Source organism: Kitasatospora sp. NPDC051984 (assembly GCF_044593455.1).
Classification (GTDB): Bacteria; Actinomycetota; Actinomycetes; order Streptomycetales; family Streptomycetaceae; genus Kitasatospora.
Map to the genome: position 1 here is coordinate 9692 of NZ_JBIUCB010000030.1, position 53657 is coordinate 63348.

At 71.7% G+C, this 53657-nt stretch carries 52 protein-coding genes; 30 read left to right on the forward strand and 22 right to left on the reverse strand.

Features of this window, described 5'->3' with window-relative positions; all coding sequences use genetic code 11:
- Positions 1-500: 500 nt before the first annotated feature.
- The gene (locus tag ACIHEI_RS33440; protein ID WP_396609351.1) at positions 501-1283 is read left to right on the forward strand and encodes a TIGR03084 family metal-binding protein; all 783 of its coding nucleotides are present in this window, start codon (positions 501-503) and stop codon (positions 1281-1283) included.
- Positions 1284-1295: 12 nt separating this feature from the next.
- Here ACIHEI_RS33440 and ACIHEI_RS33445 read toward each other — a convergent pair whose 3' ends face one another.
- The 5 genes from ACIHEI_RS33445 to ACIHEI_RS33465 all read right to left on the reverse strand — a co-directional run bounded on the left by ACIHEI_RS33445 (position 1296) and on the right by ACIHEI_RS33465 (position 9112).
- Positions 1296-1781: a hypothetical protein gene (locus ACIHEI_RS33445; protein WP_396609352.1), complete on the reverse strand. Its 486-nt coding sequence runs from the start codon at positions 1779-1781 to the stop codon at positions 1296-1298.
- Between the two features lie 84 nt (positions 1782-1865).
- Complete coding sequence (locus tag ACIHEI_RS33450; protein ID WP_396609353.1) at positions 1866-5069, reverse strand: error-prone DNA polymerase; 3204 nt, start codon at positions 5067-5069, stop codon at positions 1866-1868.
- 81 nt (positions 5070-5150) lie between these two features.
- Positions 5151-6995 (reverse strand): hypothetical protein, encoded by a 1845-nt coding sequence (locus tag ACIHEI_RS33455; protein WP_396609354.1) that lies wholly within the window; start codon positions 6993-6995, stop codon positions 5151-5153.
- A 531-nt stretch (positions 6996-7526) separates the two neighbouring features.
- On the reverse strand, positions 7527-8312 hold the full coding sequence (locus ACIHEI_RS33460; RefSeq protein ID WP_396609355.1) for a hypothetical protein: 786 nt from the start codon (positions 8310-8312) through the stop codon (positions 7527-7529).
- 161 nt (positions 8313-8473) lie between these two features.
- Complete coding sequence (locus ACIHEI_RS33465; protein ID WP_387863598.1) at positions 8474-9112, reverse strand: alpha-ketoglutarate-dependent dioxygenase AlkB; 639 nt, start codon at positions 9110-9112, stop codon at positions 8474-8476.
- A gap of 114 nt (positions 9113-9226) precedes the next feature.
- Between ACIHEI_RS33465 and ACIHEI_RS33470 the strand changes: the two genes are divergently transcribed.
- Positions 9227-10825, forward strand: coding sequence for a multicopper oxidase family protein (locus ACIHEI_RS33470; RefSeq protein WP_396609356.1), 1599 nt, complete (start codon positions 9227-9229; stop codon positions 10823-10825).
- Positions 10826-10927: 102 nt separating this feature from the next.
- Positions 10928-11374, forward strand: coding sequence for an NUDIX domain-containing protein (locus tag ACIHEI_RS33475; protein ID WP_396609357.1), 447 nt, complete (start codon positions 10928-10930; stop codon positions 11372-11374).
- A gap of 9 nt (positions 11375-11383) precedes the next feature.
- Here ACIHEI_RS33475 and ACIHEI_RS33480 read toward each other — a convergent pair whose 3' ends face one another.
- Complete coding sequence (locus ACIHEI_RS33480) at positions 11384-12112, reverse strand: SDR family oxidoreductase (protein ID WP_396609358.1); 729 nt, start codon at positions 12110-12112, stop codon at positions 11384-11386.
- Positions 12113-12179: 67 nt separating this feature from the next.
- Between ACIHEI_RS33480 and ACIHEI_RS33485 the strand changes: the two genes are divergently transcribed.
- From ACIHEI_RS33485 to ACIHEI_RS33500, 4 genes are all read left to right on the forward strand, one after another.
- The gene (locus tag ACIHEI_RS33485; RefSeq protein WP_396609359.1) at positions 12180-12629 is read left to right on the forward strand and encodes a hypothetical protein; all 450 of its coding nucleotides are present in this window, start codon (positions 12180-12182) and stop codon (positions 12627-12629) included.
- Positions 12630-12833: 204 nt separating this feature from the next.
- Complete coding sequence (locus ACIHEI_RS33490) at positions 12834-15248, forward strand: ATP-binding cassette domain-containing protein (protein WP_396609360.1); 2415 nt, start codon at positions 12834-12836, stop codon at positions 15246-15248.
- A gap of 100 nt (positions 15249-15348) precedes the next feature.
- Positions 15349-17268, forward strand: a complete 1920-nt coding sequence (locus ACIHEI_RS33495; RefSeq protein ID WP_396609361.1) for a hypothetical protein — start codon at positions 15349-15351, stop codon at positions 17266-17268.
- A 12-nt stretch (positions 17269-17280) separates the two neighbouring features.
- Positions 17281-17745: a GNAT family N-acetyltransferase gene (locus ACIHEI_RS33500; RefSeq protein ID WP_396609362.1), complete on the forward strand. Its 465-nt coding sequence runs from the start codon at positions 17281-17283 to the stop codon at positions 17743-17745.
- On the opposite strand, the gene ACIHEI_RS33505 is transcribed toward ACIHEI_RS33500, so the two are convergent.
- Entirely contained in the window at positions 17746-18078 is a 333-nt protein-coding gene (locus ACIHEI_RS33505; RefSeq protein WP_396609363.1) for a winged helix-turn-helix transcriptional regulator, read from the reverse strand.
- A gap of 116 nt (positions 18079-18194) precedes the next feature.
- On the opposite strand from ACIHEI_RS33505, the gene ACIHEI_RS33510 reads away from it, so the two are divergent.
- The 6 genes from ACIHEI_RS33510 (at position 18195) to ACIHEI_RS33535 (ending at position 22145) form a co-directional block, all read left to right on the forward strand.
- Positions 18195-18836 carry an NAD(P)-dependent oxidoreductase gene (locus tag ACIHEI_RS33510; RefSeq protein ID WP_396609364.1) on the forward strand — a complete coding sequence of 214 codons (642 nt, stop codon included), beginning with the start codon at positions 18195-18197 and terminating at the stop codon, positions 18834-18836.
- Positions 18837-18969: 133 nt separating this feature from the next.
- On the forward strand, positions 18970-19395 hold the full coding sequence (locus ACIHEI_RS33515; protein ID WP_392948219.1) for a VOC family protein: 426 nt from the start codon (positions 18970-18972) through the stop codon (positions 19393-19395).
- 40 nt (positions 19396-19435) lie between these two features.
- A complete protein-coding gene (locus ACIHEI_RS33520; protein ID WP_396609365.1) occupies positions 19436-19996 on the forward strand; it encodes a DinB family protein in 561 nt (186 codons plus the stop codon).
- Between the two features lie 84 nt (positions 19997-20080).
- Entirely contained in the window at positions 20081-20155 is a 75-nt protein-coding gene (locus ACIHEI_RS33525; RefSeq protein ID WP_354644872.1) for a putative leader peptide, read from the forward strand.
- A 120-nt stretch (positions 20156-20275) separates the two neighbouring features.
- Positions 20276-21292, forward strand: coding sequence for an isopenicillin N synthase family dioxygenase (locus ACIHEI_RS33530; RefSeq protein WP_396609366.1), 1017 nt, complete (start codon positions 20276-20278; stop codon positions 21290-21292).
- Positions 21293-21395: 103 nt separating this feature from the next.
- Entirely contained in the window at positions 21396-22145 is a 750-nt protein-coding gene (locus ACIHEI_RS33535) for a MerR family transcriptional regulator (RefSeq protein WP_396609391.1), read from the forward strand.
- Here ACIHEI_RS33535 and ACIHEI_RS33540 read toward each other — a convergent pair.
- From ACIHEI_RS33540 to ACIHEI_RS33555, 4 genes are read right to left on the reverse strand one after another with little or no spacing between them, the layout of a single operon-like run.
- Positions 22133-24301, reverse strand: coding sequence for a 3-hydroxyacyl-CoA dehydrogenase NAD-binding domain-containing protein (locus ACIHEI_RS33540; RefSeq protein ID WP_396609367.1), 2169 nt, complete (start codon positions 24299-24301; stop codon positions 22133-22135). The two genes, ACIHEI_RS33535 and ACIHEI_RS33540, sit on opposite strands and share 13 nt — an antisense overlap.
- A gap of 41 nt (positions 24302-24342) precedes the next feature.
- Positions 24343-25557, reverse strand: a complete 1215-nt coding sequence (locus ACIHEI_RS33545; RefSeq protein WP_380481793.1) for an acetyl-CoA C-acetyltransferase — start codon at positions 25555-25557, stop codon at positions 24343-24345.
- Positions 25558-25610: 53 nt separating this feature from the next.
- Complete coding sequence (locus ACIHEI_RS33550; RefSeq protein WP_396609368.1) at positions 25611-26753, reverse strand: acyl-CoA dehydrogenase family protein; 1143 nt, start codon at positions 26751-26753, stop codon at positions 25611-25613.
- 12 nt (positions 26754-26765) lie between these two features.
- Positions 26766-27908, reverse strand: coding sequence for a CaiB/BaiF CoA transferase family protein (locus ACIHEI_RS33555; protein WP_396609369.1), 1143 nt, complete (start codon positions 27906-27908; stop codon positions 26766-26768).
- 149 nt (positions 27909-28057) lie between these two features.
- Here ACIHEI_RS33555 and ACIHEI_RS33560 point away from each other — a divergent pair, with 149 nt between their 5' ends.
- Together ACIHEI_RS33560 and ACIHEI_RS33565 are read left to right on the forward strand one after the other, a co-directional pair.
- Complete coding sequence (locus tag ACIHEI_RS33560; RefSeq protein WP_396609370.1) at positions 28058-28759, forward strand: GNAT family N-acetyltransferase; 702 nt, start codon at positions 28058-28060, stop codon at positions 28757-28759.
- 46 nt (positions 28760-28805) lie between these two features.
- Positions 28806-29297, forward strand: a complete 492-nt coding sequence (locus ACIHEI_RS33565; protein WP_396609371.1) for a GNAT family N-acetyltransferase — start codon at positions 28806-28808, stop codon at positions 29295-29297.
- 9 nt (positions 29298-29306) lie between these two features.
- Here the strand turns inward: ACIHEI_RS33565 and ACIHEI_RS33570 are convergent, their stop codons facing one another.
- Positions 29307-30515: a PucR family transcriptional regulator gene (locus ACIHEI_RS33570; RefSeq protein WP_396609372.1), complete on the reverse strand. Its 1209-nt coding sequence runs from the start codon at positions 30513-30515 to the stop codon at positions 29307-29309.
- Positions 30516-30643: 128 nt separating this feature from the next.
- Here ACIHEI_RS33570 and ACIHEI_RS33575 point away from each other — a divergent pair, with 128 nt between their 5' ends.
- The 5 genes from ACIHEI_RS33575 (at position 30644) to ACIHEI_RS33595 (ending at position 34125) form a co-directional block, all read left to right on the forward strand.
- Positions 30644-32137, forward strand: a complete 1494-nt coding sequence (locus tag ACIHEI_RS33575; protein ID WP_396609373.1) for a flavin-containing monooxygenase — start codon at positions 30644-30646, stop codon at positions 32135-32137.
- A 152-nt stretch (positions 32138-32289) separates the two neighbouring features.
- Positions 32290-32553 carry a DUF1876 domain-containing protein gene (locus tag ACIHEI_RS33580; RefSeq protein ID WP_387645419.1) on the forward strand — a complete coding sequence of 88 codons (264 nt, stop codon included), beginning with the start codon at positions 32290-32292 and terminating at the stop codon, positions 32551-32553.
- Positions 32554-32745: 192 nt separating this feature from the next.
- Positions 32746-33396, forward strand: coding sequence for a Pr6Pr family membrane protein (locus ACIHEI_RS33585; RefSeq protein WP_396609374.1), 651 nt, complete (start codon positions 32746-32748; stop codon positions 33394-33396).
- A 49-nt stretch (positions 33397-33445) separates the two neighbouring features.
- A complete protein-coding gene (locus ACIHEI_RS33590; RefSeq protein WP_387645424.1) occupies positions 33446-33730 on the forward strand; it encodes a hypothetical protein in 285 nt (94 codons plus the stop codon).
- A complete protein-coding gene (locus ACIHEI_RS33595) occupies positions 33712-34125 on the forward strand; it encodes a DNA-binding protein (protein ID WP_387645426.1) in 414 nt (137 codons plus the stop codon). The genes ACIHEI_RS33590 and ACIHEI_RS33595 overlap by 19 nt, the downstream gene beginning before the upstream one ends.
- Before the next feature lie 3 nt (positions 34126-34128).
- Here the strand turns inward: ACIHEI_RS33595 and ACIHEI_RS33600 are convergent, their stop codons facing one another.
- A complete protein-coding gene (locus ACIHEI_RS33600; RefSeq protein ID WP_396609375.1) occupies positions 34129-34938 on the reverse strand; it encodes an IclR family transcriptional regulator in 810 nt (269 codons plus the stop codon).
- A 205-nt stretch (positions 34939-35143) separates the two neighbouring features.
- Here ACIHEI_RS33600 and ACIHEI_RS33605 point away from each other — a divergent pair, with 205 nt between their 5' ends.
- The 3 genes from ACIHEI_RS33605 to ACIHEI_RS33615 are packed head-to-tail and all read left to right on the forward strand — an operon-like array spanning position 35144 to position 38305.
- Positions 35144-36442, forward strand: a complete 1299-nt coding sequence (locus ACIHEI_RS33605) for an extracellular solute-binding protein (protein ID WP_392948724.1) — start codon at positions 35144-35146, stop codon at positions 36440-36442.
- A 43-nt stretch (positions 36443-36485) separates the two neighbouring features.
- Positions 36486-37460 (forward strand): carbohydrate ABC transporter permease, encoded by a 975-nt coding sequence (locus ACIHEI_RS33610; protein WP_396609376.1) that lies wholly within the window; start codon positions 36486-36488, stop codon positions 37458-37460.
- Positions 37457-38305 (forward strand): carbohydrate ABC transporter permease, encoded by an 849-nt coding sequence (locus ACIHEI_RS33615; RefSeq protein WP_387645433.1) that lies wholly within the window; start codon positions 37457-37459, stop codon positions 38303-38305. Before ACIHEI_RS33610 ends, ACIHEI_RS33615 begins: the two co-directional genes overlap by 4 nt.
- 6 nt (positions 38306-38311) lie before the next feature.
- Here the strand turns inward: ACIHEI_RS33615 and aroA are convergent, their stop codons facing one another.
- From aroA to ACIHEI_RS33635, 4 genes are all read right to left on the reverse strand, one after another.
- Complete coding sequence (gene aroA, locus ACIHEI_RS33620) at positions 38312-39532, reverse strand: 3-phosphoshikimate 1-carboxyvinyltransferase (protein ID WP_396609377.1); 1221 nt, start codon at positions 39530-39532, stop codon at positions 38312-38314.
- Positions 39533-39919: 387 nt separating this feature from the next.
- The gene (locus ACIHEI_RS33625) at positions 39920-40405 is read right to left on the reverse strand and encodes a hypothetical protein (RefSeq protein ID WP_396609378.1); all 486 of its coding nucleotides are present in this window, start codon (positions 40403-40405) and stop codon (positions 39920-39922) included.
- Between the two features lie 130 nt (positions 40406-40535).
- Positions 40536-40736: a hypothetical protein gene (locus ACIHEI_RS33630; protein WP_396609379.1), complete on the reverse strand. Its 201-nt coding sequence runs from the start codon at positions 40734-40736 to the stop codon at positions 40536-40538.
- Positions 40737-40849: 113 nt separating this feature from the next.
- Positions 40850-41428 (reverse strand): hypothetical protein, encoded by a 579-nt coding sequence (locus tag ACIHEI_RS33635; protein WP_396609380.1) that lies wholly within the window; start codon positions 41426-41428, stop codon positions 40850-40852.
- A 30-nt stretch (positions 41429-41458) separates the two neighbouring features.
- Here ACIHEI_RS33635 and ACIHEI_RS33640 point away from each other — a divergent pair, with 30 nt between their 5' ends.
- From ACIHEI_RS33640 to ACIHEI_RS33650, 3 genes are all read left to right on the forward strand, one after another.
- A complete protein-coding gene (locus tag ACIHEI_RS33640) occupies positions 41459-42301 on the forward strand; it encodes a Scr1 family TA system antitoxin-like transcriptional regulator (protein WP_396609381.1) in 843 nt (280 codons plus the stop codon).
- Positions 42282-42497, forward strand: a complete 216-nt coding sequence (locus ACIHEI_RS33645) for a DUF397 domain-containing protein (protein WP_396609382.1) — start codon at positions 42282-42284, stop codon at positions 42495-42497. The genes ACIHEI_RS33640 and ACIHEI_RS33645 overlap by 20 nt, the downstream gene beginning before the upstream one ends.
- A 377-nt stretch (positions 42498-42874) precedes the next feature.
- The gene (locus ACIHEI_RS33650; protein ID WP_396609383.1) at positions 42875-43306 is read left to right on the forward strand and encodes an NUDIX domain-containing protein; all 432 of its coding nucleotides are present in this window, start codon (positions 42875-42877) and stop codon (positions 43304-43306) included.
- Positions 43307-43404: 98 nt separating this feature from the next.
- On the opposite strand, the gene ACIHEI_RS33655 is transcribed toward ACIHEI_RS33650, so the two are convergent.
- From ACIHEI_RS33655 to ACIHEI_RS33675, 5 genes are all read right to left on the reverse strand, one after another.
- Positions 43405-44601 carry an alpha/beta hydrolase family protein gene (locus ACIHEI_RS33655; RefSeq protein ID WP_396609384.1) on the reverse strand — a complete coding sequence of 399 codons (1197 nt, stop codon included), beginning with the start codon at positions 44599-44601 and terminating at the stop codon, positions 43405-43407.
- Positions 44602-44803: 202 nt separating this feature from the next.
- A complete protein-coding gene (locus ACIHEI_RS33660) occupies positions 44804-45859 on the reverse strand; it encodes a hydroxyacid dehydrogenase (protein WP_396609385.1) in 1056 nt (351 codons plus the stop codon).
- Between the two features lie 39 nt (positions 45860-45898).
- The gene (locus tag ACIHEI_RS33665) at positions 45899-46723 is read right to left on the reverse strand and encodes a carbohydrate ABC transporter permease (protein ID WP_387645975.1); all 825 of its coding nucleotides are present in this window, start codon (positions 46721-46723) and stop codon (positions 45899-45901) included.
- Between the two features lie 74 nt (positions 46724-46797).
- Positions 46798-47697 carry a carbohydrate ABC transporter permease gene (locus tag ACIHEI_RS33670; protein ID WP_396609392.1) on the reverse strand — a complete coding sequence of 300 codons (900 nt, stop codon included), beginning with the start codon at positions 47695-47697 and terminating at the stop codon, positions 46798-46800.
- Positions 47698-47861: 164 nt separating this feature from the next.
- On the reverse strand, positions 47862-49217 hold the full coding sequence (locus ACIHEI_RS33675) for an ABC transporter substrate-binding protein (protein WP_396609386.1): 1356 nt from the start codon (positions 49215-49217) through the stop codon (positions 47862-47864).
- 319 nt (positions 49218-49536) lie between these two features.
- Between ACIHEI_RS33675 and ACIHEI_RS33680 the strand changes: the two genes are divergently transcribed.
- The 4 genes from ACIHEI_RS33680 (at position 49537) to ACIHEI_RS33695 (ending at position 53454) form a co-directional block, all read left to right on the forward strand.
- On the forward strand, positions 49537-51432 hold the full coding sequence (locus ACIHEI_RS33680) for a DUF2264 domain-containing protein (RefSeq protein WP_396609387.1): 1896 nt from the start codon (positions 49537-49539) through the stop codon (positions 51430-51432).
- Positions 51433-51529: 97 nt separating this feature from the next.
- A complete protein-coding gene (locus ACIHEI_RS33685) occupies positions 51530-52309 on the forward strand; it encodes a sugar phosphate isomerase/epimerase family protein (protein ID WP_396609388.1) in 780 nt (259 codons plus the stop codon).
- Positions 52310-52430: 121 nt separating this feature from the next.
- On the forward strand, positions 52431-53087 hold the full coding sequence (locus tag ACIHEI_RS33690) for a DUF4937 domain-containing protein (RefSeq protein ID WP_396609389.1): 657 nt from the start codon (positions 52431-52433) through the stop codon (positions 53085-53087).
- Between the two features lie 37 nt (positions 53088-53124).
- A complete protein-coding gene (locus ACIHEI_RS33695) occupies positions 53125-53454 on the forward strand; it encodes a hypothetical protein (protein WP_396609390.1) in 330 nt (109 codons plus the stop codon).
- Positions 53455-53657: the final 203 nt, after the last annotated feature.

Genomic DNA, 53657 nt, shown 5'->3' on the forward strand with positions numbered 1-53657 from the left:
GCCGGAAACCGGGGTCCGGGCCACTGCCCCGGGCCGGAAACGGGGACGCAAACCACTGCGCGGGGCCGGAAACCGGGGTCCGGGCCACTGCCCCGGGCCGGAAACGGGGACGCAAACCACTGCGCGGGGCCGGAAACCGGGGTCCGGGCCACTGCCCCGGCCGGAAACGGGGACGCAAACCACTGCGCGGGGCCGGAAACCGGGGTCCGGGCCACTGCCCCGGCCGGGAGCGGGGACGCAAACCACTGCGCGGGGGCGGAAACGGGGGTGCGGGCCGCTGCGCGGGGCCGGGAGCGGGAGCCCGTCGCGCCCGCAGGGCCGCGGGCGACGCGCATGGGGGCCGGTGCGCCGAGTTGCACGCGGACCCCGCAACGAGGAGCCGCCGGCAGGCCCCGCCCGTGCCCGACTGCCGACGCCGAAGCCCACCCGCTGCGCGGGGCCGGTGCGGTGGGGGGTGGCGGGGTAGGAGTGTGGGCATCGGACGGCGAGAGGGGTGGCGGGTGGACGGGCTGGTGGCGGATCTGATGGCCGAGGGAGCGGAACTGGACTCCCTGGTGGCGGAGTTGAGGGCGGCCGGATGGGAAGTGGGAACACCGGCGGCGGGGTGGACGGTGGCGCATCAGGTGTCGCACCTGGCGTGGACGGACCGGTGGACGCTGCTCGCCGCACAGGACCCGGAGGGGTTCGCGGCTGCGCTGGGGCGGGAGTTCGCGGACGGGATGGCGGCGGTGGACCAGGGTGCGGCCGAGGGTGTCGGCGAGGAGCCGGCCGCGCTGCTGAAGCGCTGGCGGGCGGGCCGGGCCGAGGTGGCCCGGGTGCTCGCGGAGGTACCGGCGGACGTGCGGCTGCCGTGGTTCGGGCCGCCGATGAAGGCCCGGTCGATGCTGACGGCCCGGCTGATGGAGACCTGGGCGCACGGGCAGGACGTCGCGGACGCGCTCGGCGCGGACCGCACCCCGACCGACCGTCTGCGGCACATCGCGCATCTGGGCGTCCGCACCGTCGGCTTCGCGTTCGCCGCCCACGGCCTGCCCGCGCCGACCGCCCCGATCCGGTTCGAACTCCGCTCCCCCGGCGGCGAGTTGTGGGCCTGGGGCGAGGAGGACGCCACCGACCGGGTGTCCGGCCCGGCGCTGGATTTCTGTCTGCTGGTCACCCAGCGCCGCCACCCCGACGACCTCGCCCTGACCGCCGAGGGCGACACCGCCCGCGCGTGGCTGCCCCGCGCGCAGGCGTTCGCGGGGCCGCCCGGGGAGGGGCGCAAGCCGCTGCGCCGCCACTGACCGCGATGCCGGTCAGTGGACCTTGTAGCAGGGCTCCTGACCGGGTATCGACATGTAGTGGCCATTGGCCCCGCTGACCTGGAGCATCGAAACCTGGTGTGGGCCGCCGAGGCCGTAGCCGAGTTCGGTGATGCGCAGACACACGGCCAAGGCCTGATCGCGGGTGGTGTCGGACGTGACGGTGACCGAGACGGCGTTCGTGCCGCCCTCGTAGACATCCGCCGCAGGAGGTATGTGGGAGTAGGTGCCGTGCTCGATGTGCGGCAGGCAGCGGATCTCGTCCGGCAGCGGACCCTCCCAGCCGCCCATCCAGCTCTCGGTGGGGCTGGGTGCGGCGCTGCAGGCGGGGCCGGGACCTTCGGAAGTGGATGCGGAGGCGGCGGCCGGCGTGGTGGCGCCGGCGGCGGGCGCGGCGGACTGCTTCGAGTCGGTGCTGCAGCCGGTCGCGGCGAGCGCGGCTGCGGCGAGGACGAGGACGGTGGCGAGGCGTCTGGACATGGGGTCCCCCCTTCTTGATCGGAGACACCGTACCGGCCCTGGCAAGCGCTTTCCGTGGCCCGTCCGGCAACCGCCGCCGACTCGTCAAATGCCGAGCCGCAGTGGCGAGATGCGCGTCGCGATCAGGTTGGTCGCGCCGTGGGTGCGTTCGACGGTGCCGTGGATGAGCAGGCCGGCGCGTTCCAGGACGGTGCGGCGGTGGGCCTCCCAGACCGGGCGGTTGCAGATGACGTTGATCAGGCCGGTCTCGTCCTCCAGGCTGAGGAAGAGGACGCCGCCGGCGGTGGGTGGGCGCTGGCGGTGGGTGACCAGGGCGCCGATGACGACGGGGGTGCCGGGTGGGACGTGCTGGAGCTGGGCGGCGGTGACGGCGCCGGAGCGGTGCAGGGCTTCGCGCAGGTGTTGGACGGGGTGGCTGGTGGCGGAGCTGCCGGTGGCCCAGAGGTCGGCGATGGTCTCCTCGACGGGGGTCATCGCGGGCAGCGGTGGGGCGTCGGCGCCGGGGAGGGTGCCGGGCAGTGAGTCGGGGTCGGTGGCGGCGTACAGGCCGGCCGACCAGAGGGCCTGGCGGCGGCCGAGGCCGAAGCAGGAGAACGCGCCGGCGGTGGCGAGGGCCTCCATGACGGTGCGGGGCAGGGCGGTGCGGCGGGCGAAGTCCTCCAGGTCGGTGTAGGGGCGCCCGGCGGCGATGGTCTCGGCCTGGGCCTGGCCGAGGCCGCGGACCGAGGTGAGGCCGAGCCGGATCGCGGCCTGCGGGGTCCCGGCCGTGAGGGGATGCGGGTAGGACGGGTGCCGCCCGGGTTCCAGGGTGGGGCCGGGGTCGCTGACCGCGACGTCCACCGCGCGCACCCGGACGCCGTGGCGGCGGACGTCGGTGATCAGGCTGAGCGGGGAGTAGAAGCCCATCGGCTGGTTGGCGAGCAGCGCGCAGGTGAACGCCGCCGGGTGGTGGTACTTGAGCCAGGCGCTGGCCCACACCAGGTAGGCGAAGCTGATCGCGTGCGACTCGGGGAAGCCGTAGCTGGAGAAGGCCTCGATCTTGGTGTAGACGTCCTCGGCGGTCTCGGCCGGGATCCCGCGTTCGGCCATGCCTTCCAGCAGGCGGGTGCGCAGCACGGCGACGCGTTCCAGGGAGCGTTTGGCGCCCATCGCCTGCCGGAGCCGGTCGGCCTCGTCGGGGGTGAATCCGGCGCAGTCGATGGCGAGTTGCATCATCTGTTCCTGGAACAGCGGGACGCCGAGGGTCTTGGCGAGGGCGCGTTCCATGCTGGGGTGCGGGATGTCGACGGGTTCGACGCCGTCGCGGCGGCGCAGGTAGGGGTGGACGGAGCCGCCCTGGATCGGGCCGGGGCGGATGAGCGCGACCTCGACCACCAGGTCGTAGAAGTGCTTGGGCTTGAGCCGGGGCAGGGTGGCCATCTGGGCGCGCGACTCGACCTGGAACACGCCGACGGTGTCGGCCCGGCAGAGCATCTCGTAGACCTTGGGGTCGTGTTGGGGGATGGTGGCGAGGTCGAGCCGTTCGCCGTAGTGCTGTTCGATCAGGTCGCAGGCGTCGTGCAGGGCGGCGAGCATGCCGAGGCCGAGCAGGTCGATCTTGACGAGTCCGGCGCCGGCGGTGGAGTCCTTGTCCCATTGCAGGACGGAGCGGCCGGGCATCCGGGCCCATTCGGTGGGGCAGATCTCGCCGACGGGTTCCCGGGTGAGCACCATGCCGCCGGAGTGGATGCCCAAGTGGCGTGGCAGACCGTGGAGTTGGCTGCCGAGGTCGAGGACGTCGGCGGGGATGACGGCGTCGTCCTGGACGGTGCCGTGGAACTCCACCTGCCGGGTGAAGGCGTCCACCTGCTCGGACGGGTAGCCGAGCGCCCGGGCGGCGTCGCGCAGTGCGAGCCGGGGCCGGTAGGTGATGACGTTGGCGACCTGGGCGGCGTGGGCGCGGCCGTAGCGCCCGTACACGTACTGGATGACCTCCTCGCGGCGGCGGTTCTCGATGTCGAGGTCGATGTCGGGCGGCCCGTCGCGGGCCACGCTGAGGAATCGTTCGAACAGCAGGCCGTAGGCGATGGGGTCGACGGCGGTGATGCCGAGGGCGTAGCAGACGGCGGAGTTGGCGGCGGAGCCGCGGCCCTGGCACCAGATGTTCTCGCGGCGGCAGAAGTCGACGATGTCATGGACGATCAGGAAGTACCCGGCGAGGTCGCGGGTCTCGATCACGTCGAGTTCGCGGGCGAGTTGGCGGCGGGCCGGGTCGTTGTCGGGCCCGAAGCGCCGCGGTCCGGCCTCGGCGACCAGGGCGCGCAGATGGCTGCTCTCGGTGTGGCCGTCGGGGACGGGGTAACCGGGCAGTTGCGGGTCGAGGGTGGAGAAGTCGAAGGCGCAGGCCCGGGCGAGGTCGACGGTGGCCTGCTGGACGCCGGGGAACCTCCGCAGCCGGTTCGCCATCTCGCGGCCGGAGCGCAGGTGCGCGGTGCCGGCGGCCATGGTGTACGGGGCGGCCTGTTCCAGGGTGCGGCGTTCGTGCAGGGCGGCCAGGGTCTGGGCGAGCCGTCCCTGCGCGGGTGCGGCGTGGTGGACGTTGTTGGTGGCGATCAGCGGCAGCGCGGTGCGGGCGGCGAGAGCGGCGAGGCGGTCGTTGCGCAGGTCGTCGCCGGGCATTCGGTGGTCGGTCAGTTCGACGTACACGTTGCCCGGCCCGAACGCCTCTTCCAGGAAACGGAGTTGGCGTTCGGCTTCCTCTTCGCCGGCGGCCTCCAGGGCGCGCCGGACCCGGCCGCGACGACAGCCGGAGAGCACCGCCCAGTGGCCGTGGTGGGCGTCGGCGAGTTCCTCGAACGCGTAGCGCGGGTTGTTCTTGGCGCCGCCGCGCAGTTGGGCGGCGCTGATCGCGGCGGACAGCCGCCGGTAGCCCTCCGGGTCGCGGGCCAGCACCAGCAGGTGGTCGTCCGGGCCGAGGGTGAGTTCGGCGCCGAACACGGTGCGGATGCCGGTGCCCTTGGCGGCCTCGGCCAGCCGGACCGCCCCGTAGAACCCGTCGTGGTCGGTGATCGCCACCGTCTCGATGCCCAACGCGACTGCCTCGTCGAGCAGTTGCTCCGGGTCGCTGGCGCCGTCGAGGAAGCTGAACGCCGAGTGGACGTGCAGTTCGGCCCACGGGACGGCGCCCTTCGGCGGCGCGGGCCGGGGGCGTTCGGGCTCCTCGCGGGTATGCGGGACAGCGGTGACCGCGCCGGACATCCGGCGTTGCAGCTCCGTCCAGGGGAGCGAGGGGTGGCTGGTGAATCCCATCGCGGGTGGTGCTCCGGTCTCGGGGTGGTCGGTGCGGGCGCTCCCCCTTCGGCGCTCGATCTGATGGTCCGTCAACTTCGTTCAGTCGTATGCTCCTTCGACGTACCATCGGCCGCCCTCCACGGTGAGCAGCAGGGCGCGGCCGCCCTCCACCGCGACCTGGAACCTGGCCCGGCGGCGGGCGGTGCGCGGGTCCCACCAGCGTTCGACGGCCGGCCACGGGCCGGTCCAGCCGAGCACTTCGAGGGTGCGGCCGTGCAGTTCGACCCGGTCCGGCGGGGCGGACACCTCGGCGCGGCCGTCCACCGCGACGGGCTGCCCGTCGCGGTCCAGCACCAGCACCGGAACCGGGTCGGACGGCACCACGGACGGCGACGGGTCGGTGAGCCGGCCCGGCCAGGGGCCGTCCGCTCTGTCGTTCCGGCGGAGTTCGGCCTCGTCCCACGGCAGTCGCGCCTGCTGCTCACCGGGGGCCCGGCCTCCCTCGGGGGCGCCGCGCCGTAGCCCCGCGTAGCCCAGCAGCGACTGCACCCGGGCCACCGCCCGCTCCACCCGGTCCTCCGCGACCGCCTCGCCCCACAGCGCCAACTGCCGTCCCTGGTCCGGGAACAGGCCGTCCGGGACGAGGCGCAGCGCGGTGAACGCGCCGTCCGCGTCGGTGAACGTGCCGGTGGACTGCCAGGCGTTCAGCTGCCAGCGGATCCGCTCGGCGAGGGCCGCCGCCGTCAGCCGCCCTTCGTGCTGCCACAGCCGGGCGACGGTGCGGCCGGCCTCGCAGGACACCTCGACCGCCACCCGCTGGCAGGCCAGTCCGACCTCGGCCAGCCGGGCGTGCAGGCGCTCCGCGAGGGTGCGGCCGACGAACACCAGGGGCTCCGCCAACTCCTCCGGCGGATCGAAGAGTTGCTCGACCGCGAGGTCCAGGCCCTGGTCCTTGGGCGCCAGCGGGCGCGGGTCCAGCCCGCGGGCCTGCCGGTGCGCGGCGCTCCCGGTCGGGCCGAACCGGTTCGCCACCAGGTCCGCCGCCAGCTCCGCGAACGCCCCCACCGTCTCCACGCCCAGCCGGTGCAGCAGTTCCGCCAGCTCCGGCTCGCCCAGCGTCGACACCGGGTACGGCGCCAGGAACTCCGGCGTCCGCCCCGCCGGCACCAGCAGCTCGGCGCGGGCCGCCAGCACGGCGGCGAACAGGCCGTCGGCGACACCGAGCAGCCCTCGCGGGGGTTCGGGCGACGGTTCCGGCTCGGGCTCGGGGGTCGGCGCGGGCTCCGGCTTCGGTTCCGGCTTCGGTTCCGGATGGGCGGGGGCCACCAGGGCGAGCGGGGTGGGGCCGTGCGGCGGGGCGGGCTCGGCGGAGCCGCCGTCGATCACGGTGAGCGGGGGTCGTCCGGCGGCCTCCTGCTCGGCGAACACCTCGTCCACCCACGCCGGTTCGGTCTCCTCGGTCAGCTCGTCGGTGGGCTCCTCCGGCGCGGCGACCGGCCAGGTCTCGGCCAGGACGGTGGCGACCGCGTCCCGGATCCCGACCGTGAGCGCCTCCTCACCGCCGAAGTACCGGGCCGGGCCCTTCACCGGAATCGCGCACAGCCCCGGCCGGAGCACCTCCACCCGCGGCGTGAACGCCTCCACCGCCGCGACCACCGGCTCGAACCGGCGCGCCTCCGCCTCCTCGTCCCGCTCCCGCAGCCGCAACTCCGGGCAGAACCGCTGCGCCAACCGCAACGGCTGCCCACGACGGACCCCCGCCGCCCGGGCCGCGTCCGAGGACGCCAGCACCCGGCCGCCCTCCACCACCGCCACCGCCCCCGCGTCCCCACCCACCGGCGCGGTCGCCACCAGCGGCCAGTCCGGACACCACACCACCAGCACCCGCTGCCCCGCCGGCCCCCACCCCGCGCCCCCGTCCCCCGCCCGGGCGGTACCCCACAACGGCCCGCCGCCACCACGGCTCACGGACGACGCCGGCTTACGAATCGGATTGGGGTGCTTCATGGCTGGTCACTCGGAGAGGTTCGGTGGGAGAAGGGGGGACGGGATCGGCAGACGCTCAGGGACACCTCCCGTGCCGAGAGGCCGCCGCGGTGGCGACGGCAGGCCGGAACGGCGAGAACGCCGTCGCCGACCCACTCGAACAACCGGGCAACCGGGCAACCGGGCAACCGGGCAACTCGGCCGGGGCGGGAGGCCGCGACGGGAACCGCGGGCCGGGGCCGGAAGCGCGTGTGCGCAGCGGAGAGCCGGAACGGCGAAGTGGTGTCGGTGACCTGCTCGGACAGCACTTCGACGTGACGACCGCCCCGACCGCCCACGGCGAACCCGTCCGCCCCCGGCATCCGACGAAAACGCCGGCGCCGCAGGCCGCCATCGCCGCAACCGAACGGCGACGGCGCAGGCGACGGGGACCCCGCAGTTGCCGGGCGGGGCGAAGGCCGTTGGCGTGGAGCCGAAGGGTTGCGCATCTCAGACCGCCTCCAGGGCGGGCCGGGTGAGGGCCGGTTCGGCGGGGGCGAAGGCGCGGGCGGCGCCGGTGGCGTCGGGGAGCCAGAGGTGGGCGGTGCGGGGGCGGGTGGCGGTGCCGCGGCCCTCGGCGACGGCTTCGACCTGGCGGCCGGTGAGTTGGCCGTGGCCGTCGCCGAGGCCGAACCAGCGGCCGGTGCGGATGCTGAGGCGCTGGGTGGCGCCGGGCCAGGGGCCGGCGACCAGCAGGGCACAACGGGTGCGGCGCAGGACGGCGGTGAGGCGGGCGGCGAGGGTGGGGGCGACCGGGCCGGTGGGGCGCAGCAGGATCAGGCCGACGGCGCCGGCGAGGGCGGCGACCACGTCGGGCCAGTGCGGTCCGGGGTGGTCGGCGAGCAGCAGGCGGCGCAGGTCGTAGCCGTAGCCGGCGGCGGCGGACAGGCCGAGTTCGGGGAGTCCGACGGCGGCGGCCCAGGCGGTGTCGCCGGTCTGTTCGGTGAAGGCGCCGGCGCCGAGGGCGAGCAGCAGTCCGGTGTCGCCGGTGACGGAGACGGCGGTGCCGGGGCGCAGTCCGCCGCCGGGGAGCAGCGGGGCGAGGGCGGGGAGGACGGGCAGCAGTTCGGGTTCGGCGACGGTCGGCAGTGGCGGGGCGGGGGCGATGCCGGGCCGCAGCGGGACGACGACCGTTCGATCGCGTTCGAGTGTCCGGGCAGGGTCGGCCGTCCCGGCGGGGGCAAAGTGGGCGAAAGCGCCCGTCCCGGACGGGTCGATCGATTCTGGTTCGAACATGTGCACGACTCCAGCATCGAACACTCGTTCGTAAATATTCAAGTCCGGGAATCTGACTGACCTGCAGAAACACCCGCGCGACGACCCTCGGTGACCGTTCGCGCCAGAGTTCGGCCGAGTCCCGCCGACTCCCGCCGAGCCCCGCCGAGCCCCGCCGAGATTCAGCGGACGCCGCGCGGGCGGAACTGGATGCTGATCCGGGGGCCGACCGCGCCGGCGCTCTTCGGGATGGCGTGTTCCCAGGTGCGCTGGCAGGAGCCGCCCATCACCAGCAGGTCGCCGTGGCCGAGCGAGCGGCGCACCGTCGGGCCGCCGCCGGCCAGCGGGCGCAGCAGCAGGGGGCGGGCCTGGCCGATCGAGAGGATGGCGACCATGGTGTCCTCGCGGTCGCCGCGGCCGATCCGGTCGCCGTGCCAGGCGACGCTGTCCCGGCCGTCGCGGTAGAGGCAGAGTCCGGCGGTGGCGAACGGTTCGCCGAGTTCCGCCCGGTAGTGGGCGCCGAGCGCGTCCCGGGCCTCGGTCAGGACGGGGTCGGGCAGCGTGGCGCCCTCGGGGTAGAAGGCCAGCAGCCGGGGGACGTCCACCACTCGTTCGTACATTTCGCGCCGTTCCGCCCGCCAGGGCACCCCGTCCACCAGTCGTTCGAACAGCGCGTCGGCGCCGTTCAGCCAGCCGGGCAGCACGTCGATCCAGGCCCCGTGGCCCAGTACCGTCCGTTCGATTCCGGCGAGCGGGCCGAGCGCGGGCTCCGCCTCCGGGCCGCCGGTGTCGAACAGCGAACCCTGCAGCTGGTACGTCATGCTGCCAGCGTACGCCCCGTTCGAACATTCGTACGATATTCGGGAAAGTGGGACCTTGACCGATCCGGTGCGCCGTCGGAGCGATTTTGACCGTTTGACCTAAATTGCCCGTTTATGGCAGAGAATCGCTGGATCAGCCGACGCCTGGTCCTCAAAGCCGTTGCCGGCCTCGCCGCGGCGTCCAACGGGATCCTGACCGCACAGCGCGCGACGGCGGCGGCACCGGCGCGCTTCCCGCAGCCGGAAGCGACGGCCCCGGGGACCGGCTCGGCGCCGCGGCTCGTCCAACAGACCCTGGACGTCCGCTTCACGGACATCGAGGTGCCGGGCTACGGCCAGGTCACCACCCGCACCTACAACGGGACGATCCCCGGGCCGACCCTGCGCGTGCGCGGCGGCGACACCCTGCGGCTGACGCACATCAACGGCCTGCCGCCCAACCGGCCCTTCCACGGCGACCACAACACGCCGCACCGCACCAACAGCTTCAACCTGCACACCCACGGGATGCACGTCTCCCCGTCCGGGCACGCCGACAACATCCAGCGCGAGTTCGCGCCGCGCACCGCCGCCGCAGTGGCCTACGGCCTTCCCGAGCCGCGGTACACGACCACCATCCACATCCCGGCCGACCACCCCGCCGGCACCTACTGGTACCACCCCCACCTGCACGGATCCACCGCCGAACAGATCGTCGGAGGAATGGCCGGGGTGATCATCGTCGAGGGCGACATCGACGAGGTGCCGGAGATCGAGGCGGCCGACGACATCGTCGTCTGCATCAACGAGCTCAAGTTCGAGGACGGCGAAGTCCCCGCCTTCACCTCGGGCGGCTGGGTGAACGACGTCCCGTCCACCTTCGCCGTCAACGGCACGGTCAACCCCACCCTCACCCTGCGCCCGGGCGAGGTCCAGCGCTGGCGGCTGGTCGCCGCGACCGCCTTCACCGCCCTGCGCCTGCGGATCGCCGGGGAGTGCGAGGACCTGACGATGCACCAGATCGCGCAGGACGGCATCAGCTTCGCCAGGCCCGTCGCCCTGCCGCAGGTGAACCTGGCCATGGGCAACCGCGCCGACGTCCTGGTCCGGGGCGGCCGGCCCGGCCGGTACGAGCTGCGGGCCGAAGGGGTACCCGACCCGCTGATGACGATCGAGGTCGCGGACGAGCCCGTCGAACCGCCGATGGACCTGCCGGACTCACTGCCGCCCGGCCGGCCGTTCCTCGACGAGAGGGACATCGTCAACCCCGACGCCGACCGCGAAGTGCTCCTCCACGTCGACCCGCAGGTCTTCCCCGGCGCGTTCCCCAATGCCTACCGCATGCTCGGCAGCAACGCCACGCCCCCCGACGACCCCGACGGCGACCTCACCCGCGACCCCGCTTACGGCCGCTTCGACCCCGACTACGTCAACCACACCCTGCGCCTGGGCGACATCGAACGCTGGACCGTCCGCACCGACGAGACCCTGCCGTCCCACGGCCACCCCTTCCACCTGCACACCAACCAGTTCCTCGTCACCCACCGCAACGGCGAACGCCTCGACCCCCCGGTCTGGCACGACACCGTCGGCCTGGCCGGCGGCACCCCCGGAGCGTCCGTCACCTTCCTGGTCAGATACGCCGACTTCACCGGCCACGCCGTCGCCCACTGCCACCAGCTCCACCACGAGGACCTCGGCATGATGCAGACCGTCCACTACGTCGAGGAGTGAGCCCCTGGGCCAGTTGAAATTTGGCGCCCTGGGGGTGGGGTGCGGCATGGTGGGCCGATCGCGCGGACGGCGCGGTCGGCCCGACCGATGGAGGGGTGAACCGTGAAGAAGATCGCCGCCAAGCTGTGGCGGATCATCCGGGGCCCGATGCAGTGGCGCGTTCTGTGGCTGTGGCACTCGAAGTTCATGGTCGGGGTCACCGGCATCGTCCGCGACGACGAAGGCCGAGTACTCCTGCTGAAGCACCGGATGTGGCCGGAGGGCCGGCAGTGGGGGCTGCCGGGCGGCTACGCGAACAAGAACGAGAGCTTCGAGGACACCGTCGTACGCGAAGTCCGGGAGGAGACCGGACTGACCGTGAAGACCGGCGAACTGGCGTATCTGCGAAGCGGGTTCAAGCTGCGCATCGAAGTCGCCTACGAGGCCCGGTACGTCAGCGGCCGGATCGGGGTGGACCCGTTCGAGATCCTGGAGGCCGGGTGGTTCGCACCGGACGACCTCCCCGAAGGGACGCAGGACCTGCACCGGCAGCTGATCGGCCGTCGGTGACCCCCGGCGCTACAGCTGTTCGAACCGGAAGGTGCGGATGAAGCAGTCGCGGGGCTGGGAAATGGCGAACAGGACGCAGTCGGTGACGGACTGGGTGGTGAGGGGGTCGGCGGCGGTGCGGGGGGTGGTGTCCCAGCTGGGGGCGAGGGGGTCGGCGTCGTCGAAGTCCGGGGGGTAGAGCGCGATCACCCGGATGTTCTCGGGGCGCAGGCGGGCGGAGAGTACGTCGGAGAAGCCGGACTGGGCGGCCTTCGCCGCGTAGTAGGCGGGGTGCGAGTCGGAGCGGTGGTTGCGCAGTTCACCGACCGAGGAGACCAGGTTGACCACGTCTGCGGCGGCCGAGGCGCGCAGCAGCGGCAGCAGGTGACGGGTGACCAGGACGGTGCCGGTGGCTCCGGAGGCGATGGTGTCGACGATCGCGTCGTCGTCGGCGCCCAGCAGGTCGGCGCCGTGCAGGTAGCGGGCCCCGTTGTTGACCAGTACGTCGACCCGGTCGGTACGGGACGCGACCTCGGCGGCGAAGGCCCGCACCGAGGCGGGGTCGGACAGGTTGCAGGCCAGGCCCTCCGCCTGCGCGCCGCTGTCGGCGGTGATCTCGTCGGCCGTCCGCCGGGCCGCGTCCAGCCCGCGTGCCGAGACCAGGACCCGCGCCCCCAGCCGCCCGGCCCGGATGGCGAGTGCCCGGCCGGTGCCGCGGCCCGCGCCGGTGATGACCATGGTGCGTCCGGTGAGATCCATGAACCGACCCTTCGTCTGCTTCCCAGTGCTGAGGGAAGAATAGGACTGTTGACCGAGGAGGGACGAAGTGGCCGGGTGGGGTGTGACACTCGCGGTGGGGTGCGAGTGCGGGGCCGAGGCGCGGCAGGACGTCGGGCAGGCGCTGCGGGGCGGAGAACTGTGCTGGGACGCGGAGTTGTACTGCCGCGCCTGCGGGGCGGGGTCGTGCCTCGGGTTCGGCACCGGCGAGGCGCCGCCCTGGGTGCGCGACCCGCTGATCGCCCAACATGGCACGGTGCGGCTGCGGTTGATCGATCCGGCGGCGGGGCGGGTCGCGGTGCTGCGGACGGTGCGCGAGGCGTGGGGGCTGGAGCTGTCTCAAGCCCGGGAGCTGGCAGAGCAGTTGGCGGGGGACGGACTGGCCGGGACGCTCCCCGAGGCCGCCTGGCTGCGCGAGCGGCTGGCCGCACGCGGGGTGCCGGCCGAGATCGCGACCGGCACCGGGCCGGCGCTCAGCCCTTGGGGCGGCCCGCGGTGACCCGGGCGGCGAGGGTGTCCTCGGGGCCCCCGTCCGCCCGATTGTCCGCATGCGCATGGCTGCCCCTCCCCCGTGGTTCGGCCAGCCGCTCTACCCACGCGCGCCGGCAACGGTTCGGACACCTCCCCGCTCCCCGTCCGGCCGGGTGGTTGGATCGGGGCGGCGGTGTCGCCACGGGCGCCGCCGGACGGAGGGACGAGGACGATGAGCGGCACCGAGCGGACCGGCAAGCGGGCGGACCGTCAGCACCTGGCCGACAGCCACGATCTGATCCGGGTGCACGGGGCGCGGGTGAACAACCTGAAGGACGTCAGCGTCGAACTGCCCAAGCGCAGGCTGACGGTGTTCACCGGGGTGTCCGGTTCGGGCAAGAGTTCGCTGGTGTTCGGCACCGTCGCGGCGGAGTCGCAGCGGCTGATCAACGAGACGTACAGCGCGTTCGTGCAGGGGTTCATGCCGACGCTGTCCCGCCCCGAGGTGGACGTGCTGGACGGCCTGACCACCGCGATCATCGTGGACCAGCAGCGGATGGGCGCCGACCCGCGCTCGACCGTCGGCACCGCGACGGATGCCAACGCGATGCTGCGCATCCTGTTCAGCCGGCTCGGCGACCCGTTCATCGGCCCGCCGCCGGCGTTCTCCTTCAACGTGCCGACGGTGCACGGCTCCGGCGCGATCACGGTGGAGCGCGGCGAGGGCTCGAAGGCGGAGAAGCGGACGTACTCGCGGGCGGGCGGGATGTGCCCGCGCTGCGAGGGGCGGGGCAGCGTCTCGGACATCGACCTGGGGCAGCTGTACGACGAGGCGCTGTCGCTGAACGAGGGCGCGCTGACCATCCCCGGGTACAAGCCGGGCGGCTGGAACTACCGGCTGTACACCGAGTCCGGGCTGATCGACCCGGACAAGCCGATCCGCGAGTACACCGAGAAGGAGCTGCACGACTTCCTGTACCTGGAGCCGACCAGGATGAAGATCGCGGGCATCAACATGACCTACGAGGGTCTGGTGCTGCGGATCCAGAAGTCGATGCTCAGCAAGGACCGGGCCGCTCTCCAGCCGCACATCCGCAGCTTCGTGGACCGCGCGGTCGCCTTCACCCGCTGCCCCGACTGCGAGGGCACCCGGCTGAGCGCGGCCGCCCGGTCCTCGAAGATCGAGGGCCGCTCGATCGCCGACGCGTGCGCCATGCAGATCAGCGATCTCGCCGACTGGGTACGGGAGTTGGACGAGCCCTCGGTGGGCCCGCTGCTGGCCTCGCTGCGGCAGGTGCTGGACTCGTTCACCGAGATCGGCCTCGGCTACCTCTCGCTCGACCGCCCGGCCGGCACGCTCTCCGGCGGCGAGGCGCAGCGGGTGAAGATGATCCGGCATCTCGGGTCCTCGCTGACCGACGTCACGTACGTCTTCGACGAGCCGACCACCGGCCTGCACCCGCACGACATCCAGCGGATGAACGACCTGCTGCTGCGGCTGCGCGACAAGGGCAACACGGTGCTGGTGGTGGAGCACAAGCCGGAGACCATCGCGATCGCCGACCACGTGGTGGACCTCGGCCCGGGCGCGGGTTCGGCGGGCGGCACGGTCTGCTTCGAGGGCAGCGTGCACGGGCTGCGCACCAGCGACACCATCACCGGCCGGCACTTCGACGACCGGGCCGCCCTCAAGCCCGAAGTCCGCACCTCCACCGGCGTGTTGGAGATCCGCGGCGCGAGCGCGCACAACCTGCGCGAGGTGGACGTGGACGTGCCGCTGGGCGTGCTGACGGTGGTCACCGGCGTGGCGGGCTCCGGAAAGAGCTCGCTGGTGCACGGCTCGCTGGTCAGCGGCGCGGCGCTGAAGGGCGGCGCACCCGAGGGCGTGGTGGCGATCGACCAGAGCCCGATCCGCGGCTCGCGGCGCTCGAACCCCGCCACCTACTCCGGCCTGCTGGAGCCGATCCGCAAGGCCTTCGCCAAGGCGAACGGCGTGAAGCCGGCCCTGTTCAGCGCCAACTCCGAAGGCGCGTGCCCGACTTGCAACGGCGCCGGGGTGGTGTACACCGACCTGGCGATGATGGCCGGAGTGGCCACCGTCTGCGAGGAGTGCGAGGGCAAGCGCTTCCAGGCCGCGGTACTGGACTACCACCTCGGCGGCCGGAACATCGCCGAGGTCCTGGCCATGTCGGTCGACGAAGCCGAATCCTTCTTCTCCACCGGCGAGGCCCGCACCCCCGCCGCGCACACCGTCCTGAAGCGCCTCTCCGACGTCGGCCTCGGCTACCTGACACTCGGCCAGCCGCTCACCACCCTCTCCGGCGGCGAACGCCAGCGCCTGAAGCTGGCCGCGCAGATGGCCGAGAAGGGCGGCATCTACGTCCTGGACGAGCCCACCGCCGGCCTGCACCTCGCCGACGTCGAACAACTCCTCGGCCTGCTCGACCGGTTGGTCGACTCCGGCAAGTCCGTCATCGTCGTCGAACACCACCAGGCCGTCATGGCCCACGCCGACTGGATCATCGACCTCGGCCCCGGCGCCGGCCACGACGGCGGCCGCATCGTCTTCCAGGGCACCCCCGCCGCCCTGATCGCCGACCGCACCACCCTCACCGGCCGCCACCTCGCGGAGTACGTGGGCGCCTGACCTCCGGGGATACGTGGGCGCCCGACGGCCGGGAATTCGCGCGACACGGCGTCCGGCGGACCAGCAGAATGACGGCCGGGTCCGACGGAGAGGACGGGAATTGGAGCTGTCGCTGGACGCGCTGGACGCCGTGGAGTGGGCCGGACTGGAGACCGCTCGCCGGTCCGATCCGGTGGAGATCGTGCCGCGGACGCTGCGCCACCTGGCGCAGGCGGGTGCGGCGGCCACGGAGGAGGACTGCTGGCCGCTGTACTGCCTGCGCCCGCAGCCGCCGCGTCAACTCCCGTCCGCCGCACCGGTCGCCGCGCCGTTCCTGCTCGCGCTGGCGCTCGACCCGAATATGGGCGCCCGGCGTGCGCTGACCGAGCTGCTGACCCTCCTGCTGCCGCTGTCGCCCGAGCTCATGGAGCAGCACCGCGCGTCCGTCCTGCTGCTGCTCGCCGACCCCGACCCTGCCGTCCGGCAGGTGGCGGCCCCGCTCGCGGTCGCCGCCGGGCTGCTGTCGGAACGCTGGCAGGCCGAGACCGATCGGACCGCGCGGATCGCGCTGTTGCTCGCCCTGCGGAAGTGCGACAGCGTCGAGGCGCCCGCTGTCCTCGCCGAGGCCCTGGCCGACGACGACCCGGCGCTGTACGTCGCGGCCGTGCACACCTCCGCCGCCACCGACCCCGACCTGCCGGTCCGACACTTCGAGCGCCTGATCGCCGTCCTGACCGACCCGGCGCCGAACCCCCGTTTCGACGGCGTCTGGTACATCCTGGGCATCGACGAGCCGCTGGAACGCGAGAACGTGATCTGGTGGGTGTCTCGCCTGTTCGCGCACCGACCCGACCTGGAAAACGCGTACCTGCTGCGCCTGTTGGCCGTCGCCGAACGCACCGCCGACGCGCTCCTGTGCCAGGAGACGCTGGACATCGCCTGGGTCCTGCTCACCCGGCGGCGCTCCGTGGACCCCGAACTGACCTCTACCGTCGGCCAGTTGCTCACGCACCCCTCCCCGGACGTCCGCCAGCGCGCCGCCAACTTCCTCGGCGGCCTCGGACCCGTCGCCGCCCCGTACGCGGACCAGTTGGCAGCACTGCTGGACGACGACGCCACGGACCCGGAGATGTTCGGGACCGTTGGCGAGCTCGCCCGCTGGGCACTGCTCAGGATCGGCGACCGGCGCGGACTGCCGGGCCTGGCCGAGCAGTTGCGCGCGCATGCGGAAGGAGAGGACGAGTGCCGCGGGTGCGGCGCCGTGGACGGTCCACACCCTCCGTCGATCGTCCACGCCCTGGCCCCGCTGAGGGCGGACGCGGACACCTTGCTGCCCGAACTGCGCGAGGCGCTCCGCCGGGAGAGTCCGCACGGTGCGGCCCGTGACTTCCTTGCCGTGCTGGAGTCCTGGGGCCGGGACGCCGCAGCGGCACTACCGGACGTACTACCCCTGCTCGGCGAGCCCTTCACGGCACCCGACGCGCTCGCCGCGCTGTCCGCGTTCGGCCCGGACGCCGCAGCGATCATCCGCGGCCTCGGACTGACGGCCGCCCAACTCCAGTACCGGCCCGACCTGATCGCCGAGGACCGCCCGACCGCGCTTCGCCTGATCGGCGAGGCCGTACTGAGCGCCGAACACCCGTGGCAGGCCCCGATCGCGCGGCTGGGCGAGTTCGGCCCGGCCGCAGCCCCGTACGCCGATCACCTCCGCCACGTCATGGCCACGACCGAGCACAAGACACGCATCGCCGCCGCCTCCGCGCTCTGCTCAGTCACCGGCCGGCCCGGGCCGAGCCTGGACGCCCTGACAGAGTTCATCGTGCCGATCGCCGAAGCCGAACCCGACTACTTCCTGTTCGCCACGGCCATGCGGGCCGCGATCCAAATGGGCACGATCAGCCCGGCGATCCGCACCGCCCTGCTGGCGGCCCGTCGCTCCGAAGGCCGCCTGTCCGACCGGGACGGCTACGAGGCGATCCTTGAGGACGAAGAACTCCGCGCCCTGATCGACCAGGCCCTCGCCTGCCCCGACGCCACCTGACGAGGAGAACCGATGGACGTACGGATCCGCACCGGCCGGGACGGCGACGCGGCGGGGCTGGTGCGGCTGGCCGGGCAGGTCGAGCACTGGTTCGGGGCGATGGTGGGCGATCCGGGGTTCCACGAGGCGGTGGAGCGTCAACTCGACCGGGGGACGGCGCTGGTGGCGACCGACGGGAACCGCGTGGTGGGTGGCCTGCTGGTCGGGTACGAGGCGTCGGTGTGCCACCTGCACTGGCTGGTGGTGGACGAGAGCGCCCGGGGTGCGGGTGTCGGCCGGGCGCTGGTGGCGGAGGCGCTGGCCCGCTGCCCGGACGGGGTGGCGAGCGTCGAGGTGGTGACCTTCGGCGCGGACCACCCGGGAGCGGTGGCCGGCGGCGCGCGGGTGTTCTACGAGCGGCTGGGGTTCTCCCCCGCCGAGGCCGCCGGGAACGGGCCGGAAGGCGGGTCGCGACAGGTGTACCGGCGGCCGCTGTGATCAATCCCCGTGGTGCTCGCGGGCCCAGGTGCAGGCGGTGTCCAGCACGCCGATCAGCGAGCCGCCCACCTCGGTCAGCGCGTACTCGACGTGCGGCGGGTTGCCGCCGTGGTCGGTGCGGGTCAGCCAGTGGTCGCGTTCCATCGCGCGCAGCGTTTCGGTGAGCACCTTCGGGTTGACGCCGCGCAGCCGGGCCTTGAGTTCGGTGAAGCGGTGCGGCCCGTCCTGGAGGCAACGCAGCACCGCGCCGGACCACTTGTCGCCGACCTGGATCGGTGAGCGGTGCGCGCACTTCCGGGGGTCGAACACCCCGGCTTCCTCGGAGATGGTCATGCCTCGACGATAGCCGCACCTCGGGGCCGGTTCCGTTGCAGTAACCGGGGGTGCCCGTCCTACCGTCGGCGACGACACGGAACGCAGCACGGCAACCAGGACAACGAGGAGCAGCCATGAGCAGGATCGTGATCTTCGGCGCGGGTGGGCGGGTCGGCCGGGCGGCGGTCGCGGAGGCCGTCCGACGCGGTCACAGCGTGACGGCGGTGGTCCGCGACCCGGCCAAGTACCCTGAGATGGAGGAGAGTTCAGGTGTGACGCTGGTGCGCGGCGACGCGACGGACGCGGATGCGGTGGCCCGGGTGGCGGCCGGCCACGACGCGGCGATCAACGCCTCGGTGCGGCTGGACGTCCCGTCCGAGAGCTACTTCACCGCCGCCGCACGCTCCCTGACGGCGGGTCTGAACCGTGCCGGGGTCGGCCGGCTGCTGGTGCTCGGCATCGCCACCACGCTGGAGACCTCGCCCGGGGTGCGCATCATGGACGACCCCGAATTCCCCGAGCAGTACCGGACGTTCTCGCAGGGCCACGTCGCCGAGTTCGACCTCCTCACCGCCGAGGCCGGCCCCCTCGACTGGCTGATGGTCGTCCCGCCCATGGACCTCGACGCCGACGCCCCCGCCACCGGCCAGTACGTCACCGCGGTCAACACCGTCACCGGCACCGGCCGGATCTCCCACCCGGACCTGGCGGTGGCCCTGCTGGACGAGATCGACACCCCCGAGCACCACGCCACCCAACTCGCCGTCTCCCACTGACGCCGGTACCGCCGATCCGGCCGATCCCACCCGGACGGGCCGCCGTTTCCCCGGCGTGCCAACGCCCTTCGGCCTGCGGGGCGGGCCTAGGGTGGGCCCGTCGTCGCAGGTCGCAGAGCCGAGGAGGCCGGAGATGCCCGAAGCCGCCGTTCCCCCGCCGCCGCAGGTGTGGCCGACGTTGCGGGCGCGTGATGCCCGGGGGCTGATCGCGTTCCTGGTGGAGGCGTTCGGTTTCCGGGCGACCACGGTGTACGCGGACGGCGACCGGGTGGAGCATGCGGAACTGGCATGGCCGCTCGGCGGCGGCATCATGCTGGGATCGGCGAAGGAGCCCGCCGAGGGCGAGGACGATCCGTGGCCGTTGCGGCCCGGCACCTTCGGCGCGTACGTGGTCACCGACGATCCGGACGGTCTGTTCCGGCGGGCGGTCGGCGCGGGCGCCCGGGTGACCGCCGAACTGCACGACACCGACTACGGTTCACGGGATTTCACGGTGCTGGACCCGGAGGGCAACCGCTGGTCGTTCGGCACGTACCGGGGCGAAGCACCCCGCCACTGACGGTACGTCACTGTCAGGCCCGGGTGGCACGCTGGCGGCCATGACGACCGCACCCACACCGCCACCGCAGCACCTCTCCCCCGCCTGGGCCGACGCCGAGAGCCGGGCGACTCCGCCGCTGGTCGGCGACGAGCGTGAACTCCTCGCCGCGTTCCTGGACTTCCACCGGGAGACCTTCGCGCTGAAGTGCGCGGGCGTCCCCGTGGAGCGGCTGTCCGAGCTCGCGGTGCCGCCGTCGGGGCTGAGCCTGCACGGGCTGGTGCGACACCTGACCGGCGCCGAACAGTGGTGGCTGGAGATCCAGTTCGCCGGCGACGAGACCAGGCCGCTGCTCTACTACTCCGACGACGACCCGGAGCAGGACTTCGAGCACCTCGACGGCGACTTCGCCGAGGCGCTGGCGCTCTGGCGCGCCCAGGTCGAGATCTCCCGCCGGATCGTCGCCGAGGCCCCGTCGCTGGACGCCACCGGCACCCAGAAGACCACCGGGCGCCCGGTCTCGCTGCGCCGCATCCTGCTGCACATGCTCGCCGAGTACGCCCGCCACAACGGGCACGCCGACCTGCTGCGCGAGCGCATCGACGGCTCGACCGGCTACTGATCGGGGACTCACTACCGAACGATCGGTTGATCGAACTCCGCCGTTTCCCGGAATCCGTCCGGACGGGGGTTGTAGCCTGAAGGGGTGCTTCTTCTCGTCAGCCGTCGCCACGTGGACCTGCTCCGCGTCACGAGCATGTCCTGTCGACGCTCCGGCTGATCTGCCCCATCCACATCCCCTGCCCGTAGCGGTCCACCGGCCGCGCCGGGCGCCGCCACCCCGGCATGCCCCGGCGCGACCCGCCGCCGCGGCCGGGCCTTTCACCGTGGACGCGCACCCATGACGCTGCAGCACCCCATCACCCTCCCCGTCATCGACCTCTCGCTCGCCGACGGTGACGCCACCGACCGGGCCCGGCTCCGCCGGGAGTTGCGGGAGGCCGCCACCGGAGTCGGTTTCTTCCAGCTCGTCGGCCACGGCGTGACCGCCGCCGAGACCGCCGACCTCACCTCCGCGATGCGCGCCTTCTTCGCCCTTCCCGAGACCGACCGGCTGTCGGTCAGCAACCTCAACTCCCCGCATTTCCGCGGCTACACGCGCACCGGGGACGAGCGCACCGGCGGCAGCCGCGACTGGCGCGACCAGCTCGACATCGGCCCCGAACTGCCGGCGCACGTGCCCGCGCCCGGCGAGCCCGCCTACTGGTGGCTGGAGGGGCCGAACCAGTGGCCCGCCGCGCTCCCGGAGCTGCGCACCGCGGCCCTGCACTGGATCGACCGGCTCGACGGTGTCGCCCGTCGGCTGCTGCACGAACTGCTCGCCTCGATCGGCGCCCGCCCGGACTTCTACGACGACGCCTTCGCCCCGCACCCCCACCTGCACCTGAAGCTGGTCCGCTACCCGGGCACCGCGCCCGACGGCGCCGCGCAGGGCGTCGGCACGCACAAGGACTACGGCTTCGTCACCCTCCTCCTGCAGGACACCGTCGGCGGCCTCCAGGTCGAACGCCCGGACGGCACCTTCCTGGACGTGCCCCCGCTGGACGGCGCTTTCGTCGTCAACCTCGGCGAGCTCCTCGAGGTCGCCACCGACGGCTACCTGAAGGCCACCAGCCACCGCGTGGTCTCCCCGGCGGGCGCCCGCGAGCGCTTCTCCGTCCCGTTCTTCTACAACCCCCGGCTCGACGCCCACATCGCCCCGCTCGACTTCCCGCATTCCCACCACGCGCCGGGCATCACCCAGGACCCGTCGAATCCTCTGCACGCGGACTTCGGTGTGAACGAATTGAAGGGATTCAGCCGCGCCCACCCGGAGGTCACCCGCCGCCACCACGCCGAACTCCTCCCCCAGGGCTGAGCCCGGCACCGGCCCGTACGCCCGGCGGGGCCATGGACCGCCGGGCGAGACCGGTGTCACACTGCTGGTGTCACAGTGGTACTGGTGCGAGGGCTGGGGTGCGATGGGTGGCGGGGAGCCGCGGTTCACGGTGGACGAGCTGGCCGCCCGGGCGGGGGTGACGGTCCGGACGCTGCGGTTCTACGGCGCGAAGGGGCTGCTGCCGCCGCCGGAGCTGGGACCGCGGCGGGTGGGGCTGTACGGGGCCGAGCACCTGGGGCGGCTCGAGTTGATCGAGGAGTTGCAGCGGCAGGGACTGACGCTGGCCGCGATCGACCGGTATCTCACGCAACTGCCTTCGGACATCGGCGAGTTGGACCTGGCGATCCACCGGGCCCTGGTGGCGTCCTGGACGCCGGAGTCCTTGGAGGAGGCCGGCCGGGCGCAGTTGGAGCGGCGGACGGGGCGGGCGCTGTCGGACGCGGATCTCGACAGTCTCGCCGCGATGGGCGCGCTGCACCGCACCGAGGACCCGGACGTGTTCAAGGTGGAGCCGGGGCTGCTGCCGCTGGGCGTGCGGGTGCTGGACGTGCCGATCCCGCTGGAGACGCTGGTGGCGGCCCGGGCGGTGGTGCGGCTGCACAGCCAGGCGACGGCGCACGATCTGCACCGGCTGTTCCGGGACACCGTGTGGCGGCCGTACCGGGAGAGCGACCCGGAGCCCGAAGAGCTGGAGCGGATGCGGGAGTTGGCCGACCGGATCCAGCCGATGGTGGTGCAGGCGCTGGTGACGGCGTTCCAGCGTTCGCTGGCGGAGGAGCTGGCCCGCCCGGCGGAGCGGGCGGGCCAGGACGACGGCGATCAGTCGCGGTAGCGGCCGCCGCTCTCGGCGAGGGCGACCAGCGAGGCCGGCGGGGTGAAGCGCTCGCCGTACGCGGCGGCGAGTTCGCGGGCGCGGGCGGTGAAGCCCGCGGGGCCGCCCGGGTAGCCGTTGATGTACTGCAGGACGCCGCCGGTCCAGGCGGGGAAGCCGATGCCGAGGATGGAGCCGATGTTGGCGTCGGCGACCGAGGTCAGCACGTTCTCGTCCAGGCAGCGGACCGAGTCGAGGGCCTCGGAGAAGAGCATCCGCTCCTTCATGTCCTCGAACGGGATCTCCGCGCCAGGCTGGGCGAAGTGCTCGCGCAGGCCGGGCCACAGCCGGGTGCGGCGGCCGTCGGCGTACTCGTAGAAGCCGGCGCCGCCGCTGCGGCCGGGGCGGTCGAACTCGTCGATCATCCGGTCCATGACGATCTCGCCGGGGTGCTCGGTCCAGGTGCCGCCGGCCTCCTCGACGGCGCGGCGGGACTCGTTGCGGATCTTGCGCGGCAGGGTGAGGGTGAGCTCGTCCAGCAGCGACAGCACCTTCGCGGGGTACCCGGCCTGGGCGGCGGCCTGCTCGACGGAGGACGGGTCGAGGCCCTCGCCGATCATCGCGACGCCCTCGTTGATGAACTGGCCGATCACCCGGGAGGTGAAGAAGCCGCGGGAGTCGTTGACCACGATCGGGGTCTTGCGGATCTGCCGGACCAGGTCGAAGGCGCGGCCGAGCGCCTCGTCGCCGGTCTCCGGGCCGCGGATGATCTCCACCAGCGGCATCTTGTCGACCGGCGAGAAGAAGTGCAGGCCGATGAAGTCGGCGGTGCGCTCGACACCCTCGGCGAGCAGGCCGATCGGGAGGGTGGAGGTGTTGGAGCAGAGCAGCGCGTCGGGCGCGACCACGTGCTGGATCTCCTGGAACACCTTGTGCTTGAGCTCGGGGTTCTCGAAGACCGCCTCGATGACGGTGTCGCAGCCGGCCAGGTCGGCCGGGTCCGCGGTGGGGGTGATCCGGGAGAGGAACTCGTCGCGCTCCTCGGCGGACAGCCGGCCGCGCTGCACCTGCTTGTCCAGCAGGCCGGCGGAGTAGGCCTTTCCGCGTTCGGCGGCCTCCAGCGTGACGTCCTTGAGCAGCACCGTCAGCCCCGCCTGCGCGCACGAGTACGCGATGCCCGCGCCCATCATGCCGGCGCCCAGCACCGCGACCTTCGAGGCCTTCCAGGCCGGGACCGAACTCGGACGGGAGGCACCAGAGTTGACGGCCTGCATGTCGAAGAAGAAGGCCTGGATCATGTTCTTGGAGGTGGCCCCGCAGGCCAGCTCGGCGAAGTACCGGGCCTCGATGACGAACGCGGTGTCCACGTCCACCTGCGAGCTCTCCACAGCGGCCGCCATGATGTTGCGCGGCGCCGGGTAGGGCGCGCCGTTCAGCTGCTTGCGCAGGTTGGCGGGGAAGGCGGGCAGGTTGGCGGCCAGCGCGGGGGTGCTGGGGGTGCCGCCGGGGATCTTGTAGCCCTTGGCGTCCCAGGGCTGCGCGCTCACCGGGTTGGCGGCGATGAAGGCGCGCGCCGAGGCGATCATCTCCTCGGTGGTGGAAGCGAGTTCGTGCACCAGGCCGTGCTGGACGGCCTGTGCGGGACGGTACTGCCGGCCCTGCAGCAGGACGTTCAGCAGGGCGTCGGTGATGCCGAGCATCCGCACGGTGCGGACCACACCGCCGCCGCCGGGCAGCAGGCCGAGGGTGACCTCGGGCAGGCCGATCTTGCTGCCGGGCGCGTCCAGGGCGATCCGGTGGTGGCAGGCCAGGGCGATCTCCAGGCCGCCGCCGAGCGCGGCGCCGTTGATCGCGGCGACCACCGGCTTGCCGAGGGTCTCCAGCTTGCGCAGCGCGCGCTTGATCCGCATCGAGTTGGCGAACACCTGCTCGGCGTCGTCCGGCCCGACGGCGGAGAGAAGCTTGAGGTCGCCGCCGGCGAAGAAGGTCTTCTTCGCGGAGGTGACGATGACGCCGGTCAACTCCTCGGTGCCGGCCAGCCGTTCGACGGTGGCTTCGAGCGCGTCGGTGAAGGCGGCGTTCATGGTGTTGGCGGACTGGGCGGGGTCGTCGAGGACGAGGGTGACCACGCCGTCCTGGTCCTGCTCCCAGCGGATGGGGCTGCTCACGTCGGTCATTTCGTTGAAGTCCTTGGGTGAGTACGTGAGTTGACGGATGGTCAGATGCGCTCGATGACGGTGGCGATGCCCATGCCGCCACCCACGCACAGGGTGGCCAGGCCGTAGCGCAGGTCGCGGCGCTCCAGTTCGTCGATCAGGGTGCCGATCAGCATCGCGCCGGTGGCGCCGAGCGGGTGGCCGAGCGCGATCGCGCCGCCGTTGACGTTCACCTGGTCGTGGCGGAAGCCGAGTTCGCGCATGAAGCGGAGGGCGACGGCGGCGAACGCCTCGTTGATCTCCACCAGGTCGATGTCGGCGGCGGTCAGCCCGGCCTTGGCGAGGGCCTTGCGGGTGGCGGGGGCGGGGCCGGTGAGCATGATGGTGGGCTCGGAGCCGGAGACCGCGGCGGAGACGATCCGGGCCCGCGGGGTCAGGCCGTACCGCTCGCCGATCTCCTTCGAGCCGATCGCGACCAGCGCCGCGCCGTCCACGATGCCGGAGGAGTTGCCCGCGTGGTGCACGTGGTCGATGGACTCCACCCAGTGGTACTTCTGCAGCGCGACCGCGTCGAACCCGCCGAGGTCACCGATGTCGGCGAAGGACGGCTTGAGGCCGGCCAGCGTCTCCACGGTGGTCCCGGGGCGGATGAACTCGTCGCGGCCGAGCACCACCAGGCCGTTGCGGTCCCGCACCGGGACGACCGAGCGGTCGAACAGGCCGTCCGCCTGCGCCTTGGCGGCGCGGGCCTGCGACTCGGCGGCGAACGCGTCCACGTCGGTGCGGGACAGGCCCTCGATGGTGGCGATCAGGTCGGCGCCGATGCCCTGCGGGACGAAGCCGGTCTCGTAGGCCGTCATCGGGTCGGCGAACCAGGCGCCGCCGTCGGAGCCCATCTTCACCCGGGACATCGACTCCACGCCGCCGGCCAGGATCAGGTCCTCCCAGCCCGAACGGACCTTCGCCGCGGCCAGGTTGACGGCCTCCAGGCCGGACGCGCAGAAGCGGTTCTCCTGCACGCCGGCGACGGTGTCGGGCAGGCCGGCGGCGATCGCCGCGACCCGGGCGATGTCCGAGCCCTGGTCACCGATCGGGCTGACCACGCCGAGCACGATGTCGTCGATCGCGGCCGGGTCCAGCGTCGGGAAACGACGGCGGAGTTCGTGGATCAGGCCGACCACCAGGTCGATCGGCTTGGTGCCGTGCAGGGAGCCGGTCTGCTTGCCGCGCCCGCGCGGCGTGCGGATCGCGTCGTAGACGTACGCTTCGGTGGTCACGGTGTCGGTTGCCTTTCAGACGGATGGGTCGGCCGGGGTCAGCCGAGCGGGGTTCAGCCGAGCAGGGAGCGGCCGACGATCTCTTTCATGATCTCGGTGGTGCCGCCGTAGATGGTCTGGACGCGCCCGTCGGTGAACGCCCGGGCGACCGCGCTGTCGCTCATGTAGCCGGAGCCGCCGTGCAGTTGCAGGCAGCGGTCGGCGACGCGCTTCTGCAGTTCGGTGGACCACCACTTGGCCATCGAAGCGTCCGCCGGCGTCAGGTTGTACTTGTTGTGCTCCAGCACGCAGCGGTCCACGAAGGTCCGGGTGACGGCGCACTCGGTGGCCATCTCGGCGATCTCGAAACGCACGTGCTGGAGCTTGGCCAGCGGACGGCCGAACGCGGTGCGCTGCTTCACGTACGCCATCGTCTCGTCCAGCACGAACTCCGCGCCGGCGATCGCCGCGACCGCGATCGCCAGCCGCTCCTGCGCGAGGTTGCGCATCAGGTACAGGAAGCCCTGGTTCTCCTCGCCCAGCAGGTTCGCCTTCGGCACCCGCACGTCCTGGAAGAACAACTCGGCGGTGTCCTGCGCCTTCTGGCCGATCTTGTCGAGGTTGCGGCCGCGCTCGAAGCCCGGCATGCCGCGCTCCACCACCAGCAGGCTCAGCCCGTGCGCGCCGCCCTCGGCGGTGGTCTTCGCCACCACCACGACCAGGTCCGCCAGGATCCCGCTGGAGATGAACGTCTTCGCACCGTTCAGCACGTAGTGGTCGCCCGCGTCCACCGCCGTGGTGCGGATCGCCTGCAGGTCGGAGCCGGTGTCCGGCTCGGTCATCGCGATCGCGCTGATCAGCTCGCCCGAACAGAACCCGGGCAGCCAGCGCTGCTTCTGCTCGTCCGTGGCCAGGCCCGTCAGATACGGCCCGATGATGTCGTTGTGCAGGCCGATCGCCAGGCCACTGGCGCCGACCCGGGTGAACTCCTCGGCCAGCACCGCCGCGAACCGGAAGTCCTGGCTGCCACCGCCGCCGAACTGCTCGTCCACCGCGAGACCCAGCAGCCCCGCCTTACCTGCGGCCAGCCAGGCGTCACGGTCGACGATGCCCTGCTGCTCCCAGCGGGCGTGGTGCGGGATGACCTCCTTGGCGAGGAAGGCCCGGACGCTCTCGCGGAAGTCCTCGTGTTCCTCGGTGTAGAGCTCGCGCTGCAACGGGTGTCTCCTTCAGGAGGCTTGCGGGTCGAGTGCGGGGACGGCCCAGTCTCGGGCCACCTCGGCGGTGTGCGCGCCGGGACGCGCGGGCGGGGTGCGCAGCGCGGCCGGGGTCGCGGAGAAGCGCGGGGCGACGCCGGGCTGTACGGTGCCGTGCTGCTCGGTGTAGCTGCCGCGGGCGGCCAGGTGCGGGTGCTCCGTGGCCTGACGGAGCGTCAGCACCGGTGCCACGCAGGCGTCGTGGCCCTCGAAGAGCTCCGTCCACTCGGCCTGGGTGCGGGTGGCGAAACGCCGGGCGATCCGTTCGCGCAGTTCGGGCCAGCGGGGCAGGTCGTACTGCGCCGGGGCGTCCTCTTTCAGGTCGAGGAGACGGGTGAACTCGGCGTAGAACTGCGGCTCCAGCGGGCCGACGGCCATCCACTGCCCGTCGGAGGTGGCGAAGGTGCCGTACCAAGGGGCGCCGCCGTCCAGCAGGTTGACGCCCCGCCGGTCCTGCCACAGGCCGGCGCCGAGCAGGCCCCACAGCATGGTGGACAGGTGCGCGGCGCCATCGACGATCGCCGCGTCCACGACCTGGCCGGTACCGGTGGCCCGGGCGTGGTGCAGGGCGGCCAGCAGGCCGACCACCAGGTACAGCGAACCGCCCGCGTAGTCGCCCAGCAGGTTGGCCGGGATCGCCGGGGGGCCGTCCGCGTCACCGATCAGGCCGAGGACGCCGGAGGTGGCGAGATACGTGATGTCGTGCCCCGCGCGGTCGGCGAGCGGGCCGTCCTGGCCCCAGCCGGTCATCCGGCCGTACACCAGCGCCGGGTTGCGGGCCAGGCACTGCTCCGGGCCCACGCCGAGGCGTTCGGCGACGCCCGGGCGGTAGCCCTCGATCAGCAGGTCGGCGCGGGCGGCGAGGTCGAGCACGATGCTGCGGCCGTCCTCGGCCTTCAGGTCCACCACGACGGAGCGCTTGTTGCGGTTGGTCAGGTCCTGCTCCGGGGCCGGCCCGAGAACCTGCCCGCCCGGGCGGTCCACCCGCACCACGTCCGCCCCCAGGTCGGCGAGCAGCATCGCGGCGAACGGGCCGGGCCCGATGCCCGCCAGCTCAAGGACCCGGACGCCCGCGAGCGGCCCGGCGGCCTTGGCGGGGGGTGTTGCGGGGGTCATCGGCGACCACCTCCCAGGTTTGACAGTAAAGCTGTCACAGTGGCGATGATAGGGATGCGACTCGCCGGTAACAAGAGTCAACCGCACGGTCTGCGGCACGCGCGCCGCGATGATGGAAATCGCGTCCGACCCACCGGAGGGAACCCGCCATGCCCGACCGCGACACCACCGTCCTCGACAACCCCGTCGCCGCCTCACTCACCGGCCGGCACGCCCACCTCGCCCGCCACCACGGCCGGGCCTCCAGCTTCCTCCCCGAGGTCGCGAGCTTCTCCGCCATCACGGCCGAACCCGGCGCGTGGGACGACCTGACCGAACTCCTCGGCACCGACGCCTTCGCCCTCCTCGTCAACTGCCCCGTCCTGCCGCCCGACCACCTGGTACCCGAATTCACCTTCGAGGGCTACCAGATGACCCACCCCGGCCACGCCCCGCTCCCCCGCACCACCGCCCACATCGTCGAACTCGGCCCCGCAGACGTCCCCGAGATGCTCGCCCTCGCCGAACGCACCCGCCCCGGCCCCTTCCACCCCCGCACCCACGAACTCGGCACCTACCTCGGCATCCGCGAGAACGGCGCCCTCGTCGCCATGGCCGGAGAAAGGCTCAAGCCGCCCGGCTGGACCGAGATCAGCGCTGTCTGCACCGCCCCCGAAGCCCGCGGCCGCGGCCACGCCACCACCCTCATCACCACCCTCATCCACCAGATCACCACCCGCGGCGACCGCCCCTTCCTCCACTCCGCCGCCGACACCCCGGCCTTCGCCCTCTACGAACACCTGGGTTTCACCGTCCGCACCAAGATCACCATCCGCGGCTACCGCACGCCCCGTGGGGATGGGCGGCGTTGACGGAAAGTCGGGTGAACTCGGCGCGCCGTCCAAATAGGGTTCCGCCGTGCCCGAGTTGCAGCAGTTGGATGCCGACCATGCCCCGGCGGTGCTCGCCTTCGAGCTCGCGAACCGTGCGTACTTCGCGGCATCGATTCCCGACCGGGGCGACGAGTACTTCGAGCGTTTCGCCGACCGGCACCGCGCTCTGCTCGCCGAGCAGGAGGCCGGCGTCTGCACGTTCTACGTGCTGCTCGCCGGGGACGGCTCGGTGCTGGGCCGGTTCAACCTGTACGACTTCGCGAACGGCAGTGCCGATCTCGGCTACCGCGTCGCACAGCATGTCGCCGGGCGCGGCGTCGCGACGGCGACCGTCCGGGAGTTGTGCGGGCTGGCGGTGACACGGCACGGGTTGCGGACGCTTCGGGCGGCCGCCGCCCAAGCCAATCCCGCGTCCCAAAAGGTGCTGCTCAAGGCCGGGTTCGTCCCGGACGGCCCGACCGAGCTCGACGGCAAGCCGGGCACCTGGTACCAGCGCGACCTCTCGCTCCAGCTGTAACGCCGGCCGTCAGGCGGGTGTCTGGCCGCGCCAGTGGCGGATTTCCAGGGCGGCGGCCACTTCGAGGGGGTGGTCGGCGAGGGGGCGTGGGAGGAGGGTGTCGGCGCGGGCGAGGCGGCGGAGGAGGGTGTTGCGGTGGGTGAAGAGGCGGGCGGCGGCGCGGGTGGCGTTGCACTGTTCGGCGAGGTAGGCGCGGACGGCTTCGGCCGGGGGGCCTTCGAGTGCGCCGAGGACGTGGCGGACGAAGCGGTCGGCGCCTTCGAGGTCCTGGGTGAGGAGGGCGACGAGTTCGATCTCGTCGTGGGAGGCGAGGCGTTGGACGGAGGCGAGGCGGGCGAGCATGCGCTGGGTGGTGAGGGCGTCGAGGTGGCTGCGGCGGAAGCCGTTGACGCCGGTGGCGGCGGGGCCGAGGGCGATGCGGACGGCGGGGAGCCGGTCCAGGCCGGCGCGTAGCCGGGAGAGGTCGGGGCTCGCGGCGGTCCAGACCCAGCGGGTGGCGGCGCTCGCGGTGACGTCGAGGACCGGGGGGCGGCCTGCGGAGGACGCCAACAGGTCTGCGGCGCGGTCGAGTTGGGCGAAATCCTGGTCGAGGTCGTCGACCCACAGGACGGCGGCGGTGTGGGTCCCGGCGAGGGGGTATCCGAGCCGGGCTTCGGCGCGGGCGCGGGCGATGGGCGCGCCGTCGAGGAGGAGGGCGACGGCGTGCAGCCGCTCGGCGTGGTTGGAGCCGGTGAGTGCGGCGCGTTCGGCGCGCAGCAGGGTGGTCATCTCGCCGACGCAGGCGTCCACGAACGCGGAGATGGAGCGGAGCGAGACGTCGAGGAGGTCGCGCAGCTCGTCGGGGTCGGTGGTGAGGGTGCAGGCGATCCGGGTCCACAGCCGGAGGGCGACGCTCTCGCCGGCCCGGTAGGAGTCGAGGGCGGGTTCGTCGAGGCCGCGGCGGACGATGTCGCGGGCGATCAGTCGCTGTTCCTCGCCTTCGGGGGCGGGGACGGGCGCGCCGGGGGCGGTGACGTTGGCGGCGGCCCAGCGCAGCAGGTTTGCGCGGTTGACGCGGCGCAGGCCGGCGGAGAGGACGGGGTCGTCGGCGATGGGTCGCCGGGTCTCGCCGGCGAGGGTGGCGGCGTCGAGTTCGGCGAGCCAGTCGGGCTGCGGGTTGAGGGCGAGTTCGGCGCCCTGGCGGATCAATTTGAGGATCCGGGGCGGGGGCAGCGGCATGCCCGTCACCGTACTGGTGCAGAGTGCACCGGGAAAGGGGCAGCCCGGTGCAGGTTGAACCTGGGCAACTGTCGCAGGATTTGTGGACGATGACGTGGTCTCGTCCGCCACCGCCACAGGAGTCGCCCGTGTCCACCGATACCGTCACTGCGCCCGACGACCGGACGGCCGCGCCCGTCGAGCACCTGGACGTGCTGATCGTCGGCGCCGGGATCTCGGGAATCGGCGCGGGCCGTTACCTGACCGCCGAACTGCCCGGCAAGGAGTTCGCGATCCTGGAGGCCCGGGCCGATCTCGGCGGCACCTGGGACCTGTTTCGCTATCCGGGCATCCGGTCCGACTCCGACCTGCACACCTTCGGCTACGCGTTCAAGCCGTGGCGGGAGAAGGAGTCGATAGCGGACGCCCCGCAGATCCTGTCCTACCTGCGCGAAACCGTCCGGGAGAACGGTTTGCGGGACCGGATCCGCTACCACCACCGGGTGCTGGACGCGTCCTGGTCGACGGCGGACGCCCGCTGGAGCGTCCGGGTGGAACGCGCCGACACCGGCGAGCAGTTCACCCTGACCTGCGACTGGCTGTTCTGCGCGATGGGCTACTACCGCTACGACCAGGGCTTCACGCCCGAGTTCGAGGGGCTGGAACGTTTCACCGGCACCGTCGTCCACCCGCAGCACTGGCCCGAGAACCTCGACCACACCGGCAAGCGCGTGCTGGTGATCGGCAGCGGCGCGACCGCCGTCACCCTGGTGCCCGCGATGGCGAAGCGGGCCCGACAGGTGACGATGCTCCAGCGCACGCCGACGTACATCATGCCGGTGCCGCGCCGCGACCACATCGCCAACCTGCTGCGGCGGCTGCTCGGCGACGAGCGCGGCTACGCGCTGGCCCGGCGCAAGAACATCGCCCAGCAGTACGCGATCTGGTCGTTCTGCCAGCAGCACCCGAAGGCGGCCCGGCGGATCATCCGCTGGGTGAACGCCCGCCAGCTGCCGAAGGGTTACCCGGTGGACGAGCACTTCAGCCCGCCCTACGACCCGTGGGACCAGCGACTGTGCGCCGTCCCCAACGGCGACCTGTTCAAGGCGATCCGCGGCGGCCGGGCGGCCGTGGTGACCGACCGGATCCGCACGTTCACCGAGCGCGGGGTGCTGCTGGAGTCCGGCCGGGAACTGGAGGCGGACATCGTGGTCACCGCGACCGGGCTGAACGTGCAGGCGTTCGGCGGGATCCCGATGAGCGTGGACGGCGAGCCCGTGCGGCTCGCCGAGACCGTCGCGTACAAGGGCATGATGCTCTCCGGCGTCCCCAACTTCGCCTACGCGATCGGCTACACCAACTCCTCCTGGACGCTGAAGATCGGCCTGCTGTGCGAGCACTTCTGCCGCCTGCTGGCACACATGGAGCGGCGCGGGCACCGGATCTGCCGCCCCGAGGTCGCCGACCCCGCGATGCCCACCCGGCCCTTCCTGGACTTCACGGCCGGGTACATCCTGCGCGCCGTCGACGGGCTTCCCCGGCAGGGCGACCGGGCGCCGTGGCAGACCTCCACCAGCTACCGCGACGACAGCCGGATGTTCGGCACCGGGCAGGTCACCGACCGCGAGCTGCACTTCTCCTGAACCTTCTCCGACCGCTGAACTCCTCCGATCGCTGAACCTTCTCCGACCGCACCCCGGGCCGCCGCCTCTTGCCGCTTGCCGGGGGCGGGCGGACGCTGGGAGGAAGGCGCACCGGCCGCCCGTCGCCGGTGCGCATGGGAAGGTGACACGTCATGCAGAACCACTGGATCGTCGACCTGACCTTCGAAGAGGACGAGTCCCGCACCACCTGCACAGCATCGCTCAGCGGCTTCAGCGCGCCCGGCGCTCAGGGCAAGGGCATGGCTCGACGCAATCCCACCGACGACCCCGACACCGTCATCGGCGAGGAGCTGGCCGCCGCCCGCGCTTTCCACGACCTGGCCCACCAACTGGCCGGCCAGGCGGAGACCGGAATCGAGAGCCACACCCACAGCCCGGCGCACCTCCCGCTCTGACCGCCTCGCGCAGCTGAGCGGCTGAGCGTCTGGGCGTCTGGGCGTCTGGGCGTCTGAGCGGCGCCGAACTCCCTTACGGGGCGGGCCCGTCCACCGGCCGGTGATCTTTTCGGACCATCGAACCGGCAGGTAGAGTGCGGCGATCAGTCGTGCCCACGGGGGGCACCAGCGAGACGAATCACCGGTGACCGCATGACCGTCTGGACCCGCCCCGCCCTGTGGTGGCGCTGCGCCATCGCCCTGTCCGCGTTCCTGGGGATCTACCTCAGCAACAGCTCACTGGTGTACTTCACGCTCCAGAGCAACGTGCTGGTGCTGGGCTACTTCCTCGGCGCGGCCTACTGGATGGTCAAGCGGGGGACGCTCGACGCCCCCGCGCCGCGGCTGCGCGGCGCCGCCGTCCTGTACATCACCATCACCGGCATCGTCGCGCACGTGCTGCTCAACCACGGCGAGAACCCGCTGCCCGGCCTGGTCTCCGGCCCCGACCGCCTCCAGCACTGGTCCAGCTTCTTCCTGCACTACACCACCCCGCTGATGGTGCTCGCCGACTGGCTGCTGCTCTCCCCCCGCAACGCGTCCCGCTGGCGCGACCTGCCGCTCTGGCTCTCCTACCCCCTCGGCTACGCCTTCCTCACCGAGGCCCGCGCCATCGCCTTCCCGAACTTCCCCCTCCGCTACCCCTACTTCTTCCTCGACCCCACCGAGAAGGGCTACGGCTGGGTCGGCCTCCAAATGGTCCAGCTCACCCTGGAGTTCATCGTCCTCGGCGCCCTCGTCGTAGCCCTCGACCGCCTCGGCACCAAGCTCCGCCGCCAGCCTGCGGCGCCGGCGGAGGCCTGACGGCCGGTCGCCCCGGGGCTGATTCCCACTCCTTTGATAATCTGGCCTCATGACCGAGCGCACCTACAGCATCGGCGACGGACCGGCGACCAGGGTCAGCCTGTCCCTGCCCGAGGGCACCGCGGCCGCGATCCGGGAGCGGGTCGGCAAGCGCGAGTTCTCCGCGTTCATCACCACAGCCGTCGAACGCGAGCTCCGTGGCCGGATACTGGACGAATATCTGGCCGACTACGAGCGCCGCAACGGGCCGATCCCCGCCGCTGAACAGGACCGTGCCCGCCAGGTGTTCGACGAAGTGTTCGCCGGAGAGGGCGAATGGCCCGCCGCAAGCTGAACCACGAAGGAACGCTGGTCCTCGACTCCGAGGGGCTCTCCAAGCTGCTCTCGGACCACGCACCGGTGGTCGCCCTGGTCGCGGAAGCGCGTGCCCGCGGCATGGAAGTGGTGATCAGCGCCCTGACGATCATCGAAGCGGTGCACGACCGGACCGATCGGGTCCGACTGAGCTGGCTGCTGTCCGGCATGCGCATCGCCCCAGTCGGCGACGAGGAGGCCAAGGCGGCGTCAGCCCTCCTGCTCGCGGCCGGCCTGCATGGCCACAAGTACGCAATCGACGCTGTCGTGGCCGAACTCGCCCTGCGCCAGCAGCGGCCCGTGGTGGTGCTGACCTCTGACGTCGACGATCTCACCAAGCTCTGCGGCGGCCAGGTCCGGCTGGTCGCCGTATAGCCGTCAGCGGGTGGAGCCCATGGTTCTCGACACCCTTGCGGCCGTCGCGGCGACGACCGGGCCGAGGTCGCGGGCTCGGGCGGCGGTGATGCGGGAGGTGAGGGCGGAGGTGGAGATGGCGCCGATGACGGTGTTGTTGTGGTCGAAGACGGGGGCGGCGATGCAGCGGACCTCGGGTTCGTTCTCGCGGTCGTCGACGGCGTAGCCGCGGCTGCGGATGCGGGTGAGTTCGGTGCGCAGGGCGGCGGCCGAGGTCAGGGTGCGGGGGGTGATCGCGGGGAGGCCGTGGGTGACCACGGTGGCGAAGGCGTCCTCGGACATCCAGGCGAGCATGGCCTTGCCGACGGCGGTGCAGTACATGGGGGCCCGGCTGCCGATCCGGGAGGCCATCCGGACGGCGGTCTCGTTCTCGACCTTGTCGACGTAGACCACGTACGGCGCGTCGGGGACGCACAGGTGGACGGTGCCGCCGACCTCGCGCATCAGCTGGTGGGCCTCTTCGGAGGCGGCGGTGCGCAGGTCGAGGGTGGCGCGGTAGGCCTGGCCGAGCTGGAGGGCGCCGGGGCCGAGCCGGAAGTGTCCGGTGTCGCGGTCGCGGGCGAGCAGCTGGGCGTCGACCAGGGGTGCGGCGAGCCGCAGCACGGTGGATTTCGACATGCCGAGGCCCTCGGCGAGCGCGGTCAGGCTGAGGTCGGGTCCGGTCGCGGCGTGGTCGCGGACGTGTTCGAGCACGGCCAGGGCGCGGCGCAGCGACGCCGACTGGTTGCGTTCCGGCCGGTCGGCGGGCCGGCTTTCGGCGGCGGTGCTGGTCATGGGGTGTGACGCTACGACGCGGTGGGCCGCAGTTCCAGTTCCGCAGCACATCGTTTTGCAGTGCACAACTTTCGCGCTCTGCTCTTGTCGGCGTGCCCGGCGGCTTTCTAATGTCCCGCTCACACCGATCCCCCACTGCATGTCCCGGTTTCCTCCGGATCTTGCAGGTGCGTCCCGCTTTTCTGGCGAGGAGATGACGTTGAGCATGAAGAAGCTGGCCCGTGGTGCCGCCCTTGCCGTGCTGGCGGGCACCGTGGCGACGGCCTGCGCGCCAGGTACCGCCAAGACCGCTTCGTCCGCGGACAAGCAGACCGGCACCGTGAAGGTGTGGTTGTACGACGAGGCGAACCGGGCGCCGAAGGAGCAGGTGGTGGCGCAGGCCGTCGCCGACTTCAAGGCCAAGCACGCTGGCGTCGACGTGCAGGTGTCGTACATTCCGACGGACGCCGGGCCGCGCGCGGAGAAGATGAAGGGCGCGTTCAACGACCCGTCCTCCGCGCCGGACGTGGTGGAGTTCGGCAACACCGACCTGTTCGGCTACACCGCCTCGGGCGGCCTCGCCGACATCACCTCCGACCTGGCGAGCTGGGAGGAGGGCAAGGACCTGCCGCAGGACCTGAAGGACACCGCGGTGGTGGACGGCAAGACGTACGGCCTGCCGTGGTGGCTGGGTGTCCGCGCGCTGTACTACCGCACCGACGTTTTCACCGAGCTGGGCCTGGCCGCGCCGACCACGTACGCGGAGCTGAAGTCGGCGGCGGAGAAGGTCCGTTCGGCGCACGGCGACATGCTGGGCATCGCGGTCGGCGGCAAGTACACCTTCGGCGCGCTGCCGTTCGTCTGGGCGAACGGCGGCGACCTGGCGGCGCAGAACGGTTCGGCGTACGCCTCGGCGATCGACTCGGAGAAGTCGCAGGCGGGTGTGAAGGCGTACACCGACCTGTTCACCGACGCCATCTGTCCGGCGCAGCAGTGCGCCGACCTGACCGGCGGCAAGACGGTGGAGTCGTTCGCGGCCGGCAAGGCCGGCATGGCGATCCTGCCGAACTCCTCGCGCAGCGCGGTGGAGGCGGGCGCGGCGAAGGGCAAGTACGCGATCGTCCCGCTGCCGGGCGCGGCGGCCGGCCAGATCGCGCCGGCGTTCTCCGGCGGCAACGACCTGGGTGTCATGAAGTCCACCCAGCACCGCAGCCTGGCCGCCGACTTCATCAAGGAACTGGCGTCCAAGAAGAACCAGTTGGCGCTGTTCGACGCGATGGGCAACCTGCCGACGCTGTCCTCGGCGCGCGCCGAGGTGGTGCAGAAGCAGCCGTGGCTGAAGCCGTTCACGGACACCATCGAGGCGGGCACCAAGTTCGTCCCGAAGGACGCCGCCTGGGCGAAGATCGACGCCCAGGCCGTGGTGCCGACGATGCTGCAGAAGGTCATCACCGGCAAGTCCGACGTGGCTGCCGCGACCAAGGAGGCGGCGGCCGCGATGAACACCTCGTTCAGCGGCAAGTAGCCGTCGGAGCCTTCAACCTGTAGACGAGAAGCGGAAGTTGTCGATGCCTGCCACGACCGTCACCGCCCGGGCGGACCACGGGGACTCCCCGGTCCGCCCGGCGGGCGGCGCCCCCGCGAAGGGCCGCCGCCGATCCGGGCCGCTCGCCCGGATCCCCGTCCCGCTGTGGCTGCTGCTGCCGGCCGCGCTGGTGCTGATCCCGCTGTTCGGCTATCCGCTGTACCAGCTGGGCCTGCTGTCGGTGCTCAAGTTCGGCCAGCCGCAGGCCTCCGGCGGGGTGCCGACCGAATTCGTCGGACTGTCCAACTACACCGACGTCCTCGGCGATTCGCAGTTCTGGGAGGTGCTCGGCCAGACCCTGGCGTTCGCCGCGTTCTGCGTCGTCGCCACCCTGGTGGTCGGCGCGGTCTGCGCGGTGCTGCTGACCCGGGTCGGCAAGTGGCCGCGGCTGCTGCTGATGTTCGGCGCGCTCGGCGCCTGGGCCGCGCCCGCGATGACCGGCTCCACGGTGTGGATGTTCCTGCTGGACACCAACTCCGGCCTGGTCAACGAGATCCTCGGCACCCAGGGCCACAACTGGATGTACGACAAGTGGTCGGCGTTCGCGATGGTCGCCGTGGTCGTGGTCTGGCACAGCTTCCCGTTCGTGATGATCACCCTGTACGCGGGCATCCAGGCCATCCCCGACTCCGTCCTGGAGGCCGCCCGCCTCGACGGCGCCGGAACCGCCACCATCTTCCGCCGGATCATGCTGCCGATGCTGCGGCCGCTGCTGGTGATCGTGGTCATCCAGTCGATCATCTGGGACTTCAAGGTCTTCACCCAGATCTACGTGATGACCGGTGGCGGCGGCATCGCCGGCCAGAACCTCGTCCTCAACGTGTACGCCTACCAGAAGGCCTTCGTCGCGGAGAACTACAGCCTCGGCGCGGCCATCGGCGTCCTGATGACGCTGATCCTGCTGGCCGTCACCGCCGTGTACATCCGCAGCCTGCGCCGCTCCGGGGAGGAACTTTGAAGCGCGACAATCGCGTCCTGAGGCAGGGCGCGAACGTGGTGGCGATCGTGCTCGCCCTGCTGACCGTCTTCCCGCTGTACTGGATGGTGCTGTCGGCACTCAAGCCGAAGGGCGAGATCACCGGAGCGCACCCGCGGCCGTGGACCTTCGCGCCCACTTTGGACAACTTCCGCAACGCGCTGGGGGTTTCGGGCTTCGGGCGGTACTTCCTGAACAGCCTGGCCGTCGCCGTGGTCGTGGTGGTGGTCTCCGCCGCGATCGCCTTCCTGGCGGCCGTCGCGCTGTCCCGGTTCAAGTTCCGGTTCCGGACCACCATTCTGATCATGTTCCTGGTCGCCCAGATGGTGCCCGTCGAGGCGCTCACCATCCCGCTGTTCTTCCTGGTCCGCGACATCGGCACGGTCGCCCCCGGCTTCGGCCTCTCCTCGCTCGGCGCGCTGATGCTCGTCAACCTGGCGTTCTCGCTGCCGTTCGCGGTCTGGATGCTGCGCGGCTTCGTCGCCGCCGTCCCCGAATCACTCGAGGAGGCCGCCCGGATCGACGGTGCCAGCCGCTTCACCATCCTGTGGCGGATTCTGTTCCCGCTGGTCGCGCCCGGGCTGGCAGCGACCAGCGTGTTCTCCTTCATCACCGCCTGGAACGACTTCGTGTTCGCCAAGACGCTGATCCTGGACACCGACCACCAGACGCTGCCGGCAGCCCTGATGGTGTTCTTCAAGCCGGACGAGAACGACTGGGGCGGCATCATGGCCGCCTCCACCCTGATGACCGTCCCGGTGCTGATCTTCTTCGTCCTGGTGCAGCGGCACATGGTGTCCGGACTCGGCGGCGCCGTGAAGGACTGAACTCCCTTATCGGGCCCAGCCCTTGAACGCCTCGTGGAAGCCCGGGAAGGTCTTGCGCACGCACCCCGGATCGTCGAACGTGACCCCGGGCGTGCGCAGCCCCGTGACGGCGAACGACATCACGATCCGGTGGTCGCCGTGGCTGGCGATCTCCGCCGCCCGCGGCGCACCGGGCCGGATCTCGATCCAGTCCCGCCCCGTCCGCACGTCGATGCCCAGCCGCCGCAGGTTCTCCGCGCACGCGTCCAGCCGGTCGCACTCCTTGACCCGGGTGTTGTACACGTCCTCGATCCGCACCGGCCCCGACGCGAACGGCGCGATCGCGGCGAGCGTCGGCATGGTGTCGGAGATGTCCCGCATGTTGACGGTGCCGCCGGTCAGCGCGCCGCCCTTGACGGTGGTGGCGTCCGCTCCCACCTCCACCTTGGCGCCCAGCTGCTCCAGCACCTCGACGAACCTCAGATCCCCCTGCAACGCGTTCCGCCCCAGCCCCGGGACCGTCACCGCGCGTCCCGTCACAGCTGCCGCCGCGAAGAAGTACGACGCCGTGGACGCATCCGGCTCGATCGCGTACCTGGTCGCCGTGTAGCCGCCGGGCGGGACGCTGAAGATCTCGCCCTCTCGCTCGACCTCGACACCGAAGCTGCGCATCATCGCGAGCGTGATCTCGACGTACGGCGCGGACACCAGGTCGGTGACGCGTATCCGCAGCCCGTCCTCGGTGAGCGGGCCGAGCAGCAGCAGAGCGGTCAGGTACTGCGAGGACAGCCCGGCGTCCAGCGTCACCTCGCCGCCCCGCACCCCGTCCGTCCGCACACTCAACGGATGGTGGCCGTCCTGCCCGTGGCACTCCACCTCAACGCCCAACTCCCGCAACGCAGTTGTCAACGGCGCGAGCGGCCGCCGCCGCATCTGCGCCGACGCGTCGAAGTGGAACGTCCCCCGCCCCGCCGCCACCAACGCCGGCAGGAACCGCGCCGTCGTCGCCCCGTCCCGACAGAACACCCGCGCCCCATCCACCCCGGGCCCGCCCGGCCGCCCCCCGATCCGCCACTCGTTTTCTCCGCGCCCCACCGCATACCCCAGCGCGAGCAGCCCCTCCGCGAACCCCTCCGTGTCGTCCGACACCAACGGCCGCACCAACGTGGTAGTCCCCTCCGCAGCCGCCGCCAGGAACAGCGCACGCGCGGTGACCGACTTCGAACCGGGAATCTCGACGACAGCCACAGGAACTCCAACCGAACCGACAACAGGGCCGCCCCCGATCCTGCCCTGACGCGCACCGGACGAGACGGATCGTCTTACGCCTCGGACAACATCGGCACCATCCCTGCTCGGACGGCCGGGATTCCGGCGCGGAACTCCTCACTGTGCAGTGCGGTGCGCACCAGCGCCTCCGCTCCCGCAGAGCGAACGCGAGGTGGAACGGCGGGTCCGGATCTCCCGGAAGACAGCTGGGGCTGTGCACCCACCCCCGCGGCAGAACCAGCGTGTCGCCGGGCTCCAGCGCGAACTCCGCGAACGGCTCGGCGCCGTCCCAGCGCTCCTGCGTCCCGCCCTTCACCGCCGCCGTGAGCGCCGGGTCCGTCAGCCCGCGATCGATGCAGTCGCCGATCACGAGAGGGGGTGCGGGCAGGGAATGCCCGGGTGGAACCGGTTGGGGCAGACCACCACCGCCATGCTGAGCAGGCGTTCGCCGGGCAGGTAGTGAAACCACACGACGTCAGTACCGCTGGCCAAGGCCGTACTTGCGTGCTCCACCTTCGCCTGAAGCCCGCAGTCCACCGCGCCGCCATTCGCCCGGAGAGCCGGCGGATTCAACTCGTACGTGCCAGCCAGCCACTCGGCGGCTTCCTTGGATTCCGTCCACGTCTGTCGCGCCAGGTAGGACGGGCGGCGCAACAGGTAGTGACCCGTCTGCATGGGCGGGACCGTCCGCTGCTCGAACGGCAGATGGGCTTCCTGATCAGGGCCCTTCGTTGCGGAAACCATCGCGTGCCACGCCGAATCGAACGGCGAGGGCCGCCGCAGGTACTCGCTGAAGTACTGCTCCGGCCTGCCGACCCAGGGGCCGTAGCCGTGCCAGTGCCCGGAATTCATCACAGGTATCCTCCATGAAGCGGGGGTCGCCCAGTCTGACTGCGACTCGGACCGGACGTCCCTCGCGTGAATTCAGCGATACGTCAGCCCGCCAGGGCGCTGCCCTTCACCCACTTGGCGGCGAACGCGCTCAACTCGTCCCGGGTGAACCGCAGTTCACGGCCCACACCTCGTCCTTGGTGTCCCTCAGCACGAAGCCGTCCGCGACACCGGGGATGGCTGCGAGATCCACACAACTCTCGTCCTCGCTGGTCAGGTTGCCGCCGCACTGGCGCTCGAACGCCGCGCCCTCGATCGGCAGTTCGTACAGATTGATACCCGACTTCGACATAACCCCTCCCCGAAGATGGTGAACTACCAGCCGATCGAGTGACCGGCCGGATGGTGCACCCGCCCTGAACGCGGGAGTTGGCACGCGTTCGGGGCAAGAGCCGCAACTCCAGGTCATCCAGCCCATCTTCGATTGCTGCGGGCCGTCTGCCGCGCCGCCTCCGCGCGGGCCACGTCGTTCCGGGTCGCCGCGTGAACGTCACCGGGGTCCGCAGTCCACAGGTCACCACCGGCGGGCGGGGCGAGCACGAAGCGGCCCAACTCGTCGGTCGCGCGGTACTCGCCGACCCGATCGGCCCGCACATCCACCACCAGGGCTCCGACCTCGGGCGTGCGCAACACCTGCACCACGCTGCCGGAGTCGCGGCCGGCCCGAATGACGGAGAACCCCACGTCCAGCGCGAACGCAATCCCACTGACCACCGCCGGCGACGCTCCGCCGAGCTGCACCAGGGTCTCGCCGGTGAAGACCGACGAATCCTCAACTCCGAGTGACGGCAGGACGATGCCTTCGACCGCGAGCACCGCCCGCAGTTCCTCGCACGCGTCGCGCGCTTCGTCGCGTTGGGCCCGGTGAACGCGGGCCAGCGGGGAATCAGTCACGGCGGTGCCGCCCGTTTCATCTCGACGAGGTGGTGACTTTCTGTGCTTCAATCGTCGCTGCTCGACGCCGGCCTCGGGAAGCGGCGACACCACAACAACCGAACTGCTCAGAGGTGGCCGATGGTCAGCCCCAAGAAACTTGATCCCGCCAGCTCACCCGCAGCGTTCTACGGAAGCGAGCTGCGCCGCTTGAGGGAGAACGCCAACCTCTCCCAACAGGCCCTTGGGGAGCGCGTGTTCGTCTCCGGCGCCTACATCGGCCAGCTGGAGAACGCGACGCGACGGCCGCAGTTGGACCTGTCACGCCTGATCGACAAGGAGCTCGCCACCGGCGGGCACCTTGAGCGTCTTCATCCGCTGCTCCGGCCCGCGCGAGTGGCCGAGTACTTCGTGGAGGCAGCGGAGCACGAGGCCCGGGCGCGATCCATCTCGGAGTACGCGGCACTAGTGATTCCTGGGCTGATCCAGACCCGGGAGTACGCGGAAGCGATCTTCCTCGGCGCTCAACCCCTGCTGAAGGACGACGGGTTGGCGGATCGTGTGGCCGCCCGGCTGGAGCGTCAGAAGATCGTCGGTAACCCAACAGGCCCCGTGTTGTGGATGATCCTCGATGAGGCCGTACTTCACAGGGTGGTCGGTAGCAGAAACATCATGGCAAAGCAACTCCACCACATCATTCGGCTGATCATCGAGCGCCATATCATCGTCCAGGTAGTGGAGTTCGGGGCGGGCGCCCACGCCCTGCTCGAAGGGTTGATCAGCCTGATGACCTTCGACGATGCACCGCCCTTGGTGTACGTGGAAGGTCCACACGTCGGCCACCTGATCGACGAAACCGCTTTGGTCGGGAAATGCCGCCAGTCCTACGATTTGGTACGGGCCGCCGCATTGTCACCAGAGGCGTCCCTGGCTCGGATCAAGTCGGCTGTGGAGGAACACGAACATGCGAGCGACCCCCAATGAGTCCGTCTCGGCACGACGCTGGCGGAAGAGCAGCTACTCCGGCGGCAACGGCGGCACGTGCGTCGAGGTCGACGACGCCAACTTCGGCCACGTCCGGGACTCCAAGGACCCGGAAGGCGCCATGCTGAAGTTCACCCCCAAGGCGTGGGCGACCTTCGTCTCCGCAGTCGCCGACGGGGAGTTCGGCGCCGCCTGACCCGCGGATGGCAGTAGGCCCCACCGCCCCTCTTCCCGGGGTGGTGGGGCCTCGCCCATGCGCGACCCAACAGCGGCACGGCTGTCACTCAAGGATGCCTACGCCGTACGGGCGATCCCCTCACGTGTCATCGGGTTCGTCGGCAGCAGATCAAGGTCGAACCGTCCGACACAAGGGCGATGCGCTGGGCGCCCAACAGGCGTCTGGCCTCTGGAAATTCGGGCCTCATGTACGGTCAGCACATCGAAGCGGGCGCACAGTTCAAGCGGGCGCACAGTTCATCCATGAAGGCCGACCCCGCGCCAATGCAGCCTGAGTGCGAGGCAGCTGAATCCGCCACTGACCCACCCGTCCCACCGCACAGGAAGCAGGCCACCATGCAGCACCGCGTCCGCGCCGTCCTCCTCACCCCGAACAACACCACGCTGCTGATCAAACGCATCCGACCCGGCATCGACCCTTACTGGGTCATCGTCGGCGGCAAGATCGAGCCGACCGATGCCGGCCCCGAGGAGGCCCTGCTGCGCGAGGTCCGCGAGGAAATCGCGGGCGAGGCTGAGATCGTCAGCCTCCTCCACACCATCGAGACCGACGACGAGCGCCAGGACTTCTACCTCGCCACCGTCGAGAAGTGGAGCTTCGAGGACCGCACCGGCCCCGAGTTCGGCCAGGAAGGCCGGGGCGAGTACCTCCTCGAAGAGATCTCCCTGACCACCGACGCCCTCGACGCGGTCAACCTCCTTCCCCCGGACTTCGCGGCTGTCCTGCGCGGGGCCGTCGAGCGCGGGGAGATCCTCGCCGCCCGTTGACCGTCAAGGTGGCAAGGAGAACCGGCAACTGTCCGACCGGCGGCCGGCCGGGCGCCGGGCGGCGTCGGTGCCTTCCCGGACGGTGGGTACGGCATCGGCTAGTGCTGGAAGAGTACTTCCGGATTGTTCGGCGAGGGGCCGTCCAGCAGCGGACTGTGGGTCCCCTTCAGCGTCTGGTCGAAGAACGCCGTCACGTACTCGCGGGTGATCGCTGTCCCGCGTTCCGGGGAGAGGGGCGGCGTCGGGAACCCGGCCTGCTCCTGAAGCAGGTCCCCGTCGGAGAAGCTGAAGTGGTCGGCGCCGGTGACCGTCAGCCACTTCTTGTAGCCGCCGAGGGCGGCCCAGGGGTGCTCCCAATCGGTGTTGGCGGCCGTACCCAGCATGAGGAACGGCCGTGTGATCTGGCCGGGCATCGGCTCCGGGTGGAAGGTGCCGTCCATGTTCACCCCGGCCCGTACTCGCGGGTCGGCGATCATCGTGGCGGCGGCGGCCGCTCCGCCGATGGAGTGTCCGGCCATGCCGATCTCGTGTTTGTCGATGAGGTGTGCCAGGGGCCACGCGGTGTTGCCGTGCGTCAACTGGTCGATCACGTAGGACGCGTCCAGCGCACGGCCGGAGGCGACGGAGTCGAAATCGAGCCACGCCGGGTAGTCGCAGATCGCGCACGGCGATGTCTGGCCGTTCGCCAGCGTCTCGCCGCTGTCCTCGTAGGTGTGGCCGACGAGCGCGACGACGTAGCCGTGACTGGCCAGGTCGGTCGCGAGCGAGGTGAGCGTCATGCGCGGGTTCTCGAACGCGGGTGAGAGGACCACCAGCGGATACTTGCCCATCTGCGGCCGCGCGCCGTCGAAGGCGTGAGTGGTGACGCTGGAAAGGGTCTGTGGGGTGACGCCGGAGCTCGCCGGCAAATTCTTCCGCTGGACGATTCCGGCTGCCTCGCCGAGGGTCATGTAAGGAGCCGGAGTCCCGGTCCCAGGGACGGCCGGGTAGACCATCGTGACGGTCAGTTGGCGGGGGCCGGATGACGGCACCCACGGGTCGGGACGGCTCGCGTCGGTGAGGTGGATGACGTCCTCGCCGGCGGCGTAGGGGCCGGTCGGCGCGGGGAGCACGCCTTGGAAGGACCGCGTGGGCGCGGCGGCAGCCGTGGCGGCGGTCGCGTGCACGGTGGTCGCGTGCACGGTGGACGGCGGGGTCGTGGCGGCGAGTCCGGTGCCGGTCGCGGCCACTGATGCGGCGAGACCCAGGATTGCGACAGCGCTGATACGGCGCTTGCGGTTCGAAGTGGTGTTCACGGGCACGATCCTGCCCGGCCCCGCCCTGACGATCGATCATGCAGGCATCCGTCTTGAAGGTGGTACTGGCTACACCCTGAGATCCCCGGCGGCGCGGGGCTCCCGAAAGCAGAGGCGCCCGTCGACGGGACCGTGGCACCTGCCGATGACTGGCACAGGTTCGCGATCCGGCCGACGGGCGCCTCCGGGCGCTCCCGACGTGCTACGCGGTGCGGCCGATCTCCTCGCGCGTCACCGGGTGGGCGAACGGCAGGCCGTCGACGTAGCGGGCGAGTTCGTCGGCCGCGGCGGCGGCCATGCGGTGGAGTTCGCCGCCGAGGGAGCCGGCGATGTGGGGGGTGAGGAGGACGTTGGGGAGGTCGTAGAGGGGGGAGTCGGCGGGGAGGGTCTCGGGGACGGTGACGTCGAGGATGGCGTCGATGCGGCCGGTGATGAGCTCGGCGGTGAGGGCGTCCTGGTCGATCAGGGAGCCGCGGGAGGTGTTGATCAGGGTGGCGCCGGCGGGCATCAGGGCGAGGCGGCGGGCGTCCAGCAGGTGCCTGGTCTCGGGGAGTTCGGGCGCGTGCACGCTCAACACGTCGGAGCGGGTGCACAGTTCGTCCATGGAGACCAGCTCGGCGCCGAGGGCAGCGGCCTGGTCGGAGGTCACGTACGGGTCGTGCAGAAGCAGCTCGAACTCGTAGGGGGCGAGGAGTTCCAGCACTCGCCGCCCGATCCGGGAGGCGCCGACGATGCCGACGGTGCGCCGGTAGTTGCCGACGCCGGCGTATGCGGCCTGCCAGTCGTGGGGGGCCCGCCGGGAGCGGTAGTCGGCGGCGAGGCGGAGGACCGGCTTGTTGCTGAACAGGACGGCGGCGACGGTGAATTCGGCGACCGGGAGGGCGTTGGCCCAGGCGGCGGAGGTGATGCCGAGGCCGCGGTCCCAGCAGGCGTCGGTGATGTGGTGCTTGACCGAGCCGGCCGCGTGCAGGACGGCGCGGAGCTTGGGGGCGGCGGCCAGGACGGAGTCCGTGAGCGGCGGGCAGCCCCAGCTGCTGATGATGACTTCGGCGGAGGCGAGGGCGGCCGCACCCTCCGGGGAGGAGAAGTCGTCGATGACCAACTCCGGGTCGAGGTCGGCGAGTTCGACCATCCGGGCCATGGTGTCGGGGGCGATCAGCCGGGCGGCGAGGTCGCCGTGCATGGCGAGCAGGGCGCGCGGGCGGGCCCGGACGGTGGCGGCGGAGTTCGGTGCCTCGGCGGGCGCGGAGTTGGGCATGGCGGGGCTCCCCAGAAGGCGCAGTGGAAAAGGAGGTGGTTACTTGACGCTGCCGGCGGTCATTCCAGCCTTCCAGTGGCGCTGGAGCGCCACGAAGGCGATGACCAGCGGCAGGACGGCGAGCAGCGAGCCGGTGACCACCAGCGGGTAGTACTCGGGGAAGGCGTGGGTCTGGGCGTTCCAGGTGTACAGGCCGAGGCTGACCGGGAAGAGCCGGTTGTCGGAGAGCATCACCAGCGGCAGGAAGAAGTTGTTCCAGATGGCGGTGAACTGGAACAGGAAGATGGTGACGAAGCCGGGCATGACCATCTTCAGGCCGATCGACCAGAAGATCCGCAGTTCGCTCGCGCCGTCCATCCGGGCGGCCTCCAGGGTCTCGCCGGGCAGGTAGCCGGCGCAGAACACCCGGGCCAGGTACACCCCGAACGGGTTGACCAGGGAGGGCAGCAGCACCGCCCAGTAGGTGTTGACGATGTGCAGCTGGGAGGCCAGCAGGTACATCGGCAGGGCGAGCGCGGTGGTGGGCACCAGCACGCCGAGCAGCACCACGCCGAACAGCTTCTCCTTGCCGCGGAAGCTGTAGACGTGGAACGCGTAGCCGGCGCCGACGCAGATCAGCGCGCACAGCAGGGCCCCGATCCCGGCGTACAGCAGGGAGTTGAGGTACCAGCGGAAGTAGATGCCGTCGCCCTGGGTGGCCAGGTCCTGGAGGTTCTGGCCGAGGTGGAAGTTGCCCGCGCCGAGCGAGCGGCCGCCGATCAGGTCGGCGGTGTTCTTCGCGGAGGCGGTGAGCAGCCAGCCGAGCGGCAGCAGGGTGTACAGGGTGGCGAGGACCAGCGCCCCGTTGACGGCGGTCTTCGACATCGTCCAGGGGCGGCGCGGCTTCCCGGCGGCGGAACCGGTGTCGGCGGCGGGGCGGACGGGGGTGAGGGTGCTGCTCATCGGGCGGTCTCCGTCCGCTTCGAGGTCGCCTGCGATGTCCGCTTCGAGGTCGCCTGCGACGTCCGCTTCTCGTCGCGGCCGCGGGTGAAGCGGGTGACCACGAAGGACAGTGCGGCGGCGACCAGGGCGAGGATCACCGAGGACGCGGCGGCCAGGCCGTAGTCGTTGCGTTCGAACGCGGCGGAGTAGGCGTACATGTTGGGGGTCCAGGTGGAGACCACGCCGGGGGCGACGTCGTGCAGGATCACCGGTTCGGTGAACAGCTGGAGCGAGCCGATCACGGTGAACAGTCCGACCATCACCACGGACGCGCGGATCAGCGGGATCTTCACGCTGAACGCGGTGCGCAGCGGCCCGGCGCCGTCGACCACGGCGGCCTCCAGCACCTCGCGCGGGATGGCCTGCAGCGCGGCGTAGAAGATCACCATGTTGTAGCCGGTCCACTCCCAGATCGCGATGTTGACGATCGCGGGCAGCGGGTGGCCGAACACGTCGACCTGGGTGCCGGCCGAGCTGAGCGCGTCGATCACCGGGCTGATGCCGGGGGTGTACAGGTACGTCCACACCAGGGCGGCGATGATGCCGGGGACGGCGTGCGGCATGAACAGCGCGAGCTGGAAGAACCGCTTGGCGCGGGCCAGCGTGGAGTCCAGCAGGAGCGCGACGGCCAGCGACAGGCCGAGCATCAGCGGGATGTACAGCAGGCAGTACTGGGCGGTGTTCCAGAAGCCGTCGCGGAACGCGGCGTCGCCGAGCGCCCGGGTGTAGTTGCCGAGGCCGGTGAACACCTGCTTGGTGGTGCCGCCGAAGCCGAGGCCGGAGCGGCGCTCGCTGAACAGGCTGAGGTAGACCGCGTAGCCGATCGGGATCAGCGTGCACGCGGTGAACAGCACCATGAACGGGGCGAGCAGCACGGCCGGGGCGGCGAGCGGCGCCCGGCGCTTCCGGGGGCCTCGCGATCCGGCGGAACCGCCCCGGACGGACGTGCCCGGGGCGACCGCGGAACCGCCCCGGGCGGCGGCGGAGGTGCCGCCGCCCGGGACGGGAGTGCTGCCGGACATCAGCCGGCCACCTTCAGACCGCGGTTCTTCAGCTCGGCGAGGGTGGCCTGCTGGGCGGCGTCGACGGCGGACGGCACGGTGGTGCCCTGGCCGAGCTTGCCGAAGGCGTCCTTCATCGAGCTGTTGGTGGCGCCCATGGACGGGCCCCAGGCCCAGTTCGGCTTGATGGACTTCGCGGCGTCCTGGTAGATCGCGTAGATGTCCTGGCCGCCGTAGAACTCGGTCTTGAACGCGGCCTTGGCCACCGGGATCAGCTCCGGGTCGGCCGGGTAGGCGGAGGAGGAGCCGGAGGCGATGCGGGCCTGGATGCCCTCGGGGGTGGTGGTCGCCCAGGTGGCGAACTCGACCGCGGCCTTGGCCTTCTTGCTGTCCTTGGAGACCGCGAAGGTGGTGCCGCCGAGCATGCCGGAGGCGGGCTGGCCGTCCCAGCTCGGCATCGGGGCGACGGCCCACTTGCCGTTGGCGGCCGGGTCGGTGCCGAGGGTGGACTTCAGCACGCCGCCGCCCCACGCGGCGCCGAGGTACGCGGCGGTCTCGCCCTTCTGCAGCGAAGCCGTCCACTGCTGGCTGAACGAGGGCTGGACGCGGATCAGGTCATCGGTGATCATGCCCTGCCAGTAGTCGGCGACCTTCTTGGTGTCGGCGCCGGCCATGTCGACCTTCCAGCTGTCGCCGCTGGTGCCGAACCACTTGGCGCCGGCCTGCCAGACCATCGCCTCGAAGGTGCTCGGGTCGTCCGGGAAGAACGTGGCGATGCGGGTGTTGGCGTCGGCGGCCTTCAGCTTCGCCGCCGCGTCCTTGAACTCGTCCCAGGTCTTCGGGACGGCGACCCCGGCCTTCTCGAAGAGGTCCTTGCGGTAGTACAGCGCCTGCGGGGAGGCGTCCAGCGGCAGCGCCCAGGTGGAGCCGCCCAGCGTGGTCAGCTCCATCGACTGCGGCAGGTACTTGCCCTTCAGGTCGGCGGAGACCAGCTTGCTGATGTCCTGCACCGCGCCCTGGCTGACGAAGTCCGGCAGCTGCGGGTACTCGACGTTGAACACGTCGGGGGCGTTGCCGGCCTTCACCGCGTTGGAGATCTTGGCGTAGCCGCCGGCGTTGCCGGACGGGATCTCCTCGAAGGTGACCTGGATGTTCGGGTGGGAGGCGTTGAAGGCCTGCACCACGTCCTTGGTGCCCTTGGCCCAGCCCCAGAAGGTGATCGAGACCGGCTTGCCGTCGCTGCCCGCGTCGGAGGCCGACGCCGACTTGTCGCCGTCGCTGCCGCACGCGGCGAGCAGGGTCACGCCCAGGACGGTGGCGGTGGCGGCGGCGGCGAGACGGAGAGCTCTGCGGCGGTGGAGAGCGGGAGAGGGCATGGCACGGCTCCTGTGGGGGTCCTTGAAACGCCGGGTAGGTACCCGATCACCCGATTTGAGCAGGTCGGGCCGGGTTGATCGCTATCTTGGGACGGCCTCCGATCAGACGTCAAGAGAGCGGGATCAAATGATCGGGCTTGATCAATCACTCTTGGCCCGTCAAGCGCCGTTCACCTTGAGTTTTCGGCGTTTTCTCGGAGGTCACAATCGGATCAAGGAGATCATTCGATCATCGATTCTTGACGGGGTGATCGCCTCTTCCTAGGGTCGGCCGGTAGCCCCAGTGCCCAGCCGTGCCCACACAGGAACCGAGGCCGCCATGCCGCACCCGCTCCCCCTCCCGCCGGAAGACCGCGCACTCAGCCCGCACACCGGCTGGACCAGGGCCCACTGGGAAGGCGCCGCCGACCACCTGCTGGCCGCCGTCCGCCCCTACGCCGGGCCGGCCAACGCCCTGATCAACCTCCCCGGCACCCGCCCCAGCTGGTCCGGCCCCCGCTCGGACGGCCTGGAAGGCTACGCCCGCACCTTCCTGCTCGCCGCGATCCGAGTCGCCGGCGCCGGCGGCGACGACCCCACCAACCTGCTGGAGCGCTACGCCGAAGGCCTCGCCGCCGGCACCCGCACCCCCACCACCGAACGAAACCTCGGCGACGGCGACCTCACCTCCTGGGGCGCCATCACCGACCGCGGCCAGCCCATGGTGGAAGCCGCCTCCGTCGCCATCGGCCTGCGCCTCACCCGCCGCTGGCTCTGGGACCGCCTCGACCCCGCCGTCCAGGAACGCGCCGGCGCCTGGCTCGCCCAGGCCCTGCACCACCAGCCCGTCGACAACAACTGGTGGCTGTTCCCGTTCACCGTCGGCGGCTTCCTCGCCGAAACCGGCATCGACACCGACGCCGCCAACGCCGCCATCGACCGCGGCCTCGAACGCATCGACCGCTGGTACCTCGGCGACGGCTGGTACACCGACGGCCGCCCCCGCGCCATCGACCACTACAACGGCTGGGCCCTGCACCTCTACCCCGCCCTGCACGCCCACCTCGCCGCCGACCCCGCACTCACCGCCCGCTACGGGAGCCGCCTGCACGCCTACCTCGCCGACTACTCCCGGCTGTTCGACCGCAACGGCGCACCCATCCACCAGGGACGCTCACTCAGCTACCGATTCGCCGCCGCCGCCCCGCTCTGGGCCGGCGCCCTGCTCGGCACCACCCCCCTCGACCCCGGCACCACCCGCCGGCTCGCCTCCGGCGCCCTCCGCTACTTCCTCGACCGCGACGCCCTCGACGACCACGGCCTGCTCACCCTCGGCTGGCACGGCCCCTACCCACCGATCGTCCAGCCCTACTCCGGCCCCGCCTCCCCCTACTGGGCCTCCGGCGGCTTCCTCGGCCTGCTGCTCCCGCCCGACCACCCCGTCTGGACCGCCCCCGAAACCCCCTCCCCCGCCGAAACCGCCGACGCCGTCACCCCCCTGCCCGCCCCCGGCTGGCTGATCCAGTCCACCGCCGCCGACGGCCTCGTCCGCCTGCACAACCACGGCAGCGACGACCAGCCCGCCGACCAGCCCGTCGCCGACAACCCCCTCTACTCCCGCCTCGCCCACTCCACCCGCACCGGACCGGGCACCGCCGGCGACAACCACTTCGCGCTGCTGCTCGACGGCGAGCCGAGCGAACGCGGCCCCATCACCCCCCTCGGCGCGGGCCGCCTGGGCGCCTGCGGTTGGGCCGCGTCCTCGCACCGCCCCCGGCACCGCGGCACCGAACTGCCCGGCATCACCGTCACCTCACTCACCCTCGCCCACGGCGCCGACGAAGTCCGGGTGCACGTCGTACGCGGCGCGACGGCCGGCACGGCCGTCCGCGAGGGCGGCTGGGCGGTCACCGGCGCCCGTTCCCGCGTCACTGGGCGCCACGCGCAGATCACCGCCGACGACCACCTCCACACCGAACTCCTCGCCCTCCACGGCTGGACCACCGCCACCACCACCCCCACCCCCGACGGCACCGCCTTCGGCCCCACCGCCACCACCCCCCACCTGCACGGCACCATCACCACCGGCCTCTTCGCCACCGCGGCCCGCCTCACGGCCGCCGCCGGCTCCCTGCCCGCGCTCACGGCCCTCGCCTTCGCCCTCGCCGATGACGTCATCACCATCACCTGGCCGGACGGGACGACCACCAACTGCCCGCTCCCGCCTACCTCCTGACGCTTCTCCGCGCCACCCCTCCGCCGCCCGCTCTCCCTTCCCCTGATGGGTGCCGGGCGGGCGGGCGAAAACAGCGACCACCCACCCCGAGGAACCCATGCCCCTCGCCTTCTCCACTCTCGGCCTCCCCGCCCACCCCCTCCCCGCCGTCCTCGCTCTCGCCGCCGACCACGGCTACGACGGCCTCGAACTCCGCGCCGCCCCGGGCGAACCCGTCCACACCGGCCTGAGCTCCGCCGAACGTCGCGCCGCCGCCCGCCAGTTCACCGCCGCAGCCGTCACCCCACTCACCGTCGCCTCGTACGTCGGCATCGCCGAGCCCGGCCCGGACGCCCCCGTCCTCGCCGACCTGCTCGCCCACCTGCACCTCGCGGCCGACCTGGGCGCCCCGTACGTCCGCGTCTTCCCACGCGGCGGCGCCGACGCCACCGAAGGCACCCGCACCGCCGCCCACCGCCTGCTCGAACTCGCCGACACCGCAGTCGACTTGGGCGTCACCATCCTGGTCGAGACGCACGACTCCCACCGCTCCGGCGCCGCCCTCGCCGCCCTTCTCGCCGCCGCCCCGCACCCGGCCGTCGGCGCCCTCTGGGACGTCATGCACACCTGGCTCTCCGGCGAGACCCCCGCCGACTCCTACCGCCTGCTCGCCCCCCGTCTCGGCTACGTCCAGGTCAAGGACGTCGCCTCCGCCGAAGACCTCACCCCTCTCCCCCTCGGCACGGGCGTCCTCCCCCTCCCCGCCTGCCTGGCCCAACTCCCCGCCGACACCTGGATCTCCTGGGAGTACGAAGCCCCCTGGCACCCCACCGCCGCCTCCTTTGCCCCCCAACTCGCCGACGGCCAGGCCTACTTGACGTCCCACCTCACGGCCTGACGCCGAGCTCGCGCCTGGCGACGTACGCCGCTGGCCCGAACTACCCGCACCGATAGGCCCATTGACGCCGACCGTGGTCCGCGCCCGATCATTTCTTGTGCCAGTCCGGCTGGGAGGAAGGATGCGTATGTGGGGCAAGTGGATCGGTTGCACAGTGCCGGCGGCTGCGCGCGAGCAGTTCTTCACCGCGCAGGCCGCCTGGTCGGCGATCAGCGACCAGCCGGGCCTGGTCGGCCAGCTGGGCGGCTGGGACCCGGCCACCGGCCGAGCCCACCTACTGGGGCTTTGGGCCGACGCCGAAACCTACCGGTCGTTCATGCGCGAGCGACACGACGCCGTCGTCGCCGGCAACCAGCAGAGCACCACCTGCACCGAGATCGACGTCGCCACCGGCGAGACGGTCCTCGAAATGGCAGGAGACGCCGCCGACCTCCCGCACGCCCTCGAACGCGCCACTCTCCTACGGGTCGCCGACTGCCGGCTGCTGCCCGGCCGCGAGGAGCACTTCCTCGAAGTCCAACGCACCGTGTGGGCCCCGGGCATGGCCGCAGCCGGGGGCATGCTGGCCGGGACCGTCACCCGACTCGATGCGCACCGCCACCTGGTCACAACCCTCTGGTCCAACTCCGCCGCCCACCAGCACTACAGCACCCACCACCTCCCGACCCTGCGCTCCCGCGCCACCCTCGAGCACGACATCCGATCGATGACCGGCCATGTGCTGCCGCTGGAAGCGGCCTGGCGCGTCCTGCCGCAATCCCGCGCACACGACAGGTGATCTACTGGCGGACGCACACGGTGATCGTTGGAGAGTCATGGGAATCGAGCTCGAACTGCACTCGGAGAGACCGCGCAAGGGTCCGTCCCTGGCTACGTTGCTCCGCGGGTCCTACGAACACGGCGACGCGCTCGCGGATGCGCTGAGTGCGCTCGTCCGCCACGGGTCCGGCAAGTTGGGCTGGGTCGACCCGTACGGGGACACCCTGTTCAACGAGCAGGAGGCCGAAGTCGCTCGCCAGGAGGTCACCGCCCTGCTCCGCGGCTGCGCCGCCGAGCGGCAGCGGGCCGCTCTCCTCGACCTCGACGGGCTGCTGGAAGCGTGCGCGGCAACGCCGGGCAGCTACCTGTGCTTCGTGGGTGACTGAGCCCGAATCCACCGGTTGACCGTCGGTGCTGGAGCGGAGCGGAACGAAGAGATGCCTTGCGACCTGCGATGATGTGAGTTCTCTACGCTCCATCAGCACAATCGGCATGGCATCTCTGAAGTGCAATCCTCTCACGCCATGACGGCCGTCTCCGCCGTGTTCGACGAGCCGAACCTTGTCGCGGACGCGGGCCTGGCCCCGCT

Excerpts from the sequence above, each read along its gene's own strand:
- ACIHEI_RS33445 (WP_396609352.1), bottom strand. The coding sequence starts at position 1,781 with ATGTCCAGACGCCTCGCCACCGTCCTCGTCCTCGCCGCAGCCGCGCTC.
- ACIHEI_RS33450 (WP_396609353.1), bottom strand. The coding sequence starts at position 5,069 with ATGGGATTCACCAGCCACCCCTCGCTCCCCTGGACGGAGCTGCAACGC.
- ACIHEI_RS33460 (WP_396609355.1), bottom strand. The coding sequence starts at position 8,312 with ATGTTCGAACCAGAATCGATCGACCCGTCCGGGACGGGCGCTTTCGCC.
- ACIHEI_RS33465 (WP_387863598.1), bottom strand. The coding sequence starts at position 9,112 with ATGACGTACCAGCTGCAGGGTTCGCTGTTCGACACCGGCGGCCCGGAG.
- ACIHEI_RS33470 (WP_396609356.1), top strand. The coding sequence starts at position 9,227 with ATGGCAGAGAATCGCTGGATCAGCCGACGCCTGGTCCTCAAAGCCGTT.
- ACIHEI_RS33480 (WP_396609358.1), bottom strand. The coding sequence starts at position 12,112 with ATGGATCTCACCGGACGCACCATGGTCATCACCGGCGCGGGCCGCGGC.
- ACIHEI_RS33490 (WP_396609360.1), top strand. The coding sequence starts at position 12,834 with ATGAGCGGCACCGAGCGGACCGGCAAGCGGGCGGACCGTCAGCACCTG.
- ACIHEI_RS33500 (WP_396609362.1), top strand. The coding sequence starts at position 17,281 with ATGGACGTACGGATCCGCACCGGCCGGGACGGCGACGCGGCGGGGCTG.
- ACIHEI_RS33505 (WP_396609363.1), bottom strand. The coding sequence starts at position 18,078 with ATGACCATCTCCGAGGAAGCCGGGGTGTTCGACCCCCGGAAGTGCGCG.
- ACIHEI_RS33510 (WP_396609364.1), top strand. The coding sequence starts at position 18,195 with ATGAGCAGGATCGTGATCTTCGGCGCGGGTGGGCGGGTCGGCCGGGCG.
- ACIHEI_RS33515 (WP_392948219.1), top strand. The coding sequence starts at position 18,970 with ATGCCCGAAGCCGCCGTTCCCCCGCCGCCGCAGGTGTGGCCGACGTTG.
- ACIHEI_RS33520 (WP_396609365.1), top strand. The coding sequence starts at position 19,436 with ATGACGACCGCACCCACACCGCCACCGCAGCACCTCTCCCCCGCCTGG.
- ACIHEI_RS33530 (WP_396609366.1), top strand. The coding sequence starts at position 20,276 with ATGACGCTGCAGCACCCCATCACCCTCCCCGTCATCGACCTCTCGCTC.
- ACIHEI_RS33535 (WP_396609391.1), top strand. The coding sequence starts at position 21,396 with ATGGGTGGCGGGGAGCCGCGGTTCACGGTGGACGAGCTGGCCGCCCGG.
- ACIHEI_RS33540 (WP_396609367.1), bottom strand. The coding sequence starts at position 24,301 with ATGACCGACGTGAGCAGCCCCATCCGCTGGGAGCAGGACCAGGACGGC.
- ACIHEI_RS33555 (WP_396609369.1), bottom strand. The coding sequence starts at position 27,908 with ATGACCCCCGCAACACCCCCCGCCAAGGCCGCCGGGCCGCTCGCGGGC.
- ACIHEI_RS33560 (WP_396609370.1), top strand. The coding sequence starts at position 28,058 with ATGCCCGACCGCGACACCACCGTCCTCGACAACCCCGTCGCCGCCTCA.
- ACIHEI_RS33570 (WP_396609372.1), bottom strand. The coding sequence starts at position 30,515 with ATGCCGCTGCCCCCGCCCCGGATCCTCAAATTGATCCGCCAGGGCGCC.
- ACIHEI_RS33580 (WP_387645419.1), top strand. The coding sequence starts at position 32,290 with ATGCAGAACCACTGGATCGTCGACCTGACCTTCGAAGAGGACGAGTCC.
- ACIHEI_RS33585 (WP_396609374.1), top strand. The coding sequence starts at position 32,746 with ATGACCGTCTGGACCCGCCCCGCCCTGTGGTGGCGCTGCGCCATCGCC.
- ACIHEI_RS33590 (WP_387645424.1), top strand. The coding sequence starts at position 33,446 with ATGACCGAGCGCACCTACAGCATCGGCGACGGACCGGCGACCAGGGTC.
- ACIHEI_RS33595 (WP_387645426.1), top strand. The coding sequence starts at position 33,712 with ATGGCCCGCCGCAAGCTGAACCACGAAGGAACGCTGGTCCTCGACTCC.
- ACIHEI_RS33600 (WP_396609375.1), bottom strand. The coding sequence starts at position 34,938 with ATGACCAGCACCGCCGCCGAAAGCCGGCCCGCCGACCGGCCGGAACGC.
- ACIHEI_RS33605 (WP_392948724.1), top strand. The coding sequence starts at position 35,144 with ATGAAGAAGCTGGCCCGTGGTGCCGCCCTTGCCGTGCTGGCGGGCACC.
- ACIHEI_RS33610 (WP_396609376.1), top strand. The coding sequence starts at position 36,486 with ATGCCTGCCACGACCGTCACCGCCCGGGCGGACCACGGGGACTCCCCG.
- ACIHEI_RS33625 (WP_396609378.1), bottom strand. The coding sequence starts at position 40,405 with ATGAATTCCGGGCACTGGCACGGCTACGGCCCCTGGGTCGGCAGGCCG.
- ACIHEI_RS33630 (WP_396609379.1), bottom strand. The coding sequence starts at position 40,736 with ATGTCGAAGTCGGGTATCAATCTGTACGAACTGCCGATCGAGGGCGCG.
- ACIHEI_RS33640 (WP_396609381.1), top strand. The coding sequence starts at position 41,459 with ATGGTCAGCCCCAAGAAACTTGATCCCGCCAGCTCACCCGCAGCGTTC.
- ACIHEI_RS33645 (WP_396609382.1), top strand. The coding sequence starts at position 42,282 with ATGCGAGCGACCCCCAATGAGTCCGTCTCGGCACGACGCTGGCGGAAG.
- ACIHEI_RS33650 (WP_396609383.1), top strand. The coding sequence starts at position 42,875 with ATGCAGCACCGCGTCCGCGCCGTCCTCCTCACCCCGAACAACACCACG.
- ACIHEI_RS33660 (WP_396609385.1), bottom strand. The coding sequence starts at position 45,859 with ATGCCCAACTCCGCGCCCGCCGAGGCACCGAACTCCGCCGCCACCGTC.
- ACIHEI_RS33665 (WP_387645975.1), bottom strand. The coding sequence starts at position 46,723 with ATGTCGAAGACCGCCGTCAACGGGGCGCTGGTCCTCGCCACCCTGTAC.
- ACIHEI_RS33670 (WP_396609392.1), bottom strand. The coding sequence starts at position 47,697 with ATGGTGCTGTTCACCGCGTGCACGCTGATCCCGATCGGCTACGCGGTC.
- ACIHEI_RS33675 (WP_396609386.1), bottom strand. The coding sequence starts at position 49,217 with ATGCCCTCTCCCGCTCTCCACCGCCGCAGAGCTCTCCGTCTCGCCGCC.
- ACIHEI_RS33680 (WP_396609387.1), top strand. The coding sequence starts at position 49,537 with ATGCCGCACCCGCTCCCCCTCCCGCCGGAAGACCGCGCACTCAGCCCG.
- ACIHEI_RS33685 (WP_396609388.1), top strand. The coding sequence starts at position 51,530 with ATGCCCCTCGCCTTCTCCACTCTCGGCCTCCCCGCCCACCCCCTCCCC.
- ACIHEI_RS33690 (WP_396609389.1), top strand. The coding sequence starts at position 52,431 with ATGCGTATGTGGGGCAAGTGGATCGGTTGCACAGTGCCGGCGGCTGCG.
- ACIHEI_RS33695 (WP_396609390.1), top strand. The coding sequence starts at position 53,125 with ATGGGAATCGAGCTCGAACTGCACTCGGAGAGACCGCGCAAGGGTCCG.